The 53,729-nt window shown below is 67.9% G+C and carries 59 protein-coding genes, 1 tRNA gene and 1 pseudogene (2 of these 61 cut by a window edge); 20 read left to right on the top strand and 41 right to left on the bottom strand.

Going from position 1 to position 53,729, the window contains the following annotated elements; all coding sequences use genetic code 11:
• A protein-coding gene (gene uvrB / locus ACWEVR_RS24655; protein ID WP_452468899.1) for an excinuclease ABC subunit UvrB crosses the window boundary here: on the bottom strand, positions 1-490 show its 5' portion. It extends 1,691 nt beyond the left edge of the window; 490 of the gene's 2,181 nt are visible here — the first part of the coding sequence; it begins with the start codon at positions 488-490; its stop codon lies beyond the left edge, outside the window.
• 90 nt (positions 491-580) lie between these two features.
• Here uvrB and ACWEVR_RS24650 point away from each other — a divergent pair, with 90 nt between their 5' ends.
• Complete coding sequence (locus tag ACWEVR_RS24650) at positions 581-1,105, top strand: DUF402 domain-containing protein (RefSeq protein ID WP_452468898.1); 525 nt, start codon at positions 581-583, stop codon at positions 1,103-1,105.
• Positions 1,106-1,156: 51 nt separating this feature from the next.
• Here the strand turns inward: ACWEVR_RS24650 and ACWEVR_RS24645 are convergent, their stop codons facing one another.
• Together ACWEVR_RS24645 and coaE are read right to left on the bottom strand one after the other, a co-directional pair.
• Positions 1,157-1,579 (bottom strand): hypothetical protein, encoded by a 423-nt coding sequence (locus ACWEVR_RS24645; protein ID WP_181697694.1) that lies wholly within the window; start codon positions 1,577-1,579, stop codon positions 1,157-1,159.
• A 120-nt stretch (positions 1,580-1,699) separates the two neighbouring features.
• Entirely contained in the window at positions 1,700-2,905 is a 1,206-nt protein-coding gene (gene coaE / locus ACWEVR_RS24640; protein WP_452468897.1) for a dephospho-CoA kinase, read from the bottom strand.
• Between the two features lie 149 nt (positions 2,906-3,054).
• On the opposite strand from coaE, the gene ACWEVR_RS24635 reads away from it, so the two are divergent.
• Entirely contained in the window at positions 3,055-3,267 is a 213-nt protein-coding gene (locus tag ACWEVR_RS24635; protein WP_452468896.1) for a hypothetical protein, read from the top strand.
• Between the two features lie 159 nt (positions 3,268-3,426).
• On the opposite strand, the gene rpsA is transcribed toward ACWEVR_RS24635, so the two are convergent.
• On the bottom strand, positions 3,427-4,902 hold the full coding sequence (rpsA, locus tag ACWEVR_RS24630; RefSeq protein WP_067498011.1) for a 30S ribosomal protein S1: 1,476 nt from the start codon (positions 4,900-4,902) through the stop codon (positions 3,427-3,429).
• Positions 4,903-5,197: 295 nt separating this feature from the next.
• On the opposite strand from rpsA, the gene ACWEVR_RS24625 reads away from it, so the two are divergent.
• A complete protein-coding gene (locus ACWEVR_RS24625) occupies positions 5,198-6,070 on the top strand; it encodes a methyltransferase domain-containing protein (RefSeq protein ID WP_452468895.1) in 873 nt (290 codons plus the stop codon).
• Here ACWEVR_RS24625 and ACWEVR_RS24620 read toward each other — a convergent pair.
• The 4 genes from ACWEVR_RS24620 to ACWEVR_RS24605 form a co-directional block, all read right to left on the bottom strand.
• Positions 6,067-6,621: a hypothetical protein gene (locus tag ACWEVR_RS24620; protein ID WP_067644619.1), complete on the bottom strand. Its 555-nt coding sequence runs from the start codon at positions 6,619-6,621 to the stop codon at positions 6,067-6,069. The genes ACWEVR_RS24625 and ACWEVR_RS24620 overlap by 4 nt on opposite strands.
• A 179-nt stretch (positions 6,622-6,800) precedes the next feature.
• On the bottom strand, positions 6,801-6,971 hold the full coding sequence (locus ACWEVR_RS24615) for a hypothetical protein (RefSeq protein WP_452468894.1): 171 nt from the start codon (positions 6,969-6,971) through the stop codon (positions 6,801-6,803).
• 8 nt (positions 6,972-6,979) lie between these two features.
• Positions 6,980-7,864, bottom strand: coding sequence for an SPFH domain-containing protein (locus ACWEVR_RS24610; RefSeq protein WP_067644622.1), 885 nt, complete (start codon positions 7,862-7,864; stop codon positions 6,980-6,982).
• 65 nt (positions 7,865-7,929) lie between these two features.
• Positions 7,930-9,264 carry an FAD-binding oxidoreductase gene (locus ACWEVR_RS24605; protein ID WP_452468893.1) on the bottom strand — a complete coding sequence of 445 codons (1,335 nt, stop codon included), beginning with the start codon at positions 9,262-9,264 and terminating at the stop codon, positions 7,930-7,932.
• A gap of 70 nt (positions 9,265-9,334) precedes the next feature.
• On the opposite strand from ACWEVR_RS24605, the gene ACWEVR_RS24600 reads away from it, so the two are divergent.
• Both ACWEVR_RS24600 and ACWEVR_RS24595 read left to right on the top strand, forming a co-directional pair.
• Positions 9,335-10,234 carry a LysR family transcriptional regulator gene (locus ACWEVR_RS24600; protein WP_452468892.1) on the top strand — a complete coding sequence of 300 codons (900 nt, stop codon included), beginning with the start codon at positions 9,335-9,337 and terminating at the stop codon, positions 10,232-10,234.
• An 87-nt stretch (positions 10,235-10,321) separates the two neighbouring features.
• Complete coding sequence (locus ACWEVR_RS24595) at positions 10,322-11,866, top strand: acyl-CoA carboxylase subunit beta (RefSeq protein WP_452468891.1); 1,545 nt, start codon at positions 10,322-10,324, stop codon at positions 11,864-11,866.
• On the opposite strand, the gene ACWEVR_RS24590 is transcribed toward ACWEVR_RS24595, so the two are convergent.
• Positions 11,853-12,554, bottom strand: a complete 702-nt coding sequence (locus tag ACWEVR_RS24590) for a LysR family substrate-binding domain-containing protein (RefSeq protein WP_452468890.1) — start codon at positions 12,552-12,554, stop codon at positions 11,853-11,855. The two genes, ACWEVR_RS24595 and ACWEVR_RS24590, sit on opposite strands and share 14 nt — an antisense overlap.
• 43 nt (positions 12,555-12,597) lie before the next feature.
• On the opposite strand from ACWEVR_RS24590, the gene ACWEVR_RS24585 reads away from it, so the two are divergent.
• Complete coding sequence (locus ACWEVR_RS24585) at positions 12,598-13,440, top strand: oxidoreductase (protein ID WP_452468889.1); 843 nt, start codon at positions 12,598-12,600, stop codon at positions 13,438-13,440.
• Between the two features lie 24 nt (positions 13,441-13,464).
• On the opposite strand, the gene ACWEVR_RS24580 is transcribed toward ACWEVR_RS24585, so the two are convergent.
• Together ACWEVR_RS24580 and ACWEVR_RS24575 are read right to left on the bottom strand one after the other, a co-directional pair.
• Positions 13,465-13,920, bottom strand: coding sequence for an ABA4-like family protein (locus tag ACWEVR_RS24580; RefSeq protein WP_452468888.1), 456 nt, complete (start codon positions 13,918-13,920; stop codon positions 13,465-13,467).
• Positions 13,917-14,864, bottom strand: a complete 948-nt coding sequence (locus ACWEVR_RS24575) for a hypothetical protein (protein ID WP_452468887.1) — start codon at positions 14,862-14,864, stop codon at positions 13,917-13,919. The genes ACWEVR_RS24580 and ACWEVR_RS24575 overlap by 4 nt, the downstream gene beginning before the upstream one ends.
• A gap of 102 nt (positions 14,865-14,966) precedes the next feature.
• Between ACWEVR_RS24575 and ACWEVR_RS24570 the strand changes: the two genes are divergently transcribed.
• The gene (locus ACWEVR_RS24570) at positions 14,967-15,614 is read left to right on the top strand and encodes a MerR family transcriptional regulator (RefSeq protein WP_452468886.1); all 648 of its coding nucleotides are present in this window, start codon (positions 14,967-14,969) and stop codon (positions 15,612-15,614) included.
• 119 nt (positions 15,615-15,733) lie between these two features.
• Here ACWEVR_RS24570 and ACWEVR_RS24565 read toward each other — a convergent pair whose 3' ends face one another.
• The 4 genes from ACWEVR_RS24565 to ACWEVR_RS24550 form a co-directional block, all read right to left on the bottom strand.
• A complete protein-coding gene (locus ACWEVR_RS24565) occupies positions 15,734-16,486 on the bottom strand; it encodes an amino acid ABC transporter ATP-binding protein (RefSeq protein ID WP_133734253.1) in 753 nt (250 codons plus the stop codon).
• 23 nt (positions 16,487-16,509) lie between these two features.
• Entirely contained in the window at positions 16,510-17,448 is a 939-nt protein-coding gene (locus ACWEVR_RS24560; protein WP_357399062.1) for an amino acid ABC transporter permease, read from the bottom strand.
• Position 17,449: 1 nt separating this feature from the next.
• Positions 17,450-18,289 carry an ABC transporter substrate-binding protein gene (locus ACWEVR_RS24555; protein WP_452468941.1) on the bottom strand — a complete coding sequence of 280 codons (840 nt, stop codon included), beginning with the start codon at positions 18,287-18,289 and terminating at the stop codon, positions 17,450-17,452.
• Between the two features lie 192 nt (positions 18,290-18,481).
• Positions 18,482-19,570 (bottom strand): isocitrate/isopropylmalate dehydrogenase family protein, encoded by a 1,089-nt coding sequence (locus ACWEVR_RS24550; protein WP_452468885.1) that lies wholly within the window; start codon positions 19,568-19,570, stop codon positions 18,482-18,484.
• A gap of 61 nt (positions 19,571-19,631) precedes the next feature.
• Here ACWEVR_RS24550 and ACWEVR_RS24545 point away from each other — a divergent pair, with 61 nt between their 5' ends.
• Both ACWEVR_RS24545 and trxA read left to right on the top strand, forming a co-directional pair.
• Entirely contained in the window at positions 19,632-20,144 is a 513-nt protein-coding gene (locus tag ACWEVR_RS24545) for a 2'-5' RNA ligase family protein (RefSeq protein ID WP_452468884.1), read from the top strand.
• 49 nt (positions 20,145-20,193) lie between these two features.
• The gene (gene trxA / locus ACWEVR_RS24540; RefSeq protein ID WP_067644661.1) at positions 20,194-20,568 is read left to right on the top strand and encodes a thioredoxin; all 375 of its coding nucleotides are present in this window, start codon (positions 20,194-20,196) and stop codon (positions 20,566-20,568) included.
• Between the two features lie 76 nt (positions 20,569-20,644).
• Here trxA and ACWEVR_RS24535 read toward each other — a convergent pair whose 3' ends face one another.
• The 11 genes and pseudogenes from ACWEVR_RS24535 to ACWEVR_RS24485 form a co-directional block, all read right to left on the bottom strand.
• On the bottom strand, positions 20,645-21,067 hold the full coding sequence (locus tag ACWEVR_RS24535; protein ID WP_067644664.1) for a 2-isopropylmalate synthase: 423 nt from the start codon (positions 21,065-21,067) through the stop codon (positions 20,645-20,647).
• A 377-nt stretch (positions 21,068-21,444) separates the two neighbouring features.
• Positions 21,445-22,218 carry an acyl-[acyl-carrier-protein] thioesterase gene (locus ACWEVR_RS24530; RefSeq protein ID WP_357151428.1) on the bottom strand — a complete coding sequence of 258 codons (774 nt, stop codon included), beginning with the start codon at positions 22,216-22,218 and terminating at the stop codon, positions 21,445-21,447.
• Between the two features lie 177 nt (positions 22,219-22,395).
• Entirely contained in the window at positions 22,396-22,821 is a 426-nt protein-coding gene (locus ACWEVR_RS24525; protein WP_452468883.1) for an SRPBCC domain-containing protein, read from the bottom strand.
• Positions 22,822-22,912: 91 nt separating this feature from the next.
• Positions 22,913-25,651, bottom strand: a complete 2,739-nt coding sequence (gene polA, locus ACWEVR_RS24520; RefSeq protein WP_067498071.1) for a DNA polymerase I — start codon at positions 25,649-25,651, stop codon at positions 22,913-22,915.
• A gap of 104 nt (positions 25,652-25,755) precedes the next feature.
• Entirely contained in the window at positions 25,756-26,451 is a 696-nt protein-coding gene (locus ACWEVR_RS24515; RefSeq protein ID WP_245655548.1) for an ABC transporter ATP-binding protein, read from the bottom strand.
• Positions 26,452-26,607: 156 nt separating this feature from the next.
• A pseudogene (locus ACWEVR_RS24510) lies at positions 26,608-27,552 on the bottom strand (ABC transporter ATP-binding protein); the annotation flags it as partial.
• The gene (locus ACWEVR_RS24505) at positions 27,549-28,958 is read right to left on the bottom strand and encodes a branched-chain amino acid ABC transporter permease (RefSeq protein WP_452468882.1); all 1,410 of its coding nucleotides are present in this window, start codon (positions 28,956-28,958) and stop codon (positions 27,549-27,551) included. The gene ACWEVR_RS24505 and the pseudogene ACWEVR_RS24510, both read right to left, overlap by 4 nt.
• Positions 28,955-29,992 carry a branched-chain amino acid ABC transporter permease gene (locus tag ACWEVR_RS24500; RefSeq protein ID WP_452468881.1) on the bottom strand — a complete coding sequence of 346 codons (1,038 nt, stop codon included), beginning with the start codon at positions 29,990-29,992 and terminating at the stop codon, positions 28,955-28,957. Before ACWEVR_RS24500 ends, ACWEVR_RS24505 begins: the two co-directional genes overlap by 4 nt.
• A gap of 73 nt (positions 29,993-30,065) precedes the next feature.
• On the bottom strand, positions 30,066-31,223 hold the full coding sequence (locus ACWEVR_RS24495) for a branched-chain amino acid ABC transporter substrate-binding protein (RefSeq protein WP_452468880.1): 1,158 nt from the start codon (positions 31,221-31,223) through the stop codon (positions 30,066-30,068).
• 275 nt (positions 31,224-31,498) lie between these two features.
• Positions 31,499-32,116: an ANTAR domain-containing response regulator gene (locus tag ACWEVR_RS24490; RefSeq protein ID WP_452468879.1), complete on the bottom strand. Its 618-nt coding sequence runs from the start codon at positions 32,114-32,116 to the stop codon at positions 31,499-31,501.
• A gap of 166 nt (positions 32,117-32,282) precedes the next feature.
• Positions 32,283-32,369 (bottom strand) — tRNA-Leu (locus ACWEVR_RS24485).
• 334 nt (positions 32,370-32,703) lie between these two features.
• Here ACWEVR_RS24485 and ACWEVR_RS24480 point away from each other — a divergent pair.
• Positions 32,704-33,321 carry an arsenate reductase/protein-tyrosine-phosphatase family protein gene (locus ACWEVR_RS24480; protein WP_452468878.1) on the top strand — a complete coding sequence of 206 codons (618 nt, stop codon included), beginning with the start codon at positions 32,704-32,706 and terminating at the stop codon, positions 33,319-33,321.
• A gap of 89 nt (positions 33,322-33,410) precedes the next feature.
• Positions 33,411-33,815, top strand: coding sequence for a hypothetical protein (locus ACWEVR_RS24475; RefSeq protein ID WP_452468877.1), 405 nt, complete (start codon positions 33,411-33,413; stop codon positions 33,813-33,815).
• 11 nt (positions 33,816-33,826) lie between these two features.
• Here ACWEVR_RS24475 and ACWEVR_RS24470 read toward each other — a convergent pair whose 3' ends face one another.
• The 11 genes from ACWEVR_RS24470 to ACWEVR_RS24420 form a co-directional block, all read right to left on the bottom strand.
• Positions 33,827-34,708 (bottom strand): acyl-CoA thioesterase, encoded by an 882-nt coding sequence (locus ACWEVR_RS24470; RefSeq protein ID WP_452468940.1) that lies wholly within the window; start codon positions 34,706-34,708, stop codon positions 33,827-33,829.
• Between the two features lie 23 nt (positions 34,709-34,731).
• The gene (gene pyk / locus ACWEVR_RS24465) at positions 34,732-36,150 is read right to left on the bottom strand and encodes a pyruvate kinase (RefSeq protein ID WP_452468876.1); all 1,419 of its coding nucleotides are present in this window, start codon (positions 36,148-36,150) and stop codon (positions 34,732-34,734) included.
• Positions 36,151-36,241: 91 nt separating this feature from the next.
• Entirely contained in the window at positions 36,242-36,913 is a 672-nt protein-coding gene (locus ACWEVR_RS24460) for an amino acid ABC transporter permease (RefSeq protein ID WP_452468875.1), read from the bottom strand.
• A 3-nt stretch (positions 36,914-36,916) separates the two neighbouring features.
• A complete protein-coding gene (locus tag ACWEVR_RS24455) occupies positions 36,917-37,675 on the bottom strand; it encodes an amino acid ABC transporter substrate-binding protein (protein ID WP_452468874.1) in 759 nt (252 codons plus the stop codon).
• A gap of 157 nt (positions 37,676-37,832) precedes the next feature.
• Positions 37,833-38,354 carry a TM2 domain-containing protein gene (locus ACWEVR_RS24450; protein WP_067498102.1) on the bottom strand — a complete coding sequence of 174 codons (522 nt, stop codon included), beginning with the start codon at positions 38,352-38,354 and terminating at the stop codon, positions 37,833-37,835.
• A 226-nt stretch (positions 38,355-38,580) separates the two neighbouring features.
• On the bottom strand, positions 38,581-39,684 hold the full coding sequence (gene lgt, locus ACWEVR_RS24445) for a prolipoprotein diacylglyceryl transferase (RefSeq protein ID WP_452468939.1): 1,104 nt from the start codon (positions 39,682-39,684) through the stop codon (positions 38,581-38,583).
• A gap of 73 nt (positions 39,685-39,757) precedes the next feature.
• The gene (gene trpA / locus ACWEVR_RS24440; RefSeq protein WP_067644693.1) at positions 39,758-40,558 is read right to left on the bottom strand and encodes a tryptophan synthase subunit alpha; all 801 of its coding nucleotides are present in this window, start codon (positions 40,556-40,558) and stop codon (positions 39,758-39,760) included.
• Positions 40,555-41,814, bottom strand: a complete 1,260-nt coding sequence (gene trpB / locus ACWEVR_RS24435; protein WP_452468873.1) for a tryptophan synthase subunit beta — start codon at positions 41,812-41,814, stop codon at positions 40,555-40,557. Before trpB ends, trpA begins: the two co-directional genes overlap by 4 nt.
• Positions 41,811-42,632 carry an indole-3-glycerol phosphate synthase TrpC gene (gene trpC / locus ACWEVR_RS24430; protein ID WP_067498128.1) on the bottom strand — a complete coding sequence of 274 codons (822 nt, stop codon included), beginning with the start codon at positions 42,630-42,632 and terminating at the stop codon, positions 41,811-41,813. Before trpC ends, trpB begins: the two co-directional genes overlap by 4 nt.
• A 136-nt stretch (positions 42,633-42,768) precedes the next feature.
• Complete coding sequence (locus ACWEVR_RS24425) at positions 42,769-43,452, bottom strand: TIGR02234 family membrane protein (RefSeq protein WP_452468938.1); 684 nt, start codon at positions 43,450-43,452, stop codon at positions 42,769-42,771.
• 215 nt (positions 43,453-43,667) lie between these two features.
• Positions 43,668-45,206: an anthranilate synthase component I gene (locus ACWEVR_RS24420; protein ID WP_357151458.1), complete on the bottom strand. Its 1,539-nt coding sequence runs from the start codon at positions 45,204-45,206 to the stop codon at positions 43,668-43,670.
• A 157-nt stretch (positions 45,207-45,363) separates the two neighbouring features.
• On the opposite strand from ACWEVR_RS24420, the gene ACWEVR_RS24415 reads away from it, so the two are divergent.
• The 4 genes from ACWEVR_RS24415 (at position 45,364) to ACWEVR_RS24400 (ending at position 47,443) form a co-directional block, all read left to right on the top strand.
• Positions 45,364-45,642 carry a hypothetical protein gene (locus tag ACWEVR_RS24415; protein ID WP_067498134.1) on the top strand — a complete coding sequence of 93 codons (279 nt, stop codon included), beginning with the start codon at positions 45,364-45,366 and terminating at the stop codon, positions 45,640-45,642.
• A 91-nt stretch (positions 45,643-45,733) separates the two neighbouring features.
• Positions 45,734-46,204, top strand: a complete 471-nt coding sequence (locus ACWEVR_RS24410; RefSeq protein WP_452468872.1) for a peroxiredoxin — start codon at positions 45,734-45,736, stop codon at positions 46,202-46,204.
• Positions 46,205-46,265: 61 nt separating this feature from the next.
• On the top strand, positions 46,266-46,832 hold the full coding sequence (locus ACWEVR_RS24405) for a permease (RefSeq protein WP_067498139.1): 567 nt from the start codon (positions 46,266-46,268) through the stop codon (positions 46,830-46,832).
• A gap of 143 nt (positions 46,833-46,975) precedes the next feature.
• Positions 46,976-47,443 carry a MarR family winged helix-turn-helix transcriptional regulator gene (locus ACWEVR_RS24400; RefSeq protein WP_452468871.1) on the top strand — a complete coding sequence of 156 codons (468 nt, stop codon included), beginning with the start codon at positions 46,976-46,978 and terminating at the stop codon, positions 47,441-47,443.
• A gap of 14 nt (positions 47,444-47,457) precedes the next feature.
• Here ACWEVR_RS24400 and ACWEVR_RS24395 read toward each other — a convergent pair whose 3' ends face one another.
• Entirely contained in the window at positions 47,458-48,396 is a 939-nt protein-coding gene (locus tag ACWEVR_RS24395) for a GlxA family transcriptional regulator (RefSeq protein ID WP_452468870.1), read from the bottom strand.
• Positions 48,397-48,520: 124 nt separating this feature from the next.
• Between ACWEVR_RS24395 and ACWEVR_RS24390 the strand changes: the two genes are divergently transcribed.
• Positions 48,521-49,204, top strand: coding sequence for a DJ-1/PfpI family protein (locus tag ACWEVR_RS24390; protein ID WP_452468869.1), 684 nt, complete (start codon positions 48,521-48,523; stop codon positions 49,202-49,204).
• Between the two features lie 39 nt (positions 49,205-49,243).
• Positions 49,244-49,543 (top strand): hypothetical protein, encoded by a 300-nt coding sequence (locus ACWEVR_RS24385; protein ID WP_452468868.1) that lies wholly within the window; start codon positions 49,244-49,246, stop codon positions 49,541-49,543.
• Positions 49,544-49,546: 3 nt separating this feature from the next.
• On the opposite strand, the gene ACWEVR_RS24380 is transcribed toward ACWEVR_RS24385, so the two are convergent.
• From ACWEVR_RS24380 to ACWEVR_RS24370, 3 genes are read right to left on the bottom strand one after another with little or no spacing between them, the layout of a single operon-like run.
• A complete protein-coding gene (locus ACWEVR_RS24380; protein WP_452468867.1) occupies positions 49,547-50,206 on the bottom strand; it encodes a DNA alkylation repair protein in 660 nt (219 codons plus the stop codon).
• A 1-nt stretch (position 50,207) separates the two neighbouring features.
• On the bottom strand, positions 50,208-50,558 hold the full coding sequence (gene hisI / locus ACWEVR_RS24375; protein WP_067498155.1) for a phosphoribosyl-AMP cyclohydrolase: 351 nt from the start codon (positions 50,556-50,558) through the stop codon (positions 50,208-50,210).
• A 7-nt stretch (positions 50,559-50,565) separates the two neighbouring features.
• Positions 50,566-51,828, bottom strand: coding sequence for a PucR family transcriptional regulator (locus tag ACWEVR_RS24370; RefSeq protein ID WP_452468866.1), 1,263 nt, complete (start codon positions 51,826-51,828; stop codon positions 50,566-50,568).
• A gap of 132 nt (positions 51,829-51,960) precedes the next feature.
• Between ACWEVR_RS24370 and ACWEVR_RS24365 the strand changes: the two genes are divergently transcribed.
• The 3 genes in view from ACWEVR_RS24365 to ACWEVR_RS24355 are tightly spaced (each overlapping or abutting the next) and all read left to right on the top strand, a layout consistent with a single transcriptional unit that may run on beyond the window.
• Positions 51,961-52,719 (top strand): ABC transporter ATP-binding protein, encoded by a 759-nt coding sequence (locus ACWEVR_RS24365; protein WP_452468865.1) that lies wholly within the window; start codon positions 51,961-51,963, stop codon positions 52,717-52,719.
• Positions 52,716-53,441, top strand: a complete 726-nt coding sequence (locus ACWEVR_RS24360) for an ABC transporter ATP-binding protein (protein ID WP_452468864.1) — start codon at positions 52,716-52,718, stop codon at positions 53,439-53,441. The genes ACWEVR_RS24365 and ACWEVR_RS24360 overlap by 4 nt, the downstream gene beginning before the upstream one ends.
• Positions 53,438-53,729 carry the start of a branched-chain amino acid ABC transporter permease gene (locus ACWEVR_RS24355; RefSeq protein WP_452468863.1) on the top strand. 587 nt of this gene lie beyond the right edge of the window, so the window shows 292 of its 879 coding nt (coding positions 1-292); the start codon lies at positions 53,438-53,440; the stop codon falls past the right edge of the window. The genes ACWEVR_RS24360 and ACWEVR_RS24355 overlap by 4 nt, the downstream gene beginning before the upstream one ends.

Raw genomic sequence — 53,729 nt, 5'->3', positions numbered from 1 at the left:
ACAGCAGGCTGGAGGTGGCCGAGTGCCGCAGCCGCTCGACGTCGTCGTTGATCGAGCTGTCCTTCTCGATGTAGGTGTCGGTCTGGGCGATGTAGGCCTCGGGCTGGTAGTAGTCGTAGTACGAGACGAAGTACTCGACCGCGTTGTGCGGCAACATCTCCCGCAGTTCGTTGGCCAGCTGGGCCGCCAGGGTCTTGTTCGGCGCGAGCATCAGGGTCGGCCGCTGCAGCTTCTCGATCAGCCAGGCGGTCGTCGCCGACTTGCCGGTGCCGGTGGCACCGAGCAGCACCACGTCCTTCTCCCCCGCGTTGATGCGGCGCTCGAGCTCGGCGATGGCGGCGGGCTGATCGCCCGCCGGCTGATGCGGGCTGACCACCTCGAAGCGGCCACCCTTGCGCTCGATCTCACCGACCGGGCGGTGCTCCGAATGCGCGAGCGGGTGCGCCCGCTCTTCGTACCCTTCGGCCGGGATCTCGGTTGCGAATGCCATGCACACCAGGTTAGGCGCAGCCACCGACAGATTCGTCCGGACGCGAAAGCGAGCGGCACAGCTGCCCGCGTGCCGGTAGATTCTGCGCACATGACCCAGGCCTCGACCGTGCACGTGCACCCGCCCAAAAACGAGCTGTTCGACGTGGCGGCCAAGACCAACACCGACCCGAAGGGTTTCGTACGACCGGTCGAGGTCTACCGGGAGGAGCCGTGGGGCCTCTACATGGGGCGGCACTCCGACCACGCCAGCTTCCACTATCTGGAATCGTGGCTGCTGCCGAGTCTGTCGCTGCGCGCGTCCAAACTCTGGTACAACCCGGGCATCGAGCAGTGGCAGGACGTCTACGTCGATGTCGGCGTCTTCACCAGGGACTCCCCGACGCTGTGGCGCTCGGTGGACCACTACCTCGACCTGCTGGTCCGCACGGGCCGCGATGTGCGCCTGGTCGACATCGACGAACTGCTCGCCGCGCAGACCGACGGCCTGCTCGATGCCGAACAGGCCCAGGCGGCGATCGAACACGCGGTCGCGGCGGTCGACGGGATCGCCGCGCACGGGTACTCGCTAGAGACGTGGCTCGCCACCCTCGGCATGACCCTGACCTGGCGCTGAAACGACGAAACCGCCCGCGACCGGACAAGTCGCGGGCGGTTTCGCCATCTATCAGCCTGCCGAACCGCTGCCGAGCAGGTCGCCGAGGCCACCACCGCAGCCTGCGCTGCCGGTCGCGGCCGCCTCACCGACGGTAACGGTGATCGAGTCGCTGATCAGCAGCTGCCGCGCCTCGAGCTTGTGCTGGCCCGTCGTGGTCGGCTTCCAGGTCATGCTCACCGTGCCGGAGAGCAGCGACGGCGAGACCGTGCCGATGTCACGCCCGTTGTCGGTGAACTTCACCGAGGTCAGCCTGTCGACCTCGACGCTGGCCGTCAGCTTGTAGCTGCACCCGACCTTGTGATCGGTGCCCGCGACGCTGAGGTTGCCCACCCAGGCCGAGGCCTGCGGGGCGGCCAGCACGATGGTGGCGGCGACAGCGCCGAACGCGGTGATGCCGAAGCCCGCACGGCCGAGACGGTGATGTGTTGTCATACGCGCTACAACTTCCCTGTGATCGAGTCACCCGGTAGTGACTCGCCACAATGTAACCAGCGCGCCGTCCACTACGGACAGTTTTTGAAACATTGATGTTTAACAGATGCCAGGGCGGGGTTACGCGCGGGCGCGAGCCCACTCACCGACCCTCGGATAGACCACGTCGAACCACGGTTCCTTCACCGCGTAATAGGCCTCGCCCGCCGCCTCGCCCGCCTTCCCCGCCGCCGCCCGTTCGGCCGTCCGCTTGATCTCCAGATACTCCGTCCGCACGTCCTCCTCCGCCCGCAACCAGTCGCGGAAGTCGAGCGCGAACCGCTGGCCGGGCGAATCCTGCACACGCAGATGGATATTCGCCGGTCGGCCGGGATCCGCGTTGCCGTGCAAGCGTTTTGCCCACAGGTCCACGTCGATACCCGCCGGATCCTCGGGCGTGGGCTTCGGGCTGTCGTGCGTGATGCCGACCGCGCGCGGGAATCCCGCGGCTGCCAGCGAATCTGCCAGTGCGTCAGCGGTTTCCAGGTCGGCCACCGTCACCTGGATGTCGATGAGGTCCTTGGCGGGCAGCCCGCTCACCGCCGTCGAACCGACATGGTCGATACGCACCGCCGCCGCACCGCACACCAGGTGCAGCCGGGCGATGATCCGGCGGGCCTGCGCGCCCCACTCCGGGTCGTGCGGCATCAACCGGTACTCCGCCCGCGCCCGCACCCCCTCGCGCTGATTGCGCTCGAAGGGCACCAGCCGCCGTTCCCACAGCGCCCGCACCTGCTCCTCGACCACACCGGGTGCACCGTTGTTGTCCAGCCACACATCGGCAACGGCGTGACGTTGCTCGTCGGTGGCCTGTGCGGCGATCCGGGCCAACGCATCGGCCTCGGCGACGCCACGCTGCTCGACCAGCCGGCGCAGGCGGGTCTCCACATCGGCGCCGACCACGACCACCAACTGCATGAGCGGCGCGAGCCCGTTCTCCACCAGCAACGGAATGTCTTGCACCACAATGGCATCGGCGGGTGCGGCGCCGATGAGTTCGGCCGTGCGGGCACCGACCAGCGGGTGGGTGATCGCGTTGAGCTTGCCGCGTGAGACGTCGTCGGCGAAGGCCACCGCCGCCAGCGCGGGCCGATCGAGGCTGCCGTCCTCGGCCAGGATCGCGTCGCCGAACTCGGCGACGAGCGCGGCCAGACCCGGCGTTCCCGGCGCCACGACCTCGCGGGCGATGGCGTCGGAGTCGATCACCACCGCCCCCAACTCGACCATGGTCCGCGCCACTGTGGACTTACCCGCTCCCATGCCTCCGGTGAGGCCGATCCGCAACATGCGCCAAGTCTCGCATCCCCGCGCCCGGAGCAGGTCAGGTGTTCCCGACACGCCGATATGCGGCTGCGGCAAATCCGGGGCCGGGCGCGTCGCGTCGACTAACCTTCGCGCAGGCGAGAAGGCCAATCACCAGCGAGCGAAGGATGATCATGGGCACCACACAACACCGGACGGCTCGCCACCGCCTCGGCATGCCCGGCGGTGTGCACTGCGTTGAATTCCCTGCTGTGGCAGCGACTCTCGCCGAATATCGCCGGTCCTGGTTCACCGCTCTGATCTCGCCCGCCAGACACAGTTTCGCCGCGATGCGCAAGCGCACCAGCATGGGTGCCACCTACTGGGTGCCCGCCCCCGCGAACTGAGTTACCGACCACCCGAGCCCACCCGTTGCGAACGGGTGGGCTCGTTGTCGTGCGCGCCCTGTGTGATCGACCGGGCCGGAAACAGGCCGAAGGCCCCGGTCCGTGGGGACCGGGGCCTTCGACTGTGTTGCTCTACCTGAATCAGGCGTTGCCACTCACTCAGGCGTTACCGCTGAGCTTCTCCCGCAGAGCCGCCAGCTGCGCGTCACTGGCGAGCGAACCGCCGGTGGACTCGGCCGGGCCGGAGGTGGCCTGCGTGGCGTTGCCGCTCTCGGAGGAGTAGTTGCCGGCGGCCGGACCGCCCGCGGCGGCTTCGGCAGCCGCGTCGGCAGCCATCTTCTCCATCTGAGCGGTGTGCATCTTGTGGCGACGCTCGGCCTCGGCGTAGCGGCCTTCCCACTCTTCACGCTGCTTGTCGAAGCCCTCGAGCCATTCGTTGGTCTCGGGATCGAAGCCCTCGGGGAAGATGTAGTTGCCCGCTTCGTCGTAGCTGTCGGCCATGCCGTACTTCGACGGGTCGAACTCGGCGTGGTAGTCCTCGTTCGCCTGCTTCAGCGACAGCGAGATCCGGCGACGCTCCAGGTCGATGTCGATGACCTTGACCATCGCGTCGTCGCCGACGGCCACGACCTGGTCCGGGACCTCCACGTGGCGCTCGGCCAGCTCGGAGATGTGCACCAGGCCCTCGATGCCCTCTTCGACGCGCACGAACGCACCGAACGGAACCAGCTTGGTGACCTTGCCCGGCACGATCTGACCGATCGCGTGGGTGCGGGCGAACTGACGCCACGGGTCTTCCTGGGTCGCCTTGAGCGACAGGGAGACGCGCTCGCGGTCCAGGTCGACGTCGAGAACCTCGACGGTGACCTCGTTGCCGACCTCGACGACCTCGGACGGGTGGTCGATGTGCTTCCAGGACAGCTCGGAGACGTGCACCAGGCCGTCGACGCCGCCCAGGTCCACGAAGGCACCGAAGTTGACGATCGAGGAGACCACACCCTTGCGGACCTGGCCCTTCTGCAGCTGGTGCAGGAACTCGCTGCGGACCTCGGACTGGGTCTGCTCGAGCCAGGCGCGACGCGACAGGACCACGTTGTTGCGGTTCTTGTCGAGCTCGATGATCTTGGCCTCGATCTCCTTGCCGACGTACGGCTGGAGGTCGCGGACGCGACGCATCTCGACGAGCGAGGCGGGCAGGAAGCCACGGAGACCGATGTCGAGGATCAGGCCGCCCTTGACGACCTCGATGACGGTGCCCTTGACGGCCTCGTCCTTCTCCTTGAGCTCCTCGATCGTGCCCCACGCGCGCTCGTACTGAGCCCGCTTCTTCGACAGGATCAGGCGGCCTTCCTTGTCCTCCTTGGTGAGAACCAGGGCCTCGACCGCATCGCCCACGGAAACGACCTCGTTCGGGTCGACATCGTGCTTGATGGAGAGTTCACGGGAGGGGATGACGCCTTCGGTCTTGTAACCGATGTCGAGCAGGACCTCGTCACGATCGACCTTGACGATGGTTCCCTCGACGATGTCGCCATCGTTGAAGTACTTGATCGTGGCGTCGATGGCGGCGAGGAAATCCTCGGCGGAGCCGATGTCGTTGACGGCTACCTGCGGCGAGGTGACGGTGGTGGGCATATGTGGGTTTGCTCCGGACGGATTGTGGTCGGTTGCGGACATTGGAACTTTCGGTACGCTGCGAGATCACCGCGACGAGGCGACGAGGGACCGAACAAGTATCGCACGGACCGCCGACATTGCCGCTGATCAAACTCAGCACGGGCGACTCCGTCATCGGATACTGTACGCATCAACCCCGGCGCACAGCGTTCCTCGTGAGAGGTTCCTCGAAAGACACTCGCGTGCCTCAGCGTACGCGAGGGTGTTCCAGCCGGGCAAACCACCCCCCGTTCCCGCCGATACCCTTGGCGCCGTGTCCGATGACGAACGCCATGCGCAGGCCAACGCGCTGCTGGGAACCGCGGCAACCACCCGAACCAGGATCGGCTCGGCCGACAGCGAACGCGCCAGCAGGCGCTGGTGGGACGCCGACGCCGACCAGTACCACCAGACCCACGCCGATTTCCTCGGCGTCGACTCCCCCGGCGGCGAATTCGTGTGGTGCCCGGAGGGGCTGCACGAGGGCGACATGCATTTTCTGGGCGACGTGACGGGCAAGCGGGTGCTCGAGATCGGGTGCGGTTCGGCGCCGTGTTCGCGCTGGCTGGCGGGGCAGGGCGCGCATCCGGTCGGGCTGGATGTGTCGATGGGAATGCTCGCACGCGGTGTGGCCGCGATGGAGCAGGGCGGACCGCGGGTGCCGCTGGTCCAGGCGGGCGCGGAGGCGTTGCCGTTCGCGGACGAATCCTTCGATCTGGCCTGTTCGGCGTTCGGCGGGGTGCCGTTCGTCGCCGATTCGGCGCGCGTGATGCGCGAAGTGGCGCGGGTGCTCGCGCCGGGTGGTCGGTGGGTGTTCTCGGTGAATCACCCGATGCGGTGGATTTTTCCCGACGATCCCGGCGAGGACGGCCTGGTCGCGCGCATCCCGTATTTCGACCGCACCCCTTATGTAGAGGTCGACAGCGAGGGCGTGCCGACCTATGTCGAGCACCACCGCACGATCGGTGACCGGGTGCGCGAGATCGTCGGCGCGGGGCTGACCCTGCTCGACATCGTGGAACCGGACTGGCCGGAATGGCTCGACCGCGAGTGGGGGCAGTGGTCGCCGTTGCGCGGGGAGATCTTCCCCGGCACCGCCATCTTCGTCACCGAGAAGCCCGCCGGCACCGGGCAGCCCGGCGCCTAGAAGTCGGGCAGCGCCGCGAACGACGGGGCGACCTGGACGTTCGGCACCGTTTCGGCGACCCAGCGGCGCGCTCTGGTGAGCGCGTGATGCGGGAATTCGGCGTCGAAGCGGACGTCGTCGGACAGCAGGTACGGCAGTTTCCCGCGCAGGCCCGGCGCGTAGGGGTGGGGCGGGCACATCTCGTCGCGGCGGAATCGGCTGCCGATCGTCCGTTCCCGCTCCCCCGGCGGGCCCGTCTCCGGGCAGATGATCTGGAACACCGCCGAGCAGCGGTCCTTGGGCACCACGATGGACGCCGCGAACACGAGCTCACCGTGCGGACCCGGCATCCGCGTCTTCTCGACGCGCAGCAACGCGGGCAACTGGTCGACCCACACCACGAAGGCCTCGATCAGGCAGCCGGTGCGCGCGTGGTGTTCGGCCAGCCGCCTGCGCAGCCGCTTCGGATCGTCGAGCCGCGCGGGCAGATCGGGTGCGCCGTTGACGTAGTTCAGCGCGACGACATCACGAGTGGCCGGATTCCCCCAGGTCGTGTCGTCCAACTGTTGCATTCCAGGAATGTCGAACGAGATGGGCACCGGATCAATTTACCGGCGCGGTCGAGTTCGGTTGTCGCCGTGCACGGCTCGGCGCGTCGTTCCAGACGAAACCCGGTGTTCGCCCAGGCCGGCCGGTCGGGCGCCGTGACAGATCACCACGTCGAGCGTCCGAGGGCCCCGATCCGAGCGACTCAGTCGCGCTTGGGTTTTCGGCCGACCTGCTCGAGGGCGAGGCGCAGGGCGTATTCGATCTGGGAGTTGATGCTGCGCAGGTCGTCGGCCGCCCACTTGGCGATGGCCTCGTGGACGGCCGGGTCGAGCCGCAGCAGAACCTTTTTGGGTTCTCTCTTCGGCGCGCGCACAGTCGACCTCAGTAGAGGGATCCGGCGTTGACGACCGGTTGCGTCGCGCGGTCGCCGCAGAGGACGACGAGCAGGTTGGAGACCATGTTGGCCTTGCGTTCCTCGTCGAGTTCGACGGTGCCCTGTTCGGCCAGGCGGTCGAGCGCCAGGGCGACCATGCCGACGGCGCCCTCGACGATCTGGGTGCGCGCGGCGACCACCTGCGCAGCCTGCTGACGGACCAGCATCGCCTGTGCGATCTCGGGTGCGTAGGCCAGGTGGGTGATGCGGGCCTCGATCACCTCGATACCGGCGGTGAGGGTGCGTTCGCGCAGTTCGACGGTGAGTTCCTCGGCCACCTCGGCGCCGTCGCGCAGGCTGGTGCGGGCGTCGTCGTGGGCGTCGTAGGGGTGGGTGGTCGCGAGATGGCGCACCGCGGCCTCGGACTGGGTCTCGACGTACTCCTCGTAGTCGTCGACCGCGAAGGCGGCCTTGAAGCTGTCGACCACCTTGTAGACCACCACGGCCGCGATCTCGACGGGGTTGCCGTCGGCGTCGTTGACCTTCAGTTTCTGGGTCTCGAAGTTGCGCACCCGCAGCGAGATGGACTTGCGGTCGCTGAGCGGGACCACCGAGAAGAAACCGGGTTCGCTGACCGAGCCGATGTAGCGGCCGAAGAAGGTGACGACCTTGGCCTCGTTGGGGTCGACCACGATCAGCCCGGTGGCCAGCGCCGCGACGATCACCACACCGAGCACGCCGACTACCGCGCCCGCCCAGGCGAGTGCGCCGCCGTCGTGCTTGGACACCGAGATCAGCGACAGCACCGCGAGGGCGCCGAACAGCAGGGTGGACACCAACCACCCGAGTAGGACGGCAAATCCGTTGAAGCGAAAGGCGGGCCGCAGTTCCATGACATCCTCCGATATCTGAGTGATATCATTACAATAGCAGATACAGACTGCGGCGACAACGCCGGTTACGCGCCGGGGATGGTGCGATTGGCGCGGAACATGCCGTGCGGGTCGTACTTCGTCTTCAAGGCCCGCAGCCTGTCGAAGTCGGCGCGGGGATAGCCCGCCGCCGTCTGCTCGGGGCCCGCTGCGGCACCCGCGCCGTAGAGGAAGTTGAGGCTGTGGCCGATCGTCCACGGCGCCAGCGCTTTTCGCACCGTGCTCAGCGCTTCGGGAGCGGCGTCGCCCGCGCCCGCGTCGGTGATGACGCGCACGATGTACTCGGCGTCGCGGTGACCGACCGACGCGGTCCCCCGGCGCAGCGCCCCACCGAGATGACGGATGTCGACCACGGCGTCGACCGGTCCGCCGGGTGCGGTCTGCGCCCGCAACGCGGCCAGCGCTTCGGGGGTCAGGTCGGCGAGCAGCGCGTTGGTCGCGGCATAGGCGTGCGGGAAGTCGGGATCGCTGTGCACCGTGTGGGATTCGGTGTAGGGCATGGTGCGCAGGTCGTCGCGCAGGCGCTCACCGATCGCGCGCAACGGTGCGATCAGGCGCTCGGCCGCCTCGGCGGGCAACGTGGTCGCCACCCGAATGGAGGCGACATGCCTGCCGCGCAAAGGCTGCGGGACCGGCGGGATATCGGGGAAGGTCAGCGTGGCGACGGTGGAGGTGATCTCCTCGGGCACGGTCGCACTCCACTGCCGCCAGGTGTCGAGCACCGTGTCCACGAGCGGAGTATCGAACATCAGCTGGCCGCCATAGATTTCGGTGACGGGCACGAGGTCGAGTTCGAGGGCGGTCACCACGCCGAAGTTGCCGCCGGTGCCGAGGACCGCCGTGAACAGTTCGTCGGCGGGGCCGATAGTGCGGACGCGACCGTCGGCGGTCACGAGTTCGATCGAGCGCACATGATCTGCGGCGTAACCGAATTCGCGGCCGAGCAGGCCGAGACCGCCGCCGAGCACATAGCCGACCACACCCACCGACGGTGACGAACCGTTCAGCGGGGCCAACCCGTGTGCGGCGGCAGCCTCGACCAGTGCGCCTGCCCGGACACCGGCGCCGACCCTGGCGGTTCGTCTGTCCGGGTCGACGGTGATCGCGTTCATCCGGCCGGTGGTGACGAGCACCCCGCCGTCGACGGCGACCGACAGGCCGTGCCCGGTGGCCTGCACAGCGAGGGGAACCCGGTGCCGCGCCGCGTATTCCACGGCGGCGCGCACGTCCTCGGCGTGGACGGCACCGGCGACGAGTGCGGGCCGGTGGGTGTAGGCGGTCTGGAATCCGGCGATCTCCTGCTGGTACCCGGCGTCGTCCGGGGTGAAGACGGGGCCGGTGAAAGTGGCGGTTTCAGTCATGACTCCACTGTGCTCATCCTGGTGGAATAAGCCCAACAGATAGTTTTTCTCGCTCCTATAATCAGTGCTTATGGAACTGCGGCAGCTGCGGTACTTCGTGACCGTCGTCGACGAGGGCGGCTTCACCCGGGCGGCCCAACGCCTGCACCTGAGTCAGCCGGGTCTGAGCGCGCAGCTCAAACAGCTCGAACGCGAACTCGGCCAGCGGCTCCTGGACCGCGGCGCCCGAACCGTCGCCCCGACCGAGGTCGGCCGGGCGGTTCTCGACCACGCCCGCGCCGCCCTCGCCGCCGTCGATCGCATCGACCAGACCGTCCAGGAGTTCAGCGGATTGCTGCGTGGCCGGGTGCGGTTGGGTGCCGTCTCCGGTGCGGCGGCCGACGAGTTCGACATCGCGAGCGTGCTGGCCGGCTTCCACGACGACCACCCCGGTGTCGCGATCAGCCTGACCGAGGACACCTCCGAACGCATGCTCGCGGCACTCGACCGCGACGACCTCGACCTCGCCCTGGTCGGCCTCACCGGCGCCGAGCTCGGACCCGGCATCGCCACCGACGTGGTGCTCGAGACCCCGGTCGTCGCCGCGGTCGCGGCCGCGGCCGACGAACCCGCCGACACCATCACCCTGCGGGCGCTCACCGGGCGACGCCTCATCTGCCTGCCCCGCGGCACCGGCTTGCGCGGAATCTTCGAACGTTCTTGCGCCGCTGCGGGTTTCGTTCCGGAAATCGCCTTCGAGGCCGCCGCTCCCCCGCTGCTGCTCGAGCTCGCCGCCCGCGGCCTCGGCACAGCGGTGGTGCCCGCGCTCGGGGCCGAGGAAGCGGCGGGATTCGGGGTTCGGGTGCTACCGATCGTCGAGCCGGCGATCCGCGGCAGGCTGGCGCTGGCCTGGCGAGGCGATCGGCCACTCACCCCGGCGGCCAAGGTGCTGCTCGGTCAGCTGCGCATCGCGCTGCGCACCGGCACCTGATGCCGCCCGCGCCGCCGTCGTCACGGCGGCGTTAGGCTCGCACCACACTGATGAAGGAGAGCTCGACCACGACAGGAAGGGCGCGACATGGGGCAGTCGACAACCGCGGGGAAGTTGCGGGAGCTGCGGCAGAATCTGGTGGCGGCACAGGAACCGGCGGGGGAAGCCGGCGTCGCCAAGCGGGCGGCCAAGGGGATACCGAGTCCGCGTGAACGGATAGACATGCTGTTGGACAAGGGCAGCTTCGTCGAGATCGGCGCCCTCGTGCGGCAGCCGGGCGACGGCCTCTACGGCGACGGCGTGGTCACCGGGCACGGAACCGTGGACGGGCGCCCCGTGGTGGTGATCGCCCACGACCAGACCGTGTACGGCGGGTCGGTCGGTGAGATGTTCGGCCGCAAGGTGGCCATGGCCATGGACCGCGCGGCCGACGTGCAGTGCCCGTTCATCGCGATCAACGACTCCGGCGGCGCGCGCGTGCAGGACGCGGTGACCTCGCTGGCCTGGTACGCGACCATGAGCCGCCGCCAGCTCCGCCTGTCGGGCCTGGTGCCGCAGGTGTCGATAATGCTCGGCAAATGTGCTGCGGGAGCGGTGTATTCGCCGATCAACACCGATGTGCTGATCGCCACCGAGTCGGCGTACATGTTCGTCACCGGGCCCGAGATCATCCGGGAGACGACCGGTGAGGTGGTCACCCTCGAGGAACTCGGCGGCGCGTTCAACCAGGCGCAGAACGGCAACATCCACCACGTCGCCGCCGACGAGCGGGCCGCCTTCGACTGGGCGCGAGCGTATTTGAGCTACATGCCGTCGAGCTGTTTCGACGAGGCGCCGGTGGTGAATCCCGGTCTCGAACCCGAGGTCACCGAGTCCGATCGCGAACTCGACTCGCTGATCCCGGATTCCGATCGCGCCGGTTACGACATGTACGACGTGCTGTTACGCATCTTCGACGACGGCGACTTCCACGAGATCGGTGGCAACGCGGCCCGCAATCTCATCACCGGTTTCGCGCGCGTCGACGGGCGAAGCGTCGGCGTGATCGCCAACCAGCCGCTCGTGTCCAGCGGCGCGATCGATGCCCGCTGCTCGGACAAGGCGGCCCATTTCATCCGGCTCTGCGACGCATTCGGGCTGCCGCTGGTGTTCGTCGTCGACACACCCGGTGTGCTGCCGGGGGTCGAGGAGGAGAAGATCGGCGTCATCAAGCGCGGCGGGCGGTTCTTCTACGCGGTGGTCGAGGCGACCGTACCGATCGTCACCGTCGTCGTGCGCAAGGCCTACGGCGGTGGTTACGCCGTGATGGGCTGCAAGCAGCTCGGCGGCGATGTGAACCTGGCCTGGCCGACCGCCCGCATCGCGGTGATGGGTGCGGAGGCTGCGGTCGGGTTGACCCAGCGGCGGCAGCTGGCCGCGGTCCCCGAGGAACAGCGCGGGCAGGTGCGTCAGCAGATGATCGACTTCTACAACACCACCGTGGCCACCCCGTGGATCGCCGCCGAACGCGGCTACATCGACGCGGTGATCGAACCGTCGCGGACCCGCCTGGAAATCCGTAAGGCTCTGCGCCTGCTCGCCGACAAACGCGAGATCCGAGGGCCACGTAAACACCTGCTCATGCCGTTGTGACACCGTGCTCTGCCCGGCGTCCACGCCGGGCCAGCCCGCACGCCGCCACATAGCCGCGGACCAGGGGGCGGGGGTCGTCGCGACGCCAGGCCAGGGCCAGTTCGCACGGGCTGATCCCGGTGACCGGTCGGCACACCACGCCGTCTCGGGTCAGCATCGATGCGTTTCCGGTGGCCAGCAACACGACGCCGTCGCCGTTGACCAGGGCCTCGTAGGTTTCCTCGGTGCTAGAGACCTCCGCGCCGATGACGGGTTCGCGCCCGTCACGGGCGTCGATGGCGAGCCAGTAGTCGCGCAGGATCCCGGCCGAATGCGGAAGCGCCAGAAAGGGTTCCGCGAGGAGATCCGCGAAGTCGATCTGCTCGCGGGTGGCGAGCCGGTGGGTGCTCGGCAAGGCGACCAGCCGCGGTTCCGTCGCGACGACGTGCCAGTCGTAGCGGGCGCGGTCGAGCGGCAACCAGACGAAGGCGACATCACTGGACCCATCGGCCAGCCCCGCGGACGGGTCTTCCCAACTGAACTGGCGCAGTACCGGTTTCGCGTGCGGAAAGGCGGTGCCGAACCGGGAGCGGATAGCCGGCAGGATGCCACGACCCGGGCTCGTGCTGATCCCGATCGTCAGGACCGCCGCCTGCGTGGCCTTCGCGGCCGCGACCGACAACGGGTCTTGGACGGCATCCGCGGACACGAGCAGGATCGGGGGCGAAACATCAACGGGTAGAGGAGTTCTGATGAGTGTTCCGCGGATCTGGTTGGTCACCGGGGCGAGCAGTGGTTTCGGCCGTGCCATCGCGCAGGCCGCGATCGAGGCCGGCGACATCGTCGTCGCCGTCGCCCGGCGCACCGCCGCACTCGACGATCTGGTCGCCGCGCATCCCGATCAGCTCGAGACCGTCGCCCTCGATGTCACCGACATCGACCGTATCGACACGGTGATCGCCGATATCGTGGCCCGCCACGGCCGCATCGATGTACTGGTCAACAATGCGGGCCGCACCCATGTGGGCGCGGTGGAAGAGACCACCGATGCCGAACTGCGCGCCCTGTTCGACCTGCATCTGTTCGGCCCCGCGGCATTGACCAGGGCGGTACTGCCGCACATGCGCGCACAGCGCGGCGGTGCGATCGTGCAGATGAGCAGCGTCGGCGGGCAACTGTCCTTCGCCGGGTTCTCCGCCTACAGCGCGACGAAATTCGCCCTCGAGGGCCTGTCGGAAGCACTGGCCGAGGAAGTGGCGCCGTTCGGGATCAAGGTGCTGATCGTGGAGCCCGGTGCCTTCCGAACGGGTCTGTTCGGACCGGGCGCGGCCGCCTTCAGCGCCGAGTCCGAGGTGTACGCCGACACCGCAGGCGCCACCCGCCGCATGGTCGAAGGCGGCGACGGCACCCAGCCGGGCGACCCAGCCAAGGCCGCCGCCGCCATCCGCACCGCCCTCGCCGCCGAGCACACCCCACTGCGACTGCCGTTGGGGTCCGACTCGGTCGACGCGGTGCTCGGCCACCTCGACGCGGTCCGTGACGACGTACTGACCTGGGAGAGGGTATCGCGCGACACCACCTTCTCCGAGAACTGAACGACGACGACCGGCCGACGGCGTTCACACGATGGCCGGATCCGCCTGCGGCGCGGGCGGATTCGGCGCCCGGCTCACCACTGTCCGCAACACGAGATAGATCGGGAACGCGATGGGCGACAAGAGAATCGTGCCGACCAGCAGGGGGCCCATCAGCAGCGGGTGGATGGCGCGGTCACGGCTGTCGAGGTAGATCCAGCGGCCGAGGAACAGGTCCCAGGCGAGGATCTGGGCCCACAGCGCGGTCAGGACCGCAGGGTCGGCGGCGGCGGAGGTTATGGCGGCCAGCGACGGCGAGGTCACCAGCGACCACAGGGTTCCCAGGACCGGGATCGCCACGATCGCCCAGATCACGAGGGACGGCGCGACGATCCACGGCGAGGCGATGATCGGGCGGGTGCGCCGCCACGTCGGCGCGAAGATCATCAGCGCCCAGAACGGCACCGTGACATAGAACGACAGGTCGAACAGCGTGCTCATGCGGTGACCACCTTCCGGTTCCCGATCGCGCTTGCGAACGAAACCAATACTCCGACAACAACTCCCACGGCGATCGCCGCGGCGACGACAAGGGTTGTCCGGTCCGGGTGGACGAGCGGCTGCCCACGCAGCGCCTGCCAGGTCACCAGGGCCAGCACCGCGGCGTAACCACCCGAGGCGGTGAGGATCAGGCCGAGCCGCACGTGTGCGTGCCGCAGCAGCGGGATCCGTGGCGCGAGGACTACGAGCCCGGCGGCGAGCAGCGGCAGAATCTGCAACGCGTGCATGCCGACGAAATGCGGAATGCGCAGGTCACCGTTGGTGGTGCTCCAGCCGGTGAGCGGCATACCCGGTGTGCCGTCGGGCGCACCGACGGTGTGCGCGCCCGCGAAGCCCTCCACCCCCGATTCCTGCATGGGCATCAGCTGCCCGAGCGCCAGGCCGACGAGGGTGATCGCGAGGCCGAGCCGGATCGACCAGGTGACGGCGGCATCGCCGATGCGGGCGCGCGACAGACCGACCGCGACGGCCATCGTCGCGAGGAACAGCACGACGATGGTGACGGCCATCGTCACCCAGAGCACCGTGTCGAACACGGTCGTCGTGTTGAAGTGACTTCGGGTGCCGCGCACCACCTGCCCGACGATGATCACCTGCTCGATGGTTCCGGCGATCACGATCACCGTGGCCATCCACCACAGGAATCGGGAAGGCTTGGGCCGCAACGAGATCAGCCAGGCCAGCGCCACGCTGTAGAGCACGAACGACAGGGCGAACTTGGACGGCTTGAACCAGGCGGTCGATCCGGCGATCACCCGGTCGTCGACCAGCATCCCGACGACGGTCACCACCACCAGGACCGCGTTGACTGCGGCGAAGTACAGCAGCGGCCGATGCAGTGGGGCGTGGCGGCGAGGCAAGGACTCTGCGATGGGGACGGACATGTGAATCTCCCGACATTCTAGATAGCTGCACTATCCGTTATAGATAGTTAGACTATCCACGAACGGGGCGCTAAGCAAGAGGGGCGAACGAAGGAGGCGACGGTGCGAATCTCGGAGTTGAGCGAACGCAGCGGCATCGCGGTGGCGACGATCAAGTACTACCTGCGCGAAGGGCTGCTGCCCACCGGCGAACGCACCGGCCCCAATCAGGCCAGTTATAGCGACGAGCATCTGCGCAGGTTGCGTCTGGTGCGCGCGCTGATCGAGGTCGGTGGGCTACCGGTGGCCACGGTGGGTGACGTCCTGAGGGCCGTCGACACCCCCGACCTGCCGATGTTCAGCCTGCTCGGGGTGGTGCAGGGCAGCCTCATCTCCCCCGCTCCCGCCGCCTCCGACGCCGAGTGGGAGCGTGCCTACGAGACCGTGCGCAGCGAAATGGATCGGCGGGGATGGTCGATGAAACCGGCCCAGCCGGTGATCGAGGCCCTCACTGCCGTCCTCGTGCGCGCCGCCCAGCTCGGTTACCCGGAGTGGGGCGAGACCGCGTTGCCTGCCTATTTCGACGGCGCGCGCATCGTCGCCGAAACCGATGTCGCCACGGCGCTTTCGGCAGGCGAACGCGACGCCGTCGTCGACGCGGTCGTCGTCCTGACCGTCCTGGGCGACACCGCCCTCGCCGCCATCCGCCGCATCGCCCAGGCCCAGGTCTCCTTGGAAAAGCTGACGTCGGACTCCTCACCCAGCGCCTGATCTCGCACGAACATGGGTAACTCGGCGGGGACGGGCCAACGTCCCCGGCGAGTTACCGCCGGCCGCCCGGCGCACAGGACTCACCACCTGAGTCCGGCCGAAATACGCGGAGAGGCGGGTCAGAGCAGGCGGGAGAGGAAGGACTTCGTTCGTTCGTGCTGTGGGTTGGACAGCAGTTCACGCGGTGGTCCCGACTCCACCACCACACCGCCGTCCATGAACACCAGCTCGTCGGCGACTTCGCGGGCGAAGCCCATCTCGTGGGTCACCACCAGCATCGTCATGCCCGAATCGGCCAGCTCCCGCATGACCGTGAGCACCTCACCGACCAGTTCGGGGTCGAGTGCCGAGGTCGGCTCGTCGAACAGCATCAGTTTGGGATCCATGGCGAGCGCACGGGCGATCGCCACCCGCTGCTGCTGACCGCCCGAGAGCTGGGCCGGGTAGGCGTTGCGCTTGGCCGACAGACCGACTCGCTCGAGCAGTTCCTCGGCCCGGGCGATCGCCTCGGACTTGCGGATACCACGCACCTGGGTGGGTGCCTCGATGACGTTCTCGAGTGCCGTGCGATGCGGGAACAGGTTGAAGTGCTGGAACACCATGCCGATGTCGCGGCGCTGGACCGCGGCGTCGCGCGGGTGCATCTCGTAGAGCTTGCCGTTCTTCTCCCGGTAGCCCACCAGTTCGCCGTCGACGTAGAGCCTGCCCGCGTTCACCTGCTCGAGGTGGTTGATGCAGCGCAGGAAGGTCGACTTGCCCGAACCCGACGGGCCGACCAGGGTGAGCACCTTGCCCCGGTGCACCTCCAGCGAGATGCCCTTGAGCACCTGCAGCGCACCGAAGTTCTTGCACACCCGATCGGCGAGCACCATGGGAGGTGCGGTCACTGCTTCGCTCATTTCGCCTTCACCGCCGCCTGTGCCGTGGCCAGTTCCTCGAGCTGCTTGGCCGTCAGCTGCCGGGTGGCACCGCGCGAGTAATACCGTTCCAAGTAGTACTGCCCGACCATCAGCACGCTGGTGATCGCCAGGTACCAGGTGGCACAGACGAGCAGCAGCGGGATCGGCTGGAAGTTCACGCCGTAGATGTCGCGGGCACGACCGAACAGGTCGGTGCTCAACGGGATCGCGGTCACCAGCGAGGTGGTCTTGAGCATGCCGATCAGCTCGTTGCCGGTGGGCGGGATGATCACCCGCATCGCCTGGGGCAGCACCGTGCGACGCATGGTCTGCGTCCACGACATGCCGAGCGCCACCGACGCCTCACGTTGCCCCTCGCCGACGGAGTTGATGCCCGCGCGCACGATCTCGGCCATGTACGCGGCTTCGTTGAGGCCGAGGCCGATCACCGCGAACAGGAACGCGGCCTGCAGGTTCTGCACGTCGATGTGGAAGAACTGCGGACCGAACGGCACACCGAGGTCGATCTGCTTGTACAGCGACGGGACGAGACCCCAGAACACCAGCTGCACGAACACCGGGGTGCCACGGAAGATCCACAGGTAGACCCACGCGGTGGTGCGCAGCACCGGGTTCGGCGACAGGCGCATCACCGCGAGGATCGTGCCGAGACCCACCGCGATGGCCATCGCGAGCACGGTGAGTTCCAGGGTGACGATCGCACCCTGGGTGATTCGCTTGTCGAACAGGTAATCGCTGTAGGTGTCCCACTTGTAAGCGGGATTGGTGGCGGCGCCGTAGACGAACAATCCGACCAGGATCAGGATGATTGCCGCCGCGATCCAGCGGCCCGGCCTGCGCAGCGGGACCGCTTTGATCGGTTCGGGTTCGGTGCCCGGTCCGGGCACCTCCACCGTGTCTTTCTCGTCGGTCACGTCAGCTCACTGCGCCGTTGACGACCGAGGTCTTGATCTGACCGTCCTGGACACCCCAGTTCGTGGTGATCTCGCTGTACTTGCCGTTGTCGATCAGGTGCTGCAGCGCCTTCTGCAGCGACACCGCGAGCGGCGAGCCCTTCTGCACGGCCCAGCCGTAGGGCGCCGAGTCGAACAGCGGGCCCGAGGACTCGATCTTGCCTTCGCTCTGCTTGATCGCGTACGCCGTCACCGGCGAATCGGCCGACATCGCGTCGACCTGACCGAGGACGAGTGCGTTGGTCGCGGCGCTCTGCTCGTCGAACGGCTTCATATCGATCGGCGGCTTGCCTTCGGCGACGCACTTCGCGCTCTTGGCGGGAATCTCTTCGGTGTGCTCGACCGTAGTGGCCTGTACGGCGACTCGTTTACCGCACGCATTGTTCGGATCGATGGTTTTGCCGGTTTGCTGAGCCCACTGGATACCCGCGTTGAAATAGGTCGTGAAATCGACCTGCTGCTCGCGTTCGCGCGAATCGGTGATCGAGGACATACCCACGTCGTAGGTGCCCGCCTGGATCGCGGGAATGATCTTCTCGAAGGCGGACTCCTGGTAATCGACCGTCAGCCCGAGGGTGGCGGCGACCGCGTCGAGCAGGTCCACGTCGAAGCCGACGATCTTGCCGCTGGCGTCCTTGTACTCGTTCGGCTGGTACGGCACGTTCACGCCGACGACGATCTTGCCTGCTTGCTTCACCTTGTCGGGCAGCGTCGCGGCGATCGCGTCGACCTTCTCGGCCGAGACCTTGGTGACCTCGGTGGTATCGCCCTCGGTGTTTTCCGCGCAGCCGGTCAACACCATCGCGCCCACGGCGGCGGTACAGAGCAACCGCACGGCACCGCGGCCGAGCACAGTTCGAACAGACAAAGGAGCCTCCACATTTCACGTCGACGCCGGCCACGTGTCAGCGCCTGTTTGGCAATGTATGCGAACCGGACACAGCGTGGTGCGACAGTAACCGAAGATTAATCAGCGAATGTGAAAGGGGTGGGTTCACCTCCGGTGCACGCGGGCGGCGACCTGTTCGGTGAATTCGCTGGTCGAGGCGAGACCACCGAGATCCGCGGTGGCGATTCCGGCGGCGAGCGTGGCCGCGACGGCACCGGAGATCCGGTCCGCCGCCGCATTCAGCGCACGATTTCCGTCACGAACTCCCAACCAGCGCAACAACATTGCCGCCGACAGTTGCAATGCCACCGGATTCGCCCGATTGTGTCCGGCCAGGCCGGGTGCGGCACCGTGCACCGCCTGCGCCATCGCCTTGGTCTCGGAGCAGTTGAGCGAGGGCGCCATGCCGAGCGACCCGCTCAGCTCGCCCGCGAGGTCCGAGAGGATGTCGCCGAAGAGGTTCTCGGTGACGATCACGTCGAACTCGCCGGGCGCGCGCACGAGGTGCGCGGCCATCGCGTCGACGTGCGCGTCGTCGACTCGCACGTCCGGGTATTGCCCGGCAATCTCGTAGCACACGTCACGGAAGAGTCCGGTGGTCATCGGGAGCACGTTCGCCTTGTGCACCACCGTGACCCGCTTGTGCCGTTCCCGCGCCAGCCGCAGCGCCTGATGGGCGATCCGTTCGCACGCCTGCCGGGTGATCACGGCCACCGCCATGGCCACGTCCTCGGTCGGCTTGAACTCCCCCGACCCGGCGAACATATTGCGATCGGCATAGAAGCCCTCGCTGTTCTCCCGCACGATCACCAGGTCCATATCGGCCGCCGTCGCACGCACTCCCGGGAAGGCCACGGCGGGACGGATGTTCGCGTACAGACCGAGGCGCTTGCGGATGGCTCCGCCGGGCGCCACCCGCATGTCGGCCGGGTAGGAGGCGTTGTCGTGTGGGCCGAGGATCCAGGCGTCGAGTTCGTCGAGTGCCGCGAGGGTCTGCTCGGGCAGCGGATGACCGAATTCGGCGATGGCGTCGTGGCCGATGCGCAGCGGCACCCAGTCCACCGGGTCGAGCCCGGCCGCGCCGACCGCCTCGTCGACCACCACGCGGGTGGCGGCCACCACCTCGGGTCCGATGCCGTCACCGTCGATCACTCCGAGCCGCACGCTCGCCTTCGTCGTGTTCACGCGCTCCATCCTCACCCCTGCCGCCACGCCACCGGCACGCGGACATACCGGAGCGACTAGTTTCTGGATCATGGTGCAGTCGGTGGAGCTCCTCCTGGACGACGCGGGCAAGGCCGAGGTTCGCAGGCAGTGGGCCGAGTTGGCCCGTCTCGGCCTCGCCGCCCCGCGCGGGGACACCCATCGACCGCACATCACCGTCGCGGTGGCCCGCGAGATCTGGCCGAGGATCGACCGGGCGCTGGTGGGTCTGGAGTTCGCACCGTTGCCTGTCCGCCTGGGCGGACTGCTGATCTTCGGGGCACGCAGGCCGATTCTCGTGCGATCGGTGATCGTCACCGAGGAACTGCTCGACCTGCACCGCCGGGTCGACGAGCTGGTCCGAGGATGCCCCGGCATGCCCGCGAACACGCGGCCCGGTGCGTGGACACCACACGTGACACTTGCCCGCCGCGTGACCCCGGAACAGCTCGGCGCGGCGGTGGACGCAGTGGCCACCGACCACGAATTTCCGGCTGTTGTGGTGGGCATTCGCCGTTGGGACGGAGACGCGCGGCACGAGCATGTGGTAGTCGGTGGAAGATAGAGGGACGCCGAGGCGTTACAGCCGAGGACACCGACAAGGAGAGGACGTCATGGCCACCCAGACGCTGACCCAGCAGAACTTCGACGAAGTCGTCACCGGAAACGACGTGGTACTCGTCGATTTCTGGGCTTCCTGGTGCGGGCCCTGCAAGAGTTTCGCACCGACCTTCGAGGCGTCGTCGGAGAAGCACACCGACGTCGTCCACGGCAAGGTCGACACCGAGGCCGAGCAGGGGCTCGCCGCCGCCGCCAACATTCGGTCGATCCCGACCATCATGGCCTTCCGCGAGGGCGTGCTCGTGTTCGCCCAGCCCGGTGCGCTGCCGCCCGCCGCGCTCGAGGATCTGGTGACCCAGGTCAAGGGCCTGGACATGGACGAGGTGCGCAAGCAGATCGCCGAGCAGCAGAACTCGCCTGCCGAATAGGTCGCCTGCTCGATCGCTGAAACGTCAAGGGCCCGTTCACCTTTCATGAGGTGAACGGGCCCTGCGCGTTGTTCTGTCAGTTGGCGAGCAGGTTGACGCCCGCGATCATGGCGCGCACGGTCGACTCGGCGCCGCCGGCGCCCATCGCCGCGGCCCACCCGCGCTTGCCGTTGAACTCGCACTGCACGAAAGTGGCGATACCGGCGTCGGTGCGACGCTGGTGGAAGCGCAGGATCTCGAGGGGGTAGCCCTCGTCGTAGAGCGCCGAAGTCATCGCGGCGACCGGGTTACCGGCGGCGATGACGGTGCGCAGGTGGTTGCCGAGTTCCAGCGTGGCGGTGAAATCCGTTCCGGAACAAGTGAATTCGCCGAGGGTGACCGGCCCGGTGATTCGGATGTAGCGGGCGGCGAAGTCGGCGGGGTCGAGGTCACGGAGCTCGGCGCGCAGGGCCTTGGGCGCGGCGTCGAGCATGGCATGGTCCAGTGTGAGCAGTGTCATTGCAGGTGAGGTCTTCCCGAAGATGTCTTCGTTGGCAGAGGGGACCAGCAGTACAAAAGAGAAATCAGCCCGCAGCGAGGGGGCCGGTCCGAATCAGACCCCGCTACGGCGGGTTACTACGAGAAGAATCTGCCGTGTGGCTGCCGGCGCGGTCTGCGCAGCAGCGACCGCGCGGTCGCGGTGAGCGACAAGCGGCGCGGCGAAGCGGTCGGCGGGATTCGGCACGATTACGACAATAGGTCCGTCGTCGCGAATTCGCAACCTTGTTTCCCGCTCGACGTGTCTACTCGTGAGTACCATCACTGCAGCTCAGCGCACGGTTGATCACGCGAGTGCTGAAATCCGCTGTGCGGCGACAAGAGCTCGGGCGGTTGCCGTCAGCTCTCGTCGCGGGCAGGCAGCGCGGTCACCGAGGCCAGTGCGCGAGCCGAGCCGTCGACGTCCATCTGCATTCGCAGCCCGGTCGGACGCACGCTCGTGCGCAGGACCACCTTGTCGCGGGCCATCACCGGGCCCACGTGTTCGATGATCGCGCGGTAGGGCAGTTCGTGGGTGTCCGGGTGGGCGGCGAGGGTTTCCTCGAGCGCTTCCCAGTACACGGCGTTGTTGACGTGGCCGAGGCGGTCGACATCGGTGACGCGCAGCGGGAACGGCACCGTCTCCACGTCGGGGTCGTCGAGTTCGGTGAGGGCGGCTTTCCAGCGCAATCGGTGCTCGGTGGTGCTGGCCAGCATCGGCGCCATGAAGGTGTCGGTCATGCGGGCGGGCCGCCCGGCCACGGGGTCGATATGGATCAGGAACGCGGCCGCCTCGATGTGCCCGCCGCGCTCGCCTTTCAGCTGGATCCGCATATCGCACCAGCGGTTCGACAGGGCGTCGGCCCAGCGCCGCAACTGCACCCGGTCGCCGAACACGATCGGCTCGTACACGTCGATGACGGTGCGCCGCACGATCCAGGCCTGGTGGATGTCGCCGTCGGCGACCGCGTCCAGATGGTCGAACCCGATGTCCTGGAGGTACCGCGCCACCGCGTCGAGCCGCAACCGGTCCTGGTCGTCGGTGTCGCCGAGACGGACCGGCCACGACCGCGCGAAGGCCCGCGTGATGTCGAGGCAGTCGGGCAGCGGGGTGGGGATGACGTCGACGGGCATGAGCCGATGCTGTCACACATCGGGGTCGCAGTCCGGGGACGACTCGCGAGTCGCGGGTGCTCACAACTGCGCGGGCGGTCCCTGGTGCACCGGCACGACCAGCTCACGTCGTGCGGCCACGGCCGCCGCGTCCACGAACCTGCCCGGCATGCCCGGCGTCGGCCGCATGCCGGGCGCTCACTCTTCGGCCGCCGCCTTGATGCCGTCGACGTGGGCGGTCCACATCTGCCGGGAATGCTCGGCGTCGGCCTCGGTGGCGTTGTTGTCCTGGCTCAGCGACAGGTGTGTCGTCGTGTCGTCGCCGCTGAGTTCGTAGGTGAGCGTGTGGTAGTTCGCGGGAACGTCGGGCTGCCCGCTCAGGGGGCTGTAATGCGTCATCCGCAGCAACCGGCCGGGCTCCGCGGCGAGGATCTCACCGCGGTCCTCGTATGCCCTGCCCTGAAACTCACCCGTCCAGGTGATCGAACTACCCGGCTGCCAATCGGTGCGCACCTCGGCACCGAACATGAACTTGCGGATCTGCGCCGGGTCGGTCAGCACCTCCCACACCCGCTGTGGAGAGGCGTCGACGTCGGTCCGCACGGTCGCGACGAATCCGGTCATGATGCTCAACTCCTTCGGTCGATCACCACCACCTTAGGACCGCGCCAGGCGCGCTGTCTTGGACAAACGCGCCAGGTCGCGGCCGGTGAACTCAGTGTGCGGCGGCATCCCAGCTGCGCCCGGTGCCCACCGAGACGGTGAGCGGGACCGACAGCTCGATCGCGTTCGACATCTGTTCGCGCGCAAGGGCTTCCAGCGCCTCACGCTCACCCTCGGCCACCTCGAACACGAGTTCGTCGTGGATCTGCAGCAGCATGCGCGAACGCAGACCCGCCTCGCGGATCGCGGTGTGGACGTTGATCATGGCGACCTTGATGATGTCGGCGGCCGTGCCCTGGATCGGCGCGTTGAGCGCCATCCGCTCGGCCGCCTCGCGGCGCTGGCGGTTGCTCGAGTCCAGATCGGGCAGGTAGCGGCGACGACCGAACAGGGTCTGGGTGTAGCCGACCTTGCGGGCCGCCTCGACGACCTCCGACAGGTAGTCGCGGATGCCGCCGAAGCGGTCGAAGTAGACCTCCATCTGGTCCTTCGCCTCGGCGGTGCTGATCTTGAGCTGGGCGCTGAGGCCGTAGGAGCTCAGACCGTAGGCGAGGCCGTAGGACATCGCCTTGATGCGGCGGCGCATCTCCGGCGTGACCTCCGACAGCGGAATGTCGAACGCCTTGGACGCGACGAAGGTGTGCAGGTCCTCCCCCGAATTGAACGCCTCGATCAGGCCGGCGTCGCCCGACAGGTGCGCCATGATGCGCATCTCGATCTGGCTGTAGTCGGCGGTCATCAGCTCCGAGTAGCCGGGGCCGACCACGAAGGTGTCGCGGATCATGCGGCCGGTGTCGGTGCGGATCGGGATGTTCTGCAGGTTCGGTTCGGTCGAGGACAGTCGACCGGTGGCGGCGATGGTCTGGTTGAACGTGGTGTGCACGCGACCGTCGTCGGCGACCGACTTCAGCAGGCCGTCGACGGTCACCTTGAGCCGGGTCGCGTCGCGGTGGGCGAGCAGGTGTTCGAGGAAGGCGTGGCCGGTCTTCTCGAACAGCGATTCCAGCGCGTCGGCGTCGGTGGTGTAGCCGGTCTTGGTTCGCTTGGTCTTCGGCATGTCGAGTTCGTCGAACAGCACCACCTGCAGCTGCTTGGGCGAACCGAGGTTGATCTGCTTGCCGATCACGTCGTAGGCGGCGTTGGCGGCCTCGCTGACACGGTCGGCGAACTGCTGCTGCAGATTCTCGAGCTGGGTGACGTCGACGGCGATACCCGCCTGCTCCAGCTCGCCGAGCACGCCGAGCAGCGGCAGCTCCATCTCCTCGAGCAAAGCGGTGGATTCGATCTTGGCCAGTTCCTCGTCCAGGGCCTCGGCCAGGTCGGCGACGGCGCGGGCGCGCAGCATCTCCTCGCGCGCGATGCCCTCGGCGACGCTGTCCTCGTCGTCGAGCAGCGACAGCTGGGTCTGCTCGCTGGTCTCGGCGCGCAGTTCGCGCTTGAGATAGCGCAGCGACAGGTCGTCGAGGTTGAAGCTGCGCTGGCCCGGACGGACCAGGTAGGCGGCCAGCGCGGTATCGGTGGTGAGCCCGGCCAGGGTGAAACCGCGCCCGCGCAGGGCGTGGCCTGCCGACTTCGCCTCGTGCAGCGCCTTGGACACCGCCGGGTCGGCGAGCCAGGCCGCCAGCGCCGTCTCGTCCTCGGGCGTGAGCACGGTCAGGTCGATGTAGCCGCCCTCGCCGTCGGCCGCGGCGATAGCGAGCGCCCGGGCCTCACCGTGCACCGGCGTACCCGTGCCGACGATCGAAAGCCCGTGGCGCGCACCCGCTTTCGCATGCTCCGCCAGCCAGTCCGCGACCGCGCCCTGGTCCAGTGCGCCGCCGCTGATCTCGAAACCCGACTCGGCTTCGGGCTCGGGCGAACCGAGGGTGTCGAACAGCCGGTCGCGCAGCACCCGGAATTCCAGGTCGTCGAAGAGCTGGTGGATCTTCTCCCGGTCCCAGGGCGCCTTGACGAGCTGGTCGGGGGTGTAGGCCAGCGGTACCTCACGCACCATCTCGGTGAGCTGGCGGTTGAGGACGACACTCGACAGGTTCGCGCGCAGCGCGTCGCCCACCTTGCCCTTCACCTGGTCGACCCGCTCGACGAGTGTGGCGAGGTCGCCGTATTCGCGGATCCACTTGGCCGCCGTCTTCTCCCCCACCCCCGGGATGCCGGGCAGGTTGTCGCTCGGGTCGCCGCGCAGCGCCGCGTAGTCGGGGTACTGCGCCGGGGTGAGCCCGTACTTCGTCTCCACCTCGGCGGGCGTGAACCGCGTGAGATCCGAGACGCCCTTCTTCGGGTAGAGCACCGTGACATCGTCGTTGACCAGCTGGATCGCGTCCCGGTCGCCCGTGACGATCAGCACCCGGTACCCCTGGGCCTGCGCCTGGGTGGTGAGCGTGGCGATCACATCGTCGGCCTCGTACCCGTCGATGGCCATCACCGGGATGCCCATGGCCCCCAGCACGTCTTTGGTGAGTTCGACCTGGCCGCGGAACTCGTCGGGCGTGGCACTGCGATTGGCCTTGTACTCCGGATACGCCTCGGTCCGGAACGTCTTTCGCGACACATCGAACGCCGCCGCCACATGCGTCGGCTGTTCGTCGCGCAGCAGGTTGATGAGCATCGATGTGAACCCGTACACCGCGTTCGTCGTCTGCCCGGTGACGGTCTTGAAGTTCTCCGCCGGTAGCGCGAAAAACGCACGATAGGCAATCGAATGCCCATCGAGCAGCAGCAGCGTCGGCCGCTCGCCCTCCGCGGCAGTGGTCGTAGTCGATGCCTGAGCAGTCGTCGGTGAACTCACCCGCATGAGTGTAGGGACACCCACCGACACTGCGGCTATTGGTGCGCGGGCGCGCTCCGAAAAAAGGCCGGGCACGCTGTGGCAGCGTGCCCGGCCTCCTCAGTACCCGATCAATCCACGCCCAAGTACGCGGACATCACCGCCGGATCGGTCAGCAGATCGGCGCCCGCACCGGTCTTGGTCACCTCGCCGGTTTCCAGGATGTAGGCCCGGTCGCTGCGCGTCAGCGCCTGCTGGGCGTTCTGCTCGACCAGCAGCACGGTCGTGCCCTGCCGGTTGATCTCGCTGATGATCCGGAAGATCTGCTGGATCACCATCGGCGCAAGGCCCATCGACGGCTCGTCGAGCAGCAGCAACTTGGGCCGTGCCATCAAGGCGCGCCCGATGGCCAGCATCTGCTGCTCACCACCGGAAAGCGTGCCACCCACCTGCTTGCGGCGTTCGGCCAGCCGTGGGAACAGCTCGAACACCCACTCGAGTGTCTTCTGATACTCGGCCTTGTCGTCGAAAGGCCTGCCGTAGCAACCCATATCGAGGTTTTCCAGCACCGTCATGCCGGGGAAGACCCCGCGACCCTCGGGTGCCTGGATGAGCCCCTCGACCACCCGGTCGTGGGCCTTCATCGTGGTGATGTCCTTGCCCTCGAACAGGATCCGGCCCGAGGTGAGCGGCAGCAGGCCCGACAGCGCCCGCATGGTCGTGGTCTTGCCCGCGCCGTTGGCGCCGAGCAACGTGACCAGCTCGCCCGGCGCGACCGACAGCGAAATACCGTGCAGTGCTTCGATCCGGCCGTAGTGCACCACCATGTCGCGCACTTCGAGCAGCGGTGCCTGCGCGGCGGGCTCGGCGGGTTCGTCCTTCTCGAGCACCGTGGTACTCGCCACGGTCGCCCCCGCCGCCGGAGTCGCGCCCTCCGCCGCGGCGGCATCGGCTTCCTCCCGCACCTCGGCCACCGTATCCGCGTCCGGCACACCGAGATACGCCGCGATCACCGCCGGATCCTCACGCACCTGGGTCGGCAGCCCGTCGGCGATCTTGCGGCCGAACTCGAGCACCACGATGCGGTCGGTCACGCCCATCACCAGCCGCATGTCGTGCTCGATGAGCAGCACGGTGTACCCGTCGTCGCGGATCTTGCGGATCAGGTCCATCAGCGCCGACTTCTCGCTGGGGTTGAACCCGGCGGCCGGCTCGTCGAGGCACAGCAGTTTCGGCTCGGTGGCCAGCGCTCGCGCGATCTCGAGCCTGCGCTGGTCGCCGTAGGACAGATTGCGCGCCTTCTCCACCGCGCGCGGTGCGATACCGACGAATTCGAGCAGGGCCATGCCGCGCTCGATGGCGTCGCGCTCCTCACGCCGGTGCTTGGCGGTGCGGAACACCGCGCCGGGCACCGAGGTGGTGTGGCGCGCGTCCGTGCCGACGACGACGTTCTCGAGTGCCGTCATCTCCCCGAACAGCCGCACGTTCTGGAAGGTGCGCGCGATCCCGAGCCGGGTGATCTCGTTGCGCTTGGTCTTGGCCAGCGGTTTGCCGTCGAAGTGCACGCTGCCCGCCGCCGGCTTGTACACACCGGTGATGGCGTTGAAGCAGGTGGTCTTGCCGGCGCCGTTGGGGCCGATGAGCCCGAGGATCTCGCCGCGGCGGATCTCGAAACTCACCCCGTCCAGAGCCGTCAGACCACCGAACTTCACCGTCAGCCCGTCGGTGCGCAACAGGGGCTCACCGACGGCGGTCTCGATCGCCCGGTGCGGTGCGACGACGTCGGCCACAGCCTCGGCGTCGCCCAGTTCCGGCATCACCGCGGTCACGTCGACCTCGCCCGCGGGCTCGACCTCCGGTGCCGCTTTGTACCCGGCGGCCATGTCCTCGTTGTCGTACAGCGCGTCGCCCGCGCCCGGCCCGGTCATCGCCTTGCTCCGATCAGTTCGGCCGGCTTGCGCACGGCCTGGTACACCTGTCTGCCGTAGGTGAGCAGTTTCTGCCGCACCGGGAACAGGCCCTGCGGTCGCAGGATCATCATCACCACCAGCGCGATGCCGAAGTAGAGGTACTTCAGGTCACCGAGGGACTGCGCGCCGCCCTGGCGGTGCAGCAGCACACTGCCGAGCAACAGCAGCCCGAGGATCACCGCGACCACCGCGCCGGTGGTCACCGCGCGCGTGGCCCACACCCCCAGCGTGTTGCCCCGCCGGCGCCACAGCAGCCACAGCCCGACCAGGACAGCGACATCGACCGCGAGCAGCAGATAACCGGTCGATTCGTTCGACACCAGCTGCACCGATTGCAGCCGCACCGGCAGGTAGGCGATGAGGAACGCGCCGACGATCACGCCGAGCTTGTTGCCCGATCCGCCGAGCACCACCGCGCACAGGAACAGCATCGACAAGATGATGTCGAACTGCTTGGGGTTGACGTAGGTGACCTGACCGGCGTACATCGCGCCCGACAGCCCGCCGACCGACGCACCGATCACGAACGCCCACAGCTTGAACTTGAACGTCGGCACGCCCATGATCTCGGCGGCGTCCTCGTCCTCGCGGATCGCGACCCAGGAGCGACCGACCCGGCTGCGCTCGAGGTTGCCGATCACCAGCAGCACGACCACGACCAGCGCCAGGCCGAGCCAGAACCACCAGGCACCGTTGCTCGCCCTGGTGAACGGATTCCAGCTGTCGGGGTCACCGAGGTTGCCCGGGGAGAAGAATCCGCCCGGTTTCGTCTCGGACTCGCCGACCTCCGGATAGGAGATCTTGGACAACCCGAGGCTGCCGTTGGTGAGCTCGCCGAGGTTGTCGGCCATCAGGCGAACGATCTCACCGAAGCCGAGCGTCACGATGGCCAGGTAGTCACCGCGCAACCGCAGGGTCGGCGCGCCGAGGATCAGGCCGGCCACCGCGGTGAGCGCCACCGCGAGCGGCAGGCACGCCACCCATGCCCAGCCGGGTTCGAGCCAACCACCATCGGTCTGGTTCCACGGACTGTTCGGGCTGGTCAGCAGGCCGACGGTGTAGGCGCCGACGGCGTAGAAGCCGACGTAACCGAGGTCGAGCAGTCCGGCCTGGCCGACCACCACGTTCAGGCCGATCGCGATCAGCGCGTACATGGCGAACTGCGCCATCACACCCGCGAAACTCGCGCCCGGCGTGTCGAGCAACGGCGGCGGGAACAGCGGAAGCAGCGCGAGCACGGCGATCACCGGGATGCCGACCGCCCACTGGCCGGGCCGCGAGAGCCCGTCCCACCAGCTGCGGATCGCGTCGCCGATGCCGCGCTTGTCCTGTTCCGCCACAGCGGTTTTCGTCGTGTCGGTCATGCGCGTGCCCTCCCCAGACTCTCACCGAGGATGCCGGTGGGCCGGAACATCAGCACGGTCACCAGCAGCACGAACGCGACCACGTCACGCCATTCGGTGCCGAACAGGATCTGCCCGTACTGCTCGGCGACGCCGAGGACCAACCCGCCGAGCAGTGCGCCGCGCAGATTGCCGATGCCACCGAGGACCGCGGCGCTGAAAGCCTTGATACCGAGAATGAATCCGCCGGAGAAGATGATGCCGGTCGGAATGTAGAGCGTGTACAGCATGGCGGCCGCGCCTGCCAGCAGGCCGCCGATGAGGAAGGTCAGCATGATGACCCGTTCCCGCGAGACGCCCATGAGGGTCGCGGTGTCGGGGTCCTGGGCCACGGCACGGATGCCGCGGCCGAACTTGGTCCGGTTGATGACGACCTCGGTGATGATCGCGAGCACGATCGCCGCCGCGAAGATCACCAGCGCCACGTTGGTCACCTGCGCGCCGAGGAAGGTGAACTGCACCTTCGGCTCGACCAGGCGGATGCCGGTCTGCGCGTTGGAACCACCGAGGCCCGGCTTGATCTTGGGCAGGATGTAGTGCACGAATTCCTGGATCACGAACGACATTCCGATCGCCGTGATGAGGAAGGCGAGTGGTTTGGCGCCTCGCCTGCGCAGTGGCCGGTAGGCGACGCGTTCCAGACCGACGGCGGCGATGCCCGAGACCAGCATGCCGAACAGCATCGCCAGGCCGAGATAGGTGATCGTCAGGACGACACCCTGGGAATACACATTGCCGCTCGGGGCGAAGCCGAGCAGCTCCAGCCCCACGTACGTACCGAACATACCGAGCATGAAGATCTCGGAGTGGGCGAAGTTGATCAGTCGCAGCACGCCGTATACCAGCGTATAGCCGACGGCGACCAGCGCGTAGATCGAGCCGTAGGTGAGACCGTCGACCGTCAGTTTCCAGAACTGGTCGATCACCCCGGACACATTGAAATCGATGGACCCCTCGGCCAACAGGGTCACACCGAGCGATGCCGCTGATGTCATGGTTACTCTCGCGTCAGGCGAGCGGTGCGCGCGGCAACAGCTGCCACGCGCACCGCAACACGCTCAGATGGGACTACTTGACCTCGTACATCCAGATCTGGATGTTGGCCAATTCGCCGGTCTCGCCCCACTTGTACTCACGGGCCACACCGGTGCCGGTGTAGGTACGGACGTACTCGACCAGGTCGGCGCGGGTCACCTTGCCGGAGTCGATGCCCTTGAGCAGGATCGTGGCCAGGTCGTAGCCTTCGACGGAGTAGACGCCGGGGGCCTGTCCGTTGAACGCGGTGTACTCGGCGGCGAACTTCTCCGGCGCCGGGCTGCACGGGCACGACAGCAGCGCGTCCTTGGACGACGAACCGGCCTGGCGCACGAACTCGGGATCGTTGCTGCCATCGGCGGAGACGAAGGTCGCGGTCACGCCACCGGAACGCAGCTGCTGCACGAACGGCGCGGCCTCGGCGTAGTACCCGGCGTAGAAGATGGCATCGGGCTTGGCAGCCGACAGCTTGGAGACGGTCGCCGAGAAGTCCTTGTCGCCTTCCTTGACGCTGGCCGCGCAGGAGGGATCGGCGGCGCCGCCCGCCGCGGTGAGGAAGGCCTGCGCGAGACCGGCACCGTAGTCGGTGTTGTCCTGCACGACGCAGATCTTCTTGAAGCCCTTCTCCTTGGTGAGGTAGTTCGCCACGGCCGGGCCCTGCGAGTTGTCGTTGCCCAGGCCGCGGAAGAAGGTCTTCCAGCCGTTCTGGGTCAGCGTCGGGTTGGTGGCCGAGGCGGTCAGCGTCGGCATGCCCGCCTCGCTGAGGATCTGGCCGGTCGCCTTGGTCTCACCGGAGAAGGTCGGGCCGATCAGGCCGACGATGCTGGGATCGGCGACGATGGTCGGGATCTTCTGGCTGGCGTTCTGCGGCTTGCCCTCGGTGTCGAATTCCTTGAGCGAGACCTGGCAATCCGGGTTCGCCTTGTTGTGCTTGTCCAGGGCGAGTTTGACGCCCATGGTGATGTTGATGCCGAGCGCGGCGTTGCCACCGGTCAGCGGTCCGGCCATCGCGATGCTCGTCGGCGCGCACTTGGCCTTGCCGTCACCGGCCGGGTCGGCGGCCGCGCCCGCGTCGGTCTGGGCGACGGCCTTGCCCTCGGTATCGAGCTGCACGACGGGCTGGATGGAGAGGTCGGTGTTGCCGCCACCGCCGCCGTCGGACGACTTGTCACTACATCCGGACAACACCAACGACGCGGCAGCTCCGATTACCAGAACTCCTCGCGTCGAACGACTGCGCCATGTCGAACTGAGCACGTCTCACCTCTATGTCCTGTGCACCCCGGGGTCGCCGAGGGGGCCGACCCACGTTCGACCCGGTGAGAACATATCGCCGCTTTGTTAGATCCGCATCACATTCGCATCATGTCGGATGCTTCTCGTGCGGTCATAGTTCACGTTATTGTTTCGCTTACGTAAAGTTTTTCCGGTTTCCTGGGCGCGCACCGGAGCTTTACGGTTCGGCGTCACTGCGGGGTGAGGTTCTCCAGCACGACTTCGGCCACCGCCTTCATGGTGGTGCGCCGATCCATCGCCGTGCGCTGAATCCATTTGAACGCCTGGGGTTCGGTCAAACCCTGGGTCTGCATGAGCACGCCCTTGGCCCGCTCGACCAGTTTGCGGGTCTCGAGGCGATCCGACAGATTCGCGACTTCTGTTTCCAGCGCGGAGATTTCGTGAAAACGACTGGCCGCGAGTTCGATCGCGGGAACCAGATCCGACTTGGTGAACGGCTTCACCAGGTAGGCCATCGCACCGGCGTCGCGAGCCCGCTCGACGAGGTCGCGCTGACTGAACGCGGTCAGGATCACCACGGGCGCAACACGTTTCGACGCGATCTCGGCGGCGGCATCGATGCCGTCGCGGCGCGGCATCTTCACATCCATGATGACCAGATCGGGGCGCAGCTGCTCGGCGAGCTCGACGGCCTGCTGACCGTCGCCGGCCTCGCCGACCACGTCGTAGCCCTCTTCTTTGAGCATCTCCACGAGGTCCATGCGGATGAGGGCCTCGTCCTCGGCCACGACAACGCGCTTGGCCACCACGTCACCCGCGGCGCCAGCGCCTGCTGCATTCGTGCTCATAGGTTCGACCCCTCTGGATTCCGACTGCCGATGTCGAGAGTACCTATCGCGTCCACTTCCGAATGCGTGGAGCTGCCGGAACCGCGGGTGACACGTGTGCGAGGTCATCGCGTGCCCCGCGACAGATACTCCCCCGCGGAGCGCGGCCGATGCCGCGCTTCCGCCGTGGTGCCGAGTGTGGGACTCGAACCCACACGTCCTTTCGGACAACGGTTTTTGAGACCGTCGCGTCTGCCAGTTCCGCCAACCCGGCGCACCGCGGTCACTATAGCGTCCCGGCACGCCCGGAAGCGAACCGGGCCGCGTCCCCGGGCGGCACCCGGCCCGCCGCGCGGGTTCGCGGCAATGACCGGCCGATCGGAATTTATTTCCGAATCGAATTATCGTGGTCCGGAACCAGTGATGATCGACACATCTGGAACGAAGGTTTACCACCCCGATCACACGGGTATCACGGTCACACACAACGGATTTCGCGTCGCAATGAATGTACGGAATTCAACCGAAAGGTGAATAAATAGCAGCACGCTTGTGATGGTTACAATTCTGGCCTACTGCACGACAATGACCGGGATTACGGTATCGGTATGCACGTGCTGTTCGTCTGCAACTCCAATGTCTGCCGCTCGGTGATCGCCGAACGGCTCACCCGGGCATTCGCGGCGCACAACGGACTGCCAGGCCTCACCGCCGAAAGCGCGGGAACCCGTGCCCTCGTCGGTTTTCCGGCCGAACCGCTCGCGGCGGAGACGATCGCCGGGCTCGGTGGCGACACCACCGGATTCAAGGCCCGCAAACTCAAGCCTGAAATGGTCGATCGCGCCGATCTGGTGCTCACCATGACCGAGGCATTACGCGACCAGGTGGCCGAACTGGCCTTCGGCGCCGCACCACGCACGTTCACCCTCATCGAGGCGCACCGTATCGCCAAGGTCACCGGCGCGAAATCCATTGCCGCACTGCACCGCGCCCGCAACGACCTCGCCTATGTGGGCCGCGAGAACATCGCCGATCCGATCGGACTGTCCGCCGAGGCTTTCGTCGAGGTCGGCGACCGCATCGCCGAGGTGCTCTTCCCCCTGCTGAGCGCACTCGCACCGCACGAGCAGACCAAACTCAGCGAGGACGAACGACCGGGGCTGGTGATCGAGCCCGGTAGTGCACGCCCGCTCGCGGCCTTCCTCGCCGCGCAACGCAGGAGATGAAGGTCTGTTCGCGAGAGCGGACACCGATTACACTTCGGCGCGGACGTGGAAGTTTCCCATGCTGGTTCGACACACGACAGGACTCGGACATGCCGAAACGCATTTCGGATGTTTCTCTCCATGTGTATGTGACCCCGGACGTCCTCGACCGCATCGTCGCCGATATCCGAGGCGTCCTCGCCGACCACATCCAGGACCGCGACGTCTTCGCCTGGCGCTTCACCCTCCCGGTCGACGCCACCGACACCGTCCACCAGGACCTCGAAAACCAATGGCGCGCAAGCCATCCCGGGCACCAGCCGCAGACCGAGGCGACCTTCGAGATCGCGCTGAGCCTGGTCGGTGAACCCACCGACCTCAGCGACGACGACATCGCCGACCTCGAATCCGGGCTGGCGCTCGCCGTGTACGGCGCGGACCAGACGGTGCCGTTCACACTGCGTGCTCATCAGCGCAGCGACGTCGAGTTCGAACCCGACGTCGAGCGCCTCTGAAAATACCTGCCTCAGCGCGCGGGGAAGTGGCGGATGACGCCCTCTTGCACCGTGGTGGCGAGCAATTCGCCACTGCGCGAATAGAACCGGCCCGTCGCCAGCCCACGCGAACCCGCTGCCACCGGCGACTCGGTGGCATACAGCGACCAGTCGTCGAACCGGAACGGGCGATGGAACCAGATCGAATGATTCACCGTCGCCGCGAGAATCCGGTCCAGCCCCCACGACAAACCGTGCGTGGTGATGATCGAATCGAGCACCGTGGTGTCCGACGAATAGCCGAGCGCCGCCACGTGCAGCAGCGGATCGTCGGGCAGGGAACCGTCGGTGCGCATCCACACCCGGTTGTGGTTGAGCTTGGCGCCGGTGCCCTTGAGGATCCACGCCGGATCGTTGGTGTAGCGCATATCGATCGGGTGCGGGGCGTTGATGAACATCTCTAGCTTGTCCTCGAAGCCCGCGAAATGCTCCTCGATCCGGGGTAACGACTCCGGATCGGGCACCACGGGAGCATCGTGGGCGTGCTCGAGGCCCTTGCCCCAGTCCTGGAACGCGGCCAGCATGACGAACAGCTCCTGGCCGTCCTGGCTGGCGGTCACCGTCCGGTTGGCCAGCGCGCGCCCGTCGCGATGCCGCTGCACGTGGTACTCGATCGGCTTCTTCACGTCGCCGCCGCGCACGAAATGCGCGTTGATCGCGTGCAGCGGGCGATCACCCGCGGTACGGCCCGCGGCGATGATCGCCTGTGACACGAGCTGACCACCGAAGGTGCGGCTCCACACCTTCTCCGGGTGGTTGCCCAGGTAGACGTCCTCGCTGATCTGTTCCAGATCGAGCAGGTCGAGCAGCACCCGCAGATCGGGCGACGGCTCGCCCCGGCCGGTGTCGATCATCTCGTCTACCGAAGTACTCACTGCTAATGGTCCTCTTCGCCGATTCGGTGCACGTGGATCAGGTTGGTGGAACCGACCGTACCCGGCGGGGAGCCGGCCACGATGACGACCAGGTCGCCCTTGCGGTACCGATCCAGCGACAGCAACGCCTGATCCACCTGGTGAATCATCGCATCCGTGCTGTCGACCATGGGGACGATGAAGGTTTCGGTGCCCCAGGTGAGTGTGAGCTGACTGCGCACCTCCGGCAGCGGGGTGAACGCGAGCAGCGGCAGCGGGGTGTGCAGGCGGGCCAGGCGGCGCACGGTGTCACCGGACTGGGTGAACGCGACGAGGGCGCGGGCGTTGAGGCGTTCGCCGATGTCGCGCGCGGCGTAGGAGATCACGCCGCGCTTGGTGCGCGGCACGTGGGTCAGCGGTGGCACCCGCGACGTCTCGGACTCCACGGCGGTGACGATGCGGGCCATGGTGCGCACGGCGTCGATCGGCCAGGCGCCGACCGAGGTCTCCCCCGACAGCATCACCGCGTCGGCACCGTCGAGCACCGCGTTCGCGACGTCGGACGCCTCCGCGCGGGTGGGGCGGGAGTTCTCGATCATCGATTCGAGCATCTGGGTGGCGACGATGACCGGCTTGGCGTTCTCGCGCGCCATCTGGATCGCACGCTTCTGCACCAGCGGCACCTGCTCGAGCGGCAACTCGACACCGAGGTCACCACGCGCCACCATCACCGCGTCGAAGGCGAGCACGATGGCCTCGAGATTCTCGATCGCCTCCGGCTTCTCCAGCTTGGCGATCACCGGCACCCGGCGCCCGACCCGGTCCATGATCTCGTGCACGAGTTCGATATCGGAGGGCGAGCGCACGAACGACAGGGCGATGAAGTCGACGCCGAGCTTCAGGGCGAACTCGAGGTCCTCGATGTCCTTGCCGGACAGGGCGGGGACCGACACATTCATGCCGGGCAGCGACAGGCCCTTGTTGTTGCTCACGGGGCCGCCCTCGGTGACCCGGCAGACGACGTCGTTGCCCTCGATGGCCTCGACCGTCAGGCCGACCTTGCCGTCGTCGACCAGGAGGCGGTCGCCTGCCTTGGCGTCCTGGGCGAGTTCCTTGTAGGTGGTGGAGACGCGGTCGTGGGTGCCGTCGACGTCATCGACGGTCACGCGTACCTGCTCACCGGTCGCCCAGTGGGTCTTGCCCTCGGTGAAGCGGCCGAGGCGGATCTTGGGGCCCTGCAGATCGGCGAGGATGCCGACCGCGCGACCGGTCTCGTCGGAGGCCGCGCGGACCATCTTGTAGTTGTCGGCGTGGTCGGCGTGCTCGCCGTGGCTGAAGTTCAGCCGGGCTACATCCATGCCGCTTTCGACGAGCTCACGAATTCGGTCCTGGGAGGCAGTGGCCGGCCCGAGGGTGCACACAATCTTCGTTCGTCGCATCACGCCCCTCAGCCTAGTACTCGGGGAGCGCCCAGTCTTTTCGCCTGCCGCGTCGCACCCCGAGTTCCCTTCGTGTTCACCGAAAGAGCTCCGGCTACCGAACAGCGACGTGGCGCGAGAGCCGGGTTTCCAGGCGGGTCTGGGCGAAGCCGAGGACCAGGCAGATGGCCCAGTAGTAGAGGGCCGCGACGCCGTAGAGGGCGAAGAAGTCGAAGGTGGGGGCGGCGGCGAGCTGGGCGGTGCGCAGCAGTTCGGTCACCAGGATGGTCGAGGCCAGTGAGGTGTCCTTCACCAGCGAGATCAGGGTGTTGGACAGCGGGGGAACCGCGATCCGGGCGGCCTGCGGAAACACGACGTACCACAGTGTCCGCACATACGTCATGCCGAGCGATTCGGACGCCTCCCACTGACCGTGGGCCACGCTCATGATCGAGGAGCGAACCACCTCGGCGGCGTAACCGCCCACATTCAGGCTGAACGCGATCACCGCCGCCGGGAACGGATCGATGACGACGCCGAACTGCGGCAGCGCGTAGAACACGATGAACAGCTGAACCAGCAGCGGGGTGCCGCGAATGATCGAGATGTAGAAGCGCGCGGGCCACGACAGCACCCGCCGCGCCGACATCCTGGCCAGCGCGACACCCACCGCGATGGCCAGGCCGATGGCGAAGCTGATCGCGGTGAGCGGCAACGTCATAGTGACCGTCGCCTCGAGCATCGGCCACAGGTTGCGCCGGATCAGCTCCCAGGTCGCCTGATCCATCCGCTACTTGCTGACGTCGGTGCCGAAGTACTTCTCCGACAGGCGCGCCAGGGTGCCGTCGGCGGCCAGTTCGGCCAGCGCCCGGTCGATGTCGGCGACCAGCGCGGCGTCGTCCTTGCGGGCCGCGAAGGCCTGCTTGCTCACCTCGCCGGTCTTGGCGGCGACCTTGATGTCGGCGCTGCCGTTCTTCTTGGTGTACTCACCGACGGCGAGCGTGTCGTTGATCGTGGCGTCGACGCGACCGGCCTTCAGCAGCTGCACCGCCTGCACGAAACCCTCGACCGCTTCGACCTTGGCGCCCGCGTCCTTGGCGACCTGGTTCCAGTTGCTGGTCGCGGTCTCGGCGGCGGTCTTGCCCGCGAGCGAGGCCAGGCCGGTGATGTCGGTGTTGTCGGCGCGCGTGACGATCACGCCCTCGGAAGTGGTGTACGGCTGCGACAGCGAGTACTTCGCGGTGCGCTCGGGGTTGATCGTCACCTGGTTGGCGACCAGGTCGAAGCGCTTGGATTCCAGTCCGGCGAAGATCGAGTCCCACGGTGTCTGCACGAATTCGACCCGCTTGCCGAGCTTCTCGCCGACCGCGCGGGCGACCTCGACGTCGTATCCGGTGAGCTCGCCGTTCTCCTGGTAGCTGAACGGCGCGTAGGTGCCCTCGGTGCCCACCTTCAGCACATTCGGGTCGGACGCGGACGAGCAGGCCGACAGACCCGTCGCCGCGACGACGGCGAGTACGACGGCGGCAAGAACTTTGCGCACGGACATCCCTTTCTCCGCTGCGCGCCGGAACACGCGCAGGCCAAGCGACGCTACGGCGCCGCGCACGACCGACACAGAGTATCGCTCATCGCGATCGGAATGGGGCGGGGAAACACGACGGGTGCCCTGCCAGGCAGGACACCCGTCGGCGACGCTTGCCGGATCAGTCGCGCAGCGGGCGGCCCTGCGCGTCGGGCACCTTGCCGGTGAGCATCATGATGCCGTCGATCAGCGGCCAGATGGCGCCGAGACCACAGGTCAGCCAGACCACGGCGATCTGGGCGATGCCGAGACCGGTGTAGCCGAGGTAGAAGCGGCCCACACCGAAGCTGCCGAGGAAGATCTCGAGCAGACCGGCCATCAGCTTCTGCTTGTCCGAGAACGGAACCCCGTACATGTCCCGGCCGTAGGGGGCCTCCGGGTCGGCCGGGTTGTACCCCTGCGGCATCCCGTACGGCTGCGGCTGGCCGTAGCCCGGCTGCTGCTGGGCGTACGGGTCGGCGGGCTGACCGTACTGCGGCTGCGGCGCGCCGTACTGCGGCTGACCGTAACCGGGCTGCTGGGCGTACGGGTCCGACGGCTGCTGGCCGTAGGCCGGCTGACCGTACTGCTGGTGCGCGCCCGAATCGGGCTGCTTGCTCAGGTCAGGGCCGTATTGCGGATTGGGGTTGTAGGGGTCGGTCACTCATGTCCTCCATCATTCGTGCGGGTACCCGTCGTGGCCCCCGGCCATGTGGTGATCGGCCGAACGGCGGTGCGCCCGCGACGATCACGGTCATTGTGGCCGGTACCACCGGCCGTTGTCTTCTCGGGTGCCTCGTCGTCACGAGCACGCAGCACTCACGGGAATATCGCGACGGGTGTTCGTCGTGTTGACGAACACCCGTCGATCAGTTCGGTTCCTCGAGGGTTCAGGCCTTCTTCGCGTCCGATTTCGTCGGCTCGCCTGCTTCGTCGGCCTCGGTGGCCGACTCCTTCTCGGTGGCAGCAGCGTTCTCGGCCGGTTCGGTGGTGGTCACGGCCGAATCATTGTGTTCCGCTGCGGGTTCCGACTTCTTCGCGAGGTCGACCTGTCCGCCGTCGGCGTTCTCGGCCGCACCGAGCGCGCGCAGTTTCGACAGCTGCCACGGCCACGGGCGCGGCGCCGCGCCGGGCTGCAGCAGGGCCGGGTCCTCGCGGCCTTTGGTCGCCAGCGCGAAGTAGGCCATGGCGCCGAGGAATACGAGCGCGGAGGTGAACGAGTTGACCCGGATGCCGAGCACGTGGGTCGCCTCGTCGCTGCGCATCAGCTCCACGAAGAACCGGCCGAAGCTGTATCCGGCGACATAGAGCGCGAACAGGCGGCCGTGCCCGATCCGGTACCGCTTGTCGATCTGCACGAGCAGCACGACGACGAGCACGTTCCAGATCATCTCGTAGAGGAACGTCGGGTGGACCACCTCGAGCACCTGCCCGGTGGACACCCCGTTCATCATGTCGCGCGCGCCCGTCTCGGTGTCGTAGCGGGCGTAGATCTCGAGACCCCACGGCACCTCGGTGGTGCGACCGTAGAGTTCCTGGTTGAAGTAGTTGCCGAGCCGGCCGATGGCCTGGGCGAGCAGCACGGCCGGCGCGATGGCATCGCCGAGCGCAGGCAGCGGGATCTTGTAGATGCGGCAGGCGATCCAGGCACCGATGCCACCGAAGAACACCGCACCCCAGATACCGAGCCCACCCTGCCAGATATAGAGCGCCTCGACAGGGTTCTTGTCCGGCCCGAAGTATTTGTGCCAGTCGGTGGCCACGTGATAGATCCGCCCGCCGACCAGGCCGAACGGCACCGCGAACATGGCCACATCGAGCACCGCCCCGGCCTGCCCACCACGCTGCTGCCACCGGCGTTCACCCCACCAGATGGCGACGATGATGCCGAGGATGATGCACAGCGCGTACGCCCGCAACGGAAAGGGCCCGAGCTGCCAGACACCCTGCGGCGGACTCGGGATATAGGCCAGGACTGAGTTCACGGCCACCAGGCTAGTGGAGAGCGAGGATTCGGGTCAGCCCGTCCCCTGGCGAGTGACCCGTGTCCCGGTGAAACTGCTTCGGCTACGAGCGCACCGTTGCGGCGCGGACGCCTTCGGCGAGCTCGGAGGTCAGTGCGCGCACAGCGTCGAGGCCTTCGGCGGCGGCCGAGACCAAGGCCGAGCCGACGATGACGCCGTCGGCGTAGGCGGCGATTTCGGCGGCCTGGGCGCCGGAGCGGACGCCGAGGCCGACGCCGATCGGGATGTCGGAGTGGGCGCGGATGCGCGAGCACAGGGCGGGGGCGGCCGAGGAGACGGCGTCGCGGGCGCCGGTGACGCCCATGGTGGAGGCGGCGTAGATGAATCCGCGCGAGGCTTCCAGGGTCTTGACGAGGCGTTCCTCGGTGGAGGACGGGGCGACGAGGAAGATGCGGTCCAGGTTGTGGGTGGACGACGCGACGAACCAGTCGTCGGCTTCCTCGGGGATCAGATTCGGCGTGATGATCCCCGCGCCGCCTGCGGCAGCCAGGTCACGGGCGAAGTTGTCCACCCCGTACTTGAGCACCGGGTTCCAGTAGCTCATCACCACGGCCTGACCGCCGGCGTCGGTGATCGCTTCCACCACGGAGAACACGTCGCGCACGCGCACACCGCTGCGCAGCGCCTGCTCGGCGGCGTGCTGGATGACCGGGCCGTCCATCACCGGGTCGGAGTAGGCGACGCCGACTTCCACGATGTCACAACCGGATTCGACCATCGCCCGGACCACGTCGATGGAACCGGCCAGATCGGGATAGCCCGCGGGCAGGTACCCGATCAGAGCGGCCCGGCCCTCGCTCCGTGCGGCCGCGAAGGTGTTGGCCAGACGGGACTGCTGACTCACTGCTTGTTCTCCTCGGCGGAGTCGTCGAACAGACCGAACCAGCGGCCCGCGGTGTCCATGTCCTTGTCACCACGACCGGACAGGTTGACCAGGATGATGGCGCCCTCGCCGAGTTCCTTGCCGAGCTTCAGCGCACCGGCCACGGCATGGGCGGATTCGATCGCCGGGATGATGCCCTCCGAACGGGAGAGCAGCAGCAGCGCGTCCATCGCTTCGGTGTCGGTGATCGGCGCGTACTCGGCGCGGCCGATGTCCTTGAGGTGGGCATGCTCGGGGCCGACACCGGGGTAGTCCAGACCGGCCGAGATCGAATGCGATTCGATGGTCTGGCCGTCCTCGTCCTGCAACAGGTACGAATAGGCGCCCTGGAACGCACCGGGTGTACCGCCGGTGAAAGTGGCTGCATGCCTGCCGGTTTCGACACCGTCGCCGGCCGCTTCGTAACCGATCAGCCGCACGCCCGCGTCGGGGATGAAGGCATGGAAGATGCCGATGGCGTTGGAGCCACCGCCCACACACGCGACCACGGCGTCGGGCAGGCGACCGGCACGGTCGAGCATCTGCTCGCGCGCCTCCATGCCGACGATGCGCTGGAAATCACGCACCATCAGCGGGAACGGGTGCGGGCCCGCGGCGGTGCCGAAGCAGTAGTAGGTGTCGTCGGCGTGGGTGACCCAGTCGCGCAGCGCCTCGTTGATGGCGTCCTTGAGGGTCTGCGAACCACTCGTCACCGAGATCACCTCGGCGCCGAGCAGCCGCATCCGGGCCACATTGAGCGCCTGACGGGCCGTGTCGACCGCACCCATGTAGATCACGCAGTCCAGGCCGAGCAGCGCGCAGGCGGTTGCGGTGGCGACACCGTGCTGACCGGCACCGGTCTCGGCGATGACGCGGGTCTTGCCCATCCGCTTGGCGAGCAAGGCCTGGCCGAGCACATTGTTGATCTTGTGCGAACCGGTGTGGTTCAGGTCCTCACGCTTGAGGAAAATCCTTGCGCCACCGGCGTGTTCGGCCAGCCGGGTGCATTCGAACACCGGCGAGGGACGACCGGTGTAGTCGCGCTGCAGCCGGTCGAGTTCGTCGAGGAAGGTGTGATCGGAGCGCACCTTGTCGTATTCGGCGGTGACCTCCTCGATCACGGCCATCAACGCCTCGGGCACGTGCCGTCCGCCGTAGACACCGAAGTGCCCGCCCGCGTCGGGTTCGTAGTCGCTGTGCTGGGCCACCCCCGCGCTGGCCTGGGGCAGGGCGCTCATCGGATGCTCCGCCTGGCCGGCTTCGGGCACGAGGGGTGGGCGCCGGCAGTCACCAGATCCGAGACGGCGGCCCGCGGATTTCCGCTGGTCACCAAGCTCTCACCGACGAGCACCGCGTCGGCGCCCGCACCGGCGTAGGCCAGCAGATCGGCGGTGCCGTTGACACCGGATTCGGCCACCCTGATGATCTCCGAGGGCAGGCCGGGCGCGATCCGGGCGAACACGTCTCGGTCGACCTCGAGGGTCTTGAGGTTGCGTGCGTTCACGCCGATCACCGAGGCGCCCGCTTCCAGGGCACGATCGGCTTCCTCTTCGGTGTGTACCTCCACGAGAGCGGTCATACCGAGTGATTCGGTGCGGTCGATCAGCGAGGACAGCACGTCTTGTTCGAGCGCGGCCACGATCAGCAGGATCACGTCGGCACCGTGGGCACGGGCCTCGTGAATCTGGTACGGGCCGACGACGAAGTCCTTGCGCAGCACCGGGATGTTCACCGCGGCGCGCACGGCGTCGAGATCGTCGAGCGAGCCACCGAAGCGGCGCTGCTCGGTGAGCACGCTGATGATGCGGGCGCCGCCGTCTTCGTAGGCCTTGGCCAGGACGGCCGGGTCGGGAATGTCGGCCAGCGTGCCCTTGGAGGGGCTGGCTCGCTTCACCTCGGCGATGACACCGATCCCGTCCTCGTGCAGCGCGGCGCGCGCGTCGAGCGGCGCCTTCGCGGCGGCCGCGGCAGCTTTGATCGCCTGAAAATCGAGGAGGGCTTCGCGAGCGGCAACATCCGCCCGAACCCCGTCGAGAATCGAGTCGAGTACCGTCATCTGGCTCGAATCCTTTCTGGGGAGACGAACTTCTCACCCGAGAGTCCCCCCGGGCGCTGTCTCACCGATGCTTGACAAGAATAAATGGCCGCCGCGCGTGTCACTGCGGCGGGGGTGCCGGGGGTCACGTGCCCGGTCACGGCTCGCGCCGGCCCGGGCGGTCGTCGTCGTCCGGGGTGTCGGTGGGGTCGGTGCCCGCGTCGAGGGCATCCCACAGCACCCGGTCCGACAGCGGCGCGGCGCCGTCGGACTTGTTCACCTGTGCGCTGGCGTCGGCCCGGCGGAAGACGGGGTTGTCGTACTTGCCGGACAGCTGGGCGGTGGTCTCGGTCCGCCTGGTCAGCAATACGCCCGCGGCCAGGGCGCACGCCGCCGCGAGCACCGACAGCACGGCCGGGAAGACGTGGGCTTCGGCACCGGTGACCGTCGCCCGGCCGGGCAGCTCGGCGAGCGTGCCCGCCCGTTCGGCGGTCCTGCCCGCCCCGATGGTCAGGGCGAAACCGGGAACGGCTGCCACCGCGGCGACCACCGCGACCACCACGCCGAGGAGCTGACGCAGTACGCCCTTCACCGCGAACACGGCGGCGATCGCGGCAACGAGCACCAGTGCGAGCGGAGTGAGCGCCCCGAACCAGGTGCCGCCGTCGAGGTTGTCGGTACGGGGTTCGGTGAGGCCGTCGGCCGACTGCACCGTCACCCACGTCATCCGGGACGACGCCCACAATCCAGCCGCCGCAACGGCCAGCAAGATCACCGGAACTACCGGTTTGGCGGCAGGTGCGGCCACTCGCGCGCCTGCTGTCTGGTCGTCGCCCTTCACGCCGCTGTCGCCCGCTGGGCCGCCGTCGACCGTCGAGCCGCTGTCGCCCACCGGGCCGCTGTCACGCGCCGTGCCGCCGTCACCCACCGGACCGCTGTCACGCGCCGTGCCGCCGTCACCCACCGGACCACTGTCACGCGGCGTGCCGCGTTCGCTCACCGAGTCGCTGTCAGGCGCCGGTTCGCTGCCGTTCGGTGTGTCGTCGTCCCGCGCACTCACTCGGCGCCGCCCTCGTAGGTGCGCAGGGTCTTGGCGGCCGCGATCGCCTTGAGGACCGCCATGGCCTTGTTGCGCGCCTCGGTGTCCTCGGCGACGGGGTCGGAGTCGGCGACGACGCCCGCTCCCGCCTGGACGTAGGCGGTGCCGTCCTTGAGGAGGGCGGTGCGGATGGCGATGGCGGTGTCGGCGTCACCGGCGAAATCGAGGTAGCCGACCACGCCGCCGTAGATCCCGCGCCTGGTCGGTTCGAGTTCCTCGATCAGTTCCATCGCGCGCACCTTCGGCGCACCGGACAGGGTGCCCGCGGGGAAACACGCGCGCACGGCGTCGAGGGCGATCTTGCCCTCGGCCAGCTGACCCGACACGGTCGACACCAGGTGCATCACGTGGCTGTAGCGCTCCACGTGCCGGTACTGGGTGACGCGCACCGTGCCGGGACGGCACACCCGGCCCAGATCGTTGCGCCCCAGATCGACGAGCATGAGGTGCTCGGCGTTCTCCTTGTCGTCGGCGAGCAGATCCTTCTCGAGCAGGATGTCGTCCTCGGCGCTCGCTCCGCGCCAGCGGGTGCCCGCGATCGGATGTGTCGTGGCGACACCGTCTTTCACGGTCACCAGCGATTCCGGGCTCGAGCCGACGATGGAGAACGCGGTGCCGCCGTCGCCGTCGGGGATGTGCATCAGGTACATGTACGGGCTCGGGTTCGAGGCCCGCAGCATCCGGTAGACCGCGAGCGGGGAGCCGGTGTACTCCATTTCGAAGCGCTGCGAGAGCACCACCTGGAACGCCTCGCCCGCCTCGATCTCCTTGATGAGCCGACGCACGCCCGAGCAGAATTCCTCGGTGGTCCGCCTGCGCAGGTAGTCGGGTTCGGGCTGGTCGAAGACCGATACCGTCGACGACGCGGGGGTGGCCAGCGCGGCGGTCATCCGGTCGAGGCGGGCCACGGCGTCGTCGTAGGCGGCATCGACGTGTTCGTCGGTGCCGTTCCAGTTCACCGCGTTGGCGATCAGCGTGATCGCGCCCTCGTGATGGTCGAAGGCGGCCAGGTCGGTGGCGAGCATCAGCACCAGCTCGGGCAGCTGCAGATCGTCCTCGGCCAGCTCGGGCAGGCGCTCGATGCGGCGGACCGCGTCGTAGCCGAGATAGCCGACCATGCCACCGGTGAGCGGGGGCAGGCCGGGCAGGCGTTCGGTGCGCAGCAGTTCGAGGGTCTCGTGCAGCACGCGCAGCGGGTCGCCACCCGAGGGCGCGTCGGCGGGGACGGTGCCGAGCCAGGCGGCCGCACCGTCGACGACCGTCAGTGCCGACGGGCTGCCCGCGCCGATGAACGACCAGCGCGACCAGGAGCGCCCGTTCTCGGCGGACTCGAACAGGAAGGTGCCCGGCCGGTCGTCGGCCAGTTTGCGGTAGGCCGAGAGCGGAGTCTCGGAGTCGGCCAGCACCTTTCGGGTCACCGGGACCACCCGGTGCTCGGCGGCGAGCAACCGGAACTGCTCGCGGGTGGTGGTGGTCGGTGTCGGCGCGCCCTGCATTCGGCCATCATCCCAGGCGCCGCGAGCCGGCCGCATCCTGCCCCGACCACCCCGCCGAAGGCGGTCACGACCGGGCGCCGAATGCGGTCGTGACCGGCATCACTACACTCGCGCGCGTTCCATGTCGCATGCGGTATCCCTTCTTCCGAGAGGAGCCATGTTGAATCCCTCGCATCAGGGCGCACAGATGGGCAGGCAGGCCCCTGTGTCGCAGCACTACAACGGTCCTGGACAGCAGTCCGCGGCGAGCGCGCTCACGTCGTTCGTCACCTACGCCAAGGCCATGCAGGATCTGGACGAGAAGTCGTTCCCGGTCGAATACGAAGCGCACCGCGATCGCCTCCTGAAGCTGGAGCCGATGCTGCGCGTGCACGGCATCCTCGACGTGATGGAGATCCGCAACCCGGAGATCAAAGCGCTGTTGCGGATTCCCTAGAGCCGCAGGGCCGGTCGAAAAGGCGGGTCCCCGTTCGCGTCCGTGAACGGGGACCTTTTGCGCTCGGGCACCGGCCGTTAGGGTCGTGCGCATGCAGCCAGGTCAGACCGCGCCCCCGTTCGAACTTCCCGATCAGTCCGGCGAACTCCGCTCCCTCGACGCCCTGCTGGCAGGCGGGCCGCTCGTCCTGTTCTTCTATCCGGCCGCCAACACTCCGGTCTGCACCGCCGAGGCCTGCCATTTCCGTGATCTGAGCGCGGAGTTCGCCGCCCTCGGTGCGTCGTGTGCCGGGATCAGCACCGACAGTGTCGAGGTGCAGGCCGGTTTCGCCGGCAAGCAGCGACTCGACTATCCGGTCCTTTCCGACGCAAACGGGGAGGTCGCGGCCGATTTCGGCGTCAAGCGCGGACTGCTCGGCAAGTTGGCCCCGGTCAAACGGCACACCTTTGTCATCGATACCGATCGCACGATCCTGAAGGTCGTCACCGGTGAACTGCGCGCGGCCGTGCACGCGGACGAGGCGTTGCGCTTCCTGCGCGAACGGGCGAAATCCGCCGGATAACGAGGAGAAACGCCGGGCACGGATCGGTGCCCGGCGCCGTCGGCGCACCTACGCTGGGGGAATGACATCCGGCGAAGTGCGGTCGAGCGGTCAGAAGTCCACAGCTACCGTGTGGCGCAACCGGGCGATCATGATCCTGGCGACAGCGGTCGTGCTGGTGATCGCCTATTTCATCCTGGCCTCGTTCATCCCACGATGGTGGGCGCAGCGCCTGGCGAGCCTCGTGCACGGCAGCTTCACCCAGGGCATCTGGTGGGGCCTGGTCTACGGCCTGGTGTTCACGCTGGTGCCGTTGCTGCTGTTGCTGCTCGCGGTGCGGATGTGGAAGCGCAAAGGCGGCAAGTTCATCGCCGGGGTGGCAGTCGTCATCGCGCTGCTCGGCTCCCTGCCGAACCTGATGACGCTCACCATCGTGCTCGGTGGCAACAATGCGGCGCACGCCGGTGAACGCATCCTCGATGTCGACGCGCCCGCGTTCCGCGGTGCCTGCCTGGTCGGTGCGATCGTGGCCGCGATCATCTTCGCCCTGGTGCTCGGTCTGATGGGTAAGCGGGGCATCAACCGCCGCCGCGCCGCCAAGGCCACCCCCGAACCGACGGTCCCGCCGCAGGAGTCTCGCGAGTACTGAGGCTTCGATGACGCGTCCCGGGTTGTGAGTGACCTCACGACCCGGACGATCCGGCGGACGCCGCAGCGACGTCGTGGCAAACTCGGTCCGGTGCGCGTTCCTCTCCTCGATCCGTGCCGCCCGACCGCGAGGCGGCCTCAGCCATGACCAGATGGCTGGATCCGGTAGAACAACGCGCCTGGCAGGCGGTAGTCGCGCTGATGACAAGGGTTCCGGCCGCCCTCGACACCCGGCTGCAGCGCGAGTCCGGGCTCACGCATTTCGAATTCCGGGTGCTGAGCCTGCTGTCGGAGGAAGCCGGGCACCGGATGCAGCTCAGTGATCTCGCCCACAAGGCAAATGCTTCGCTATCGCGCCTGTCGCATGTGGTGTCGAAACTGGAGCGACTCGGCTGGGCACGCCGCGATTCGGCGACGGGCAGACGCGGCGTGTACGCCGTGCTCACCGATGACGGTTTCGAGAAGGTCGTCGAGGCGACGCCCGGGTATCTCGAGGCCGTGCGCAAGCTGGTGCTCGATGGTCTCGACTGCGCCCAGACGGCCCAGCTGGCCGCCCTCGGCGAAAGCCTGTCCAGCCAATTGGACCATGTCCTCGCCGAGGGGTGCGACTAGACCTCGAATCCGGTTCAGCCGAACGTGCGCCGGTAGCTCTGCGGGCTGACGCCGGTGGTGCGCTTGAAGCGCTCCCGGAAGGCGGTGGCCGACCCGAAACCGACCTGGCCGCTGATCCGTTCGACGGAATGCTGTGTGGTTTCCAGCAGATGCTGTGCCTGCCGGATCCGGACGCGGTGCAGCCAGCGCAGCGGAGTGGTTCCGGTGTGTTCACGGAAGCGCCGGATCAGCGTGCGGGTGCTGGTTCCGGCCCGCTCGGCGATATCGGCGAGGCTGAGGTCCTCGGCCAGGTTCTCCTGTAGCCAGATGAGCAGCGGTTCGAGCTCACAGCCCTGCGGTGTCGGGACGTGGTCGTGAACGATGAACTGCGCTTGTCCGCCTTCGCGTTCGAGCGGCATCACCGACAGCCGGGCGGCGTGCGCGGCCACGGCCGAGCCGTAGTCACGTCGAATCATGTGCAGGCACAGGTCCATTCCCGCCGCGGCGCCCGCCGAGGTGAGGAACTGACCGTTGTCGACGTAGAGGACGTCCGGGTCGACGTCGATGTCGGGATGGGTGGTGGCCAGTGCGCCTGCCGCGAGCCAGTGGGTCGTGGCGCGCAGCCCGGCGAGCAGGCCCGTGGCGGCCAACGGGAAGGTGCCGACACAGATGGACGCGATACGGGTGCCCTCGGCGGCGGCCGAGCGTAGTGCCTCGCGGACGGCGGGTGAGAGCGGCGCGGTCGGATCGGCGATGCCCGGCACGATGATCGTGTCCGCGTTCCGGAGGCCGTCCAGGCCCCACGGGGCGCGCAGGGTGAAGGCGCCCGCGTCGACCTCGGCATCCTCGGCGCAGACCCGCACCTGGTAGCCGGGTCGTCCGTCGGGCAGCCGGGTCCGCGAGAACACCTCGATCGGAGTGGACAGATCGAACGGGATCACCTTGTCCAGTGCCAGGACGGCGACGGTGTGCATGGCCCGAGAGTACCGAGGTTGGCATTTTTCCGTCGAAACCTGACGCCAGTGCCACTGGGCTCTCGCGGCGAGCACCGGTTGACTGGGGGATGTCCAGCGGATATCGACGCGAGGGAACTCATCCATGCATATTCAGATCGTCCTTTTCGACGGCTTCGACCCACTCGATGCCATCGCTCCCTATGAAGTGCTGTACGCGGGCGGCGTGGCGTCCGACGGCGCGGTCACCGTCGAACTGGTCTCCGCACAGGGCCCTCGCGAGGTGATCAGCGGTACCGGCGGACTGACATTGCGCGCCACCGGCACCCTCGACCCGGAACGTGCGGACATCGTTGTGGTGCCCGGGGCTTCGGGCCGGGTGGGCGACCTCGCCGAGGTGCCGGAAGCAGGTGCGGGCGAGTGGGAACCGGACCAGCCCATCCCGGTGCTGCTCGGTCGCACGCTGAGCACCGAGCTGCCCGCGCTCCTCGCGCAGGCGATGCAAGCCCCAGGGGTCACGGTCGCCACCGTCTGTGGAGGTTCGCTGGTCCTGGCCATGGCCGGCCTGCTCGAAGGCCGTCACGCCACCACCCACCATCTCGGCCTGGATCTGCTCGACGCCACCGGCGCGCACGCGGTCTCGGCCCGGGTCGTGGACGACGGCGACCTGGTCACCGGCGCGGGTGTCACCTCCGGCCTCGATCTCGGCCTGTATCTGCTCGAGCGCGAGCTGGGTCCCCGTGTCGCGCATGCCGTCGAAGAGCTCTTCGCGCACGAGCGCCGTGGCACCGTCTGGCGCGCCGACGGTCTGACACCGACCGCCTTCTGAGCCCGAACCATTCATCGAGCAGTCAGGAATCGCATCAGCATGTCCTTCGCAGGCACCTGGAACATGTCCATCGCCACCCCGATCGGCAAGATCGACGCCGTGGTCGAAATCCGTGAGCAGGACGGGGTACTCACCGGCGTCGCGCGCGGAGCAGGCGAGGACGTGCCACTCACCGAGCTCCGCGCCGACGGCGATCGGCTCACCTGGAAACAGGCCGTCACCAAACCCCTGCGGCTGAACCTGACATTCGACGTGACGGTCGACGGTGACACCCTGCGGGGAACCTCCAAAGCCGGGCGCCTGCCGTCGTCGAAGGTCGTCGGCGAACGACGCCGCTGACGCTCAGTCGCCCTGCCTGCGCACCATTTCCGCGATCCAGGTAGGTGCGAACGGCGAAGTGCAGCCGGGCGAGGTCGGATAGTCGGCGAGCACCCGCAGCCGTTCCCCGATATCTATGGCGCGGGCCCGGTACTCGGGGTGGTTGATCCCGATATGAGCCAGGCAGGTGTTCATCGCCCATTGCAGACGGTCGGGGGCGGTCTTCATGTGCGTTTCGATGTCGTCCAGGAGCCCGGGAAGGTCCAGTCCCGCAGGCTTTTTCACCACCCGTTCGGCGGTGAGCGCCCAACCGGCGGCGGCCACCGCCGGATCCGGGTCGGCGAGCCAGGCCACGCGCAGGTCCTCGGCGTGCGGGTTCTTCTTCACCACATAGTTCACGAGCCAGTCGTGCACCTTCGGGGTGCGGGCGGCGCGGATCATCGCGTCGAGCTCGGCCCGGTCGAAGGCTTTCGGGCGGCACACGAGCAGGGCGAGCAGTTTCGCGGCGGTGTCGTCGGTGGCCCACAGCCCGACGGCGAGGTCGTGGTTGGTCTTCAGCCGTTTGGCGACCGCACGCAGCTCGGTGAGGTTCACGCCGTGGTCGTCGCCGTGCTTCTCGTTGACCTCGCGAACGCGCGGGTTGTCGAGGGCGGCGAGCTCGGCGAGGACCTCCGGCACGGTCATCTCAGTCGGCCTCGCGTGCGAGCAGCACATCGGTGTCGAAGCAGGTGTGGGTGCCGGTGTGGCAGGCCGCACCTTCCTGATCGACGATCAGCAGCACAGTGTCACCGTCACAGTCGAGCCGCACCTCGTGCACGTACTGCGTGTGCCCCGAGGTCTCCCCCTTCACCCAATACTGCTGCCGCGAACGCGAATAGTAGGTGCCCCTGCGGGTTTCGAGGGTGCGGGCCAAGGCCTCGTCGTCCATCCAGGCCATCATCAGCACGTCTCCGGTCGACTTCTCCTGCGCGATCGCGGCGACGAGCCCAGCCTCGTTGCGTTTGAGGCGAGCGGCAATAGCAGGATCCAGACTCATCCGTCGTTTATAACAGCTCGATCGCCACCAGCAGTTCGACGAGGTCGTTGACGCTGCGCACATTGCGTCCGGTGAGTTCCTGGATGCGGCCCAGCCGGTACTTGGCGGTGTTGAGGTGGATGTGCAGGGCGTCGGCGGCTTCGCGCAGGTTCATGTCGGCGGCGGCGAACGCGCGGACGGTGTCGGCGAGGGTGCCGCCCCGGGCGCGGTCGTCGGCGAGGGCGGCGCCGACACGGGGGTCGACGAGCTGACGGGTGGTGTCATCAGCGCGCAGCAGCAGGTACCGGAACGGTGTCATCTGCGGCAGCGCGAGCACGCCACCGTCCTCGGGGAGCAGGGCGAGGGCGGCCCTGGCCTGCCGGTGCGCCCGGGGGATCTGGCCGACCTCGGTGACCGAGGTGCTCACTCCGACGGCAAGTGCCACACCGTCGGCGGCGAGTTGTTCACGCAGCGCCCGCAGTCGTTCGCACAGTTGCTCGGCCGACCCGTCGGGTCGCAGCGCCGGGATGGCCACGATCTCGGTATCGCGCACCACCGACAGGGTGCGCAGCCCGTTGACACCGGTGCGTGCCAGCGCGGCCGACACCACTTGCCTCGTCTCACCCAGGGAGTCGGCCGTCGGCGCGGGATCGAGAACCATCGCGGTGACGATCACCAGCGGCGCGGTCCGTTCGGCGCCGATCCCGTGCGCGGTGGCCACGGACAGGTGCGGTCCGCTCGCGGGCAGGGCACCGTCGAGCAGGGAGTCCATCAATGCCTGGCCGTCGCGGCTCGATTCCGCGGTGACGTACTGCTGGAATTCCAGGTAGGCGTCGGTGGCCTGGGTGCTGATCAGGTCGGTGTAGCGGGCCAGCGGTCCGGCCAGCGACAACACGGCCTCACGTCCCGCGTCGGTGTCGCCCGCGTGGGCGAGCAGCGATTTCCAGATCGCCCGCTGACCCAGCCGGAACGCGGCGATGTAGTCGACCAGCGGCAGCCCGCAGCGGGCGCGGCGGGCAGCGGCCTGCCTGGCGTAGGAGACGTCGGCCGGGGTGACCCGTTTGTGCTCGAGCAGGGCACCGAGCCCGGTGCGGCTGAGCCGGGCCAGCTGGTCGTGCACGTCGGCGAGGAACCCCGGGTCGGCGGTGCCGTAGCCGGGCAGTTCGACGCGCAGCTTGGCCATCACATCGTCGGCGATCTCGTCGGCGTGCTCGTAGGCGCATCCGACTATCCGGGCGCGCTCGGCGTGCACCGGGTCGGAGTAGCCGAGCAGTTGTGATCCAGCTGACATGTCCGGGGAGTTTGCAGCGCCGCGTTCGAGGTGTCAACCAGATCACACTGTCCGCAGCGGACGAGGCACGGCCGAAAACTTGGTCCACAACGTCCGATGTGGGTGCTGACCAGCGCTCTTAGTGTTCCTCGCATGCTCGACATAACCCACCTGACGGTGCGCTTCGGCGGGATCACCGCCCTGCAGGATGTGGGGTTCACGGTCGCCGCGGGCGAGATGGTCGGTCTGATCGGGCCCAACGGCGCGGGCAAGACCACCCTGTTCAACTGCCTCACCCGGCGCAACCGTCCCACCTCCGGCACCTTGCGCTACCTCGATACCGACCTGACCACGGTGCGTCCCGATGCACTGGCCGGCCTCGGTATCGCCCGCACCTTCCAGAATCTCGGCCTGTTCGCCCGGATGTCGGTGCGCGACAACGTGCTCGTCGGCACCCATCACCGCACACGCGGCGGTTTCGTCTCGGCGGGGCTGCGGATGCCGTGGGTCGGCCGGGAGGAACGGCGACTGCGCGCCGACGCCGACGAACTGCTCGAGCGGCTCGACCTCACCGCCGTCGCCGATCACCCCGCCGCCGGGCTGCCGTTCGGCACGCTCAAACGGATCGAATTGGCGCGCGCCCTGGCGGTGCGGCCCCGGTTGCTGCTGCTCGACGAGCCGGTGAACGGGCTGAGCCACGGCGAGGTCGACGAGTTCGCCGGACGGCTTCGTGCCCTGCAAACCGAGCTCGACCTCACCGTTGTCGTCGTCGAACACCACATGGGATTCGTGATGAACACCTGTGACCGGGTGGTCTGCCTCGAGTTCGGGCAGGTGATCGCCGAGGGCGAACCCGAAGCGGTGCAGAGCGATCCGGCTGTCGTCCGCGCCTACCTCGGGGCTGCCTCATGAGCGAATTCCTGACCGTCACCGACCTGTACGCGGGGTACGGCGCCGCGAAAGTGCTGCACGGCGTGAGCTTCTCGGTCGCCGAAGGCGAAGTGTGCGCCATCCTCGGCCCCAACGGCGCGGGCAAGACCACCCTGTTGCGGGCGCTGTGCGGCATGGTGAAAGTGCGTGGCACCCTGCGCTTGAACGGTGACGAGGTGGCCGGACGGGCACCCGAGGCGATGGCCCGGCTCGGCCTCGCCCACGTGCCCGAGGGCCGCGGCACCTTCGCCCCGCTCACGGTGGAGGAGAACCTGCGCCTCGGCGCCTACTCCCGCCGCGACCGCGCGGGCGTCGAGTCCGACCTGCGCCGCGTCTACGACTACTTCCCGATCCTGCGCGACAAGCAGCGCGACCCGGCGGGCGGGCTGTCCGGCGGTCAGCAGCAGATGCTCGCCATCGGCCGGGCGCTGATGCTGCGCCCACGACTGCTGCTGCTGGACGAACCCTCGCTCGGGCTTTCCCCGCTGGTCACCCAGGAGCTGTTCGGGATCGTGCACACCATCAACGCAGAGGAACGCACCACCGTGATAGTCGTCGAACAGAACGCCCACCTCGCGCTGGGTGTCGCCCATCAGGCACATGTGCTCGAGACCGGCCGGATCGTCCTGTCCGGCAGCGCCGCCGAGATCAAAGCAGACGAGCAGGTCGTCCGCTCCTACCTCGGATACCGGGTGCGGCCGTGACCGAATTCGTGCAGCAGCTCGTCGAGGGACTCTCGGCGGGCGCGATCTACGCGGGGCTGGCGCTGGCCCTGGTCCTGATCTACCGGTTCACCGGGGTGGCCAACTTCGCCCAGGGCGAGCTGGCCATGTTCTCGGCCTTCCTGGCCTGGCAGCTGAGTCAGGTGATGCCGTTCTGGGCGGCACTCGTCCTCACGCTGGTGATCTCGTTCCTCGCGGGCATGGCGATCGAACGGGTGGTGATCCGGCCGGTCGAAGGCAAACCGGAGATCACCCTGGTGATCGTCACGG

This window comes from Nocardia sp. NPDC003979 (assembly GCF_053605015.1).
This window is presented reverse-complemented; position numbering and strand designations above follow the sequence as displayed.

What these genes read in the sequence shown, in the direction of transcription:
- ACWEVR_RS24400 (WP_452468871.1), top strand. Translation starts at nt 46,976, where the DNA reads ATGACCAGATGGCTGGATCCGGTAGAACAACGCGCCTGGCAGGCGGTA.
- ACWEVR_RS24405 (WP_067498139.1), top strand. Translation starts at nt 46,266, where the DNA reads ATGACATCCGGCGAAGTGCGGTCGAGCGGTCAGAAGTCCACAGCTACC.
- ACWEVR_RS24505 (WP_452468882.1), bottom strand. Translation starts at nt 28,958, where the DNA reads ATGACCGACACGACGAAAACCGCTGTGGCGGAACAGGACAAGCGCGGC.
- rpsA (WP_067498011.1), bottom strand. Translation starts at nt 4,902, where the DNA reads ATGCCCACCACCGTCACCTCGCCGCAGGTAGCCGTCAACGACATCGGC.
- ACWEVR_RS24585 (WP_452468889.1), top strand. Translation starts at nt 12,598, where the DNA reads ATGAGTGTTCCGCGGATCTGGTTGGTCACCGGGGCGAGCAGTGGTTTC.
- ACWEVR_RS24410 (WP_452468872.1), top strand. Translation starts at nt 45,734, where the DNA reads ATGCAGCCAGGTCAGACCGCGCCCCCGTTCGAACTTCCCGATCAGTCC.
- ACWEVR_RS24605 (WP_452468893.1), bottom strand. Translation starts at nt 9,264, where the DNA reads ATGACTGAAACCGCCACTTTCACCGGCCCCGTCTTCACCCCGGACGAC.
- ACWEVR_RS24530 (WP_357151428.1), bottom strand. Translation starts at nt 22,218, where the DNA reads ATGCCCGTCGACGTCATCCCCACCCCGCTGCCCGACTGCCTCGACATC.
- ACWEVR_RS24650 (WP_452468898.1), top strand. Translation starts at nt 581, where the DNA reads ATGACCCAGGCCTCGACCGTGCACGTGCACCCGCCCAAAAACGAGCTG.
- ACWEVR_RS24635 (WP_452468896.1), top strand. Translation starts at nt 3,055, where the DNA reads ATGGGCACCACACAACACCGGACGGCTCGCCACCGCCTCGGCATGCCC.
- ACWEVR_RS24525 (WP_452468883.1), bottom strand. Translation starts at nt 22,821, where the DNA reads ATGACCGGATTCGTCGCGACCGTGCGGACCGACGTCGACGCCTCTCCA.
- ACWEVR_RS24565 (WP_133734253.1), bottom strand. Translation starts at nt 16,486, where the DNA reads ATGGTGCTCGCCGATCGGGTGTGCAAGAACTTCGGTGCGCTGCAGGTG.
- ACWEVR_RS24500 (WP_452468881.1), bottom strand. Translation starts at nt 29,992, where the DNA reads ATGACATCAGCGGCATCGCTCGGTGTGACCCTGTTGGCCGAGGGGTCC.
- ACWEVR_RS24580 (WP_452468888.1), bottom strand. Translation starts at nt 13,920, where the DNA reads ATGAGCACGCTGTTCGACCTGTCGTTCTATGTCACGGTGCCGTTCTGG.
- coaE (WP_452468897.1), bottom strand. Translation starts at nt 2,905, where the DNA reads ATGTTGCGGATCGGCCTCACCGGAGGCATGGGAGCGGGTAAGTCCACA.
- ACWEVR_RS24370 (WP_452468866.1), bottom strand. Translation starts at nt 51,828, where the DNA reads ATGTCAGCTGGATCACAACTGCTCGGCTACTCCGACCCGGTGCACGCC.
- trpC (WP_067498128.1), bottom strand. Translation starts at nt 42,632, where the DNA reads ATGACGGTACTCGACTCGATTCTCGACGGGGTTCGGGCGGATGTTGCC.
- ACWEVR_RS24455 (WP_452468874.1), bottom strand. Translation starts at nt 37,675, where the DNA reads ATGTCCGTGCGCAAAGTTCTTGCCGCCGTCGTACTCGCCGTCGTCGCG.
- trxA (WP_067644661.1), top strand. Translation starts at nt 20,194, where the DNA reads ATGGCCACCCAGACGCTGACCCAGCAGAACTTCGACGAAGTCGTCACC.
- ACWEVR_RS24645 (WP_181697694.1), bottom strand. Translation starts at nt 1,579, where the DNA reads ATGACAACACATCACCGTCTCGGCCGTGCGGGCTTCGGCATCACCGCG.
- ACWEVR_RS24390 (WP_452468869.1), top strand. Translation starts at nt 48,521, where the DNA reads ATGCATATTCAGATCGTCCTTTTCGACGGCTTCGACCCACTCGATGCC.
- ACWEVR_RS24550 (WP_452468885.1), bottom strand. Translation starts at nt 19,570, where the DNA reads ATGGAGCGCGTGAACACGACGAAGGCGAGCGTGCGGCTCGGAGTGATC.
- ACWEVR_RS24620 (WP_067644619.1), bottom strand. Translation starts at nt 6,621, where the DNA reads ATGCAACAGTTGGACGACACGACCTGGGGGAATCCGGCCACTCGTGAT.
- ACWEVR_RS24365 (WP_452468865.1), top strand. Translation starts at nt 51,961, where the DNA reads ATGCTCGACATAACCCACCTGACGGTGCGCTTCGGCGGGATCACCGCC.
- ACWEVR_RS24535 (WP_067644664.1), bottom strand. Translation starts at nt 21,067, where the DNA reads ATGACACTGCTCACACTGGACCATGCCATGCTCGACGCCGCGCCCAAG.
- polA (WP_067498071.1), bottom strand. Translation starts at nt 25,651, where the DNA reads ATGCGGGTGAGTTCACCGACGACTGCTCAGGCATCGACTACGACCACT.
- ACWEVR_RS24460 (WP_452468875.1), bottom strand. Translation starts at nt 36,913, where the DNA reads ATGGATCAGGCGACCTGGGAGCTGATCCGGCGCAACCTGTGGCCGATG.
- ACWEVR_RS24380 (WP_452468867.1), bottom strand. Translation starts at nt 50,206, where the DNA reads ATGACCGTGCCGGAGGTCCTCGCCGAGCTCGCCGCCCTCGACAACCCG.
- ACWEVR_RS24385 (WP_452468868.1), top strand. Translation starts at nt 49,244, where the DNA reads ATGTCCTTCGCAGGCACCTGGAACATGTCCATCGCCACCCCGATCGGC.
- ACWEVR_RS24395 (WP_452468870.1), bottom strand. Translation starts at nt 48,396, where the DNA reads ATGCACACCGTCGCCGTCCTGGCACTGGACAAGGTGATCCCGTTCGAT.
- ACWEVR_RS24490 (WP_452468879.1), bottom strand. Translation starts at nt 32,116, where the DNA reads ATGAGCACGAATGCAGCAGGCGCTGGCGCCGCGGGTGACGTGGTGGCC.
- ACWEVR_RS24555 (WP_452468941.1), bottom strand. Translation starts at nt 18,289, where the DNA reads ATGGTGTTGACCGGCTGCGCGGAAAACACCGAGGGCGATACCACCGAG.
- ACWEVR_RS24515 (WP_245655548.1), bottom strand. Translation starts at nt 26,451, where the DNA reads ATGGTGGTGCACTACGGCCGGATCGAAGCACTGCACGGTATTTCGCTG.
- ACWEVR_RS24595 (WP_452468891.1), top strand. Translation starts at nt 10,322, where the DNA reads ATGGGGCAGTCGACAACCGCGGGGAAGTTGCGGGAGCTGCGGCAGAAT.
- ACWEVR_RS24470 (WP_452468940.1), bottom strand. Translation starts at nt 34,708, where the DNA reads ATGATCGACACCGGCCGGGGCGAGCCGTCGCCCGATCTGCGGGTGCTG.
- ACWEVR_RS24475 (WP_452468877.1), top strand. Translation starts at nt 33,411, where the DNA reads ATGCCGAAACGCATTTCGGATGTTTCTCTCCATGTGTATGTGACCCCG.
- hisI (WP_067498155.1), bottom strand. Translation starts at nt 50,558, where the DNA reads ATGAGTCTGGATCCTGCTATTGCCGCTCGCCTCAAACGCAACGAGGCT.
- ACWEVR_RS24545 (WP_452468884.1), top strand. Translation starts at nt 19,632, where the DNA reads ATGGTGCAGTCGGTGGAGCTCCTCCTGGACGACGCGGGCAAGGCCGAG.
- ACWEVR_RS24600 (WP_452468892.1), top strand. Translation starts at nt 9,335, where the DNA reads ATGGAACTGCGGCAGCTGCGGTACTTCGTGACCGTCGTCGACGAGGGC.
- ACWEVR_RS24610 (WP_067644622.1), bottom strand. Translation starts at nt 7,864, where the DNA reads ATGGAACTGCGGCCCGCCTTTCGCTTCAACGGATTTGCCGTCCTACTC.
- ACWEVR_RS24360 (WP_452468864.1), top strand. Translation starts at nt 52,716, where the DNA reads ATGAGCGAATTCCTGACCGTCACCGACCTGTACGCGGGGTACGGCGCC.
- ACWEVR_RS24415 (WP_067498134.1), top strand. Translation starts at nt 45,364, where the DNA reads ATGTTGAATCCCTCGCATCAGGGCGCACAGATGGGCAGGCAGGCCCCT.
- ACWEVR_RS24420 (WP_357151458.1), bottom strand. Translation starts at nt 45,206, where the DNA reads ATGCAGGGCGCGCCGACACCGACCACCACCACCCGCGAGCAGTTCCGG.
- ACWEVR_RS24575 (WP_452468887.1), bottom strand. Translation starts at nt 14,864, where the DNA reads ATGTCCGTCCCCATCGCAGAGTCCTTGCCTCGCCGCCACGCCCCACTG.
- trpB (WP_452468873.1), bottom strand. Translation starts at nt 41,814, where the DNA reads ATGAGCGCCCTGCCCCAGGCCAGCGCGGGGGTGGCCCAGCACAGCGAC.
- ACWEVR_RS24480 (WP_452468878.1), top strand. Translation starts at nt 32,704, where the DNA reads ATGCACGTGCTGTTCGTCTGCAACTCCAATGTCTGCCGCTCGGTGATC.